Source organism: Streptomyces sp. NPDC017202, assembly GCF_044331705.1.
Lineage (GTDB): Bacteria > Actinomycetota > Actinomycetes > Streptomycetales > Streptomycetaceae > Streptomyces.
The window spans coordinates 144,543-198,906 of record NZ_JBIRNP010000009.1; the positions used below are offsets into that span (position 1 = coordinate 144,543).

General features: G+C 73.6%; 57 protein-coding genes and 2 pseudogenes (2 of these 59 only partly in view). 29 read left to right on the plus strand and 30 right to left on the minus strand.

Going from position 1 to position 54,364, the window contains the following annotated elements; genetic code table 11:
• Positions 1-140: the 3' portion of an ArsR/SmtB family transcription factor gene (locus tag ACH4N1_RS19480; protein ID WP_398098564.1), read on the plus strand. Its footprint begins 211 nt before the window's first position; the window shows 140 of its 351 coding nt (coding positions 212-351); the start codon falls outside the window, past its left edge; its stop codon occupies positions 138-140.
• Between the two features lie 71 nt (positions 141-211).
• Here ACH4N1_RS19480 and ACH4N1_RS19485 read toward each other — a convergent pair whose 3' ends face one another.
• The 4 genes from ACH4N1_RS19485 to ACH4N1_RS19500 form a co-directional block, all read right to left on the minus strand.
• A complete protein-coding gene (locus tag ACH4N1_RS19485; protein ID WP_398098565.1) occupies positions 212-712 on the minus strand; it encodes a hypothetical protein in 501 nt (166 codons plus the stop codon).
• 379 nt (positions 713-1,091) lie between these two features.
• The gene (locus ACH4N1_RS19490; RefSeq protein WP_398098567.1) at positions 1,092-2,057 is read right to left on the minus strand and encodes a pirin family protein; all 966 of its coding nucleotides are present in this window, start codon (positions 2,055-2,057) and stop codon (positions 1,092-1,094) included.
• A gap of 18 nt (positions 2,058-2,075) precedes the next feature.
• Positions 2,076-2,567, minus strand: a complete 492-nt coding sequence (locus tag ACH4N1_RS19495; RefSeq protein WP_398098568.1) for a hypothetical protein — start codon at positions 2,565-2,567, stop codon at positions 2,076-2,078.
• 1 nt (position 2,568) lies between these two features.
• Positions 2,569-3,027, minus strand: a complete 459-nt coding sequence (locus ACH4N1_RS19500) for an ATP-binding protein (RefSeq protein ID WP_398098570.1) — start codon at positions 3,025-3,027, stop codon at positions 2,569-2,571.
• 127 nt (positions 3,028-3,154) lie between these two features.
• On the opposite strand from ACH4N1_RS19500, the gene ACH4N1_RS19505 reads away from it, so the two are divergent.
• Together ACH4N1_RS19505 and ACH4N1_RS19510 are read left to right on the plus strand one after the other, a co-directional pair.
• Positions 3,155-3,385: a DUF397 domain-containing protein gene (locus tag ACH4N1_RS19505; protein WP_382781285.1), complete on the plus strand. Its 231-nt coding sequence runs from the start codon at positions 3,155-3,157 to the stop codon at positions 3,383-3,385.
• Between the two features lie 132 nt (positions 3,386-3,517).
• On the plus strand, positions 3,518-4,438 hold the full coding sequence (locus tag ACH4N1_RS19510; protein WP_398098572.1) for a helix-turn-helix domain-containing protein: 921 nt from the start codon (positions 3,518-3,520) through the stop codon (positions 4,436-4,438).
• A 35-nt stretch (positions 4,439-4,473) separates the two neighbouring features.
• Here ACH4N1_RS19510 and ACH4N1_RS19515 read toward each other — a convergent pair whose 3' ends face one another.
• On the minus strand, positions 4,474-5,292 hold the full coding sequence (locus ACH4N1_RS19515; protein WP_398098574.1) for an SAM-dependent methyltransferase: 819 nt from the start codon (positions 5,290-5,292) through the stop codon (positions 4,474-4,476).
• A gap of 227 nt (positions 5,293-5,519) precedes the next feature.
• Here ACH4N1_RS19515 and ACH4N1_RS19520 point away from each other — a divergent pair, with 227 nt between their 5' ends.
• The 3 genes from ACH4N1_RS19520 (at position 5,520) to ACH4N1_RS19530 (ending at position 7,773) form a co-directional block, all read left to right on the plus strand.
• Positions 5,520-6,230, plus strand: a complete 711-nt coding sequence (locus tag ACH4N1_RS19520) for a transcriptional regulator (protein ID WP_398098576.1) — start codon at positions 5,520-5,522, stop codon at positions 6,228-6,230.
• On the plus strand, positions 6,227-7,216 hold the full coding sequence (locus ACH4N1_RS19525; RefSeq protein WP_398098578.1) for a pyridoxal-phosphate dependent enzyme: 990 nt from the start codon (positions 6,227-6,229) through the stop codon (positions 7,214-7,216). Before ACH4N1_RS19520 ends, ACH4N1_RS19525 begins: the two co-directional genes overlap by 4 nt.
• Positions 7,217-7,413: 197 nt before the next feature.
• A complete protein-coding gene (locus ACH4N1_RS19530; RefSeq protein ID WP_398098580.1) occupies positions 7,414-7,773 on the plus strand; it encodes a cupin domain-containing protein in 360 nt (119 codons plus the stop codon).
• A 38-nt stretch (positions 7,774-7,811) separates the two neighbouring features.
• On the opposite strand, the gene ACH4N1_RS19535 is transcribed toward ACH4N1_RS19530, so the two are convergent.
• Positions 7,812-9,179, minus strand: a complete 1,368-nt coding sequence (locus ACH4N1_RS19535) for a VWA domain-containing protein (RefSeq protein WP_398098582.1) — start codon at positions 9,177-9,179, stop codon at positions 7,812-7,814.
• Positions 9,176-10,033 carry an AAA family ATPase gene (locus ACH4N1_RS19540; protein WP_398098584.1) on the minus strand — a complete coding sequence of 286 codons (858 nt, stop codon included), beginning with the start codon at positions 10,031-10,033 and terminating at the stop codon, positions 9,176-9,178. Before ACH4N1_RS19540 ends, ACH4N1_RS19535 begins: the two co-directional genes overlap by 4 nt.
• A gap of 220 nt (positions 10,034-10,253) precedes the next feature.
• On the opposite strand from ACH4N1_RS19540, the gene ACH4N1_RS19545 reads away from it, so the two are divergent.
• Together ACH4N1_RS19545 and ACH4N1_RS19550 are read left to right on the plus strand one after the other, a co-directional pair.
• On the plus strand, positions 10,254-10,901 hold the full coding sequence (locus ACH4N1_RS19545; protein WP_398098586.1) for a hypothetical protein: 648 nt from the start codon (positions 10,254-10,256) through the stop codon (positions 10,899-10,901).
• A gap of 86 nt (positions 10,902-10,987) precedes the next feature.
• Positions 10,988-12,526 carry an FAD-dependent oxidoreductase gene (locus ACH4N1_RS19550; RefSeq protein WP_398098588.1) on the plus strand — a complete coding sequence of 513 codons (1,539 nt, stop codon included), beginning with the start codon at positions 10,988-10,990 and terminating at the stop codon, positions 12,524-12,526.
• A gap of 9 nt (positions 12,527-12,535) precedes the next feature.
• On the opposite strand, the gene ACH4N1_RS19555 is transcribed toward ACH4N1_RS19550, so the two are convergent.
• The 6 genes from ACH4N1_RS19555 to rhaI all read right to left on the minus strand — a co-directional run bounded on the left by ACH4N1_RS19555 (position 12,536) and on the right by rhaI (position 20,557).
• Positions 12,536-13,186 (minus strand): lactate utilization protein C, encoded by a 651-nt coding sequence (locus ACH4N1_RS19555; protein ID WP_398098589.1) that lies wholly within the window; start codon positions 13,184-13,186, stop codon positions 12,536-12,538.
• Complete coding sequence (locus ACH4N1_RS19560; protein WP_398098591.1) at positions 13,183-14,682, minus strand: LutB/LldF family L-lactate oxidation iron-sulfur protein; 1,500 nt, start codon at positions 14,680-14,682, stop codon at positions 13,183-13,185. Before ACH4N1_RS19560 ends, ACH4N1_RS19555 begins: the two co-directional genes overlap by 4 nt.
• Positions 14,679-15,434: a (Fe-S)-binding protein gene (locus ACH4N1_RS19565; protein ID WP_398098593.1), complete on the minus strand. Its 756-nt coding sequence runs from the start codon at positions 15,432-15,434 to the stop codon at positions 14,679-14,681. Before ACH4N1_RS19565 ends, ACH4N1_RS19560 begins: the two co-directional genes overlap by 4 nt.
• A 140-nt stretch (positions 15,435-15,574) precedes the next feature.
• Complete coding sequence (locus tag ACH4N1_RS19570; protein WP_398098595.1) at positions 15,575-17,011, minus strand: rhamnulokinase family protein; 1,437 nt, start codon at positions 17,009-17,011, stop codon at positions 15,575-15,577.
• A gap of 5 nt (positions 17,012-17,016) precedes the next feature.
• Positions 17,017-19,056: a bifunctional aldolase/short-chain dehydrogenase gene (locus ACH4N1_RS19575; RefSeq protein ID WP_398098597.1), complete on the minus strand. Its 2,040-nt coding sequence runs from the start codon at positions 19,054-19,056 to the stop codon at positions 17,017-17,019.
• Positions 19,057-19,396: 340 nt separating this feature from the next.
• Complete coding sequence (rhaI, locus tag ACH4N1_RS19580) at positions 19,397-20,557, minus strand: L-rhamnose isomerase (protein WP_398098599.1); 1,161 nt, start codon at positions 20,555-20,557, stop codon at positions 19,397-19,399.
• Between the two features lie 296 nt (positions 20,558-20,853).
• Between rhaI and ACH4N1_RS19585 the strand changes: the two genes are divergently transcribed.
• From ACH4N1_RS19585 to ACH4N1_RS19625, 9 genes are all read left to right on the plus strand, one after another.
• Positions 20,854-22,371, plus strand: coding sequence for a sugar ABC transporter ATP-binding protein (locus ACH4N1_RS19585; RefSeq protein ID WP_398098601.1), 1,518 nt, complete (start codon positions 20,854-20,856; stop codon positions 22,369-22,371).
• Positions 22,368-23,405, plus strand: a complete 1,038-nt coding sequence (locus ACH4N1_RS19590) for an ABC transporter permease (protein ID WP_398098603.1) — start codon at positions 22,368-22,370, stop codon at positions 23,403-23,405. The genes ACH4N1_RS19585 and ACH4N1_RS19590 overlap by 4 nt, the downstream gene beginning before the upstream one ends.
• A complete protein-coding gene (locus ACH4N1_RS19595) occupies positions 23,398-24,411 on the plus strand; it encodes an ABC transporter permease (RefSeq protein WP_398098604.1) in 1,014 nt (337 codons plus the stop codon). The genes ACH4N1_RS19590 and ACH4N1_RS19595 overlap by 8 nt, the downstream gene beginning before the upstream one ends.
• An 80-nt stretch (positions 24,412-24,491) precedes the next feature.
• On the plus strand, positions 24,492-25,574 hold the full coding sequence (gene rhaS / locus ACH4N1_RS19600; protein WP_398098606.1) for a rhamnose ABC transporter substrate-binding protein: 1,083 nt from the start codon (positions 24,492-24,494) through the stop codon (positions 25,572-25,574).
• 17 nt (positions 25,575-25,591) lie between these two features.
• Complete coding sequence (locus tag ACH4N1_RS19605; protein WP_398098608.1) at positions 25,592-25,912, plus strand: L-rhamnose mutarotase; 321 nt, start codon at positions 25,592-25,594, stop codon at positions 25,910-25,912.
• A gap of 63 nt (positions 25,913-25,975) precedes the next feature.
• A complete protein-coding gene (locus tag ACH4N1_RS19610; protein WP_398098610.1) occupies positions 25,976-27,400 on the plus strand; it encodes a BNR repeat-containing protein in 1,425 nt (474 codons plus the stop codon).
• 105 nt (positions 27,401-27,505) lie between these two features.
• Positions 27,506-28,537 carry a LacI family DNA-binding transcriptional regulator gene (locus ACH4N1_RS19615; protein WP_398098612.1) on the plus strand — a complete coding sequence of 344 codons (1,032 nt, stop codon included), beginning with the start codon at positions 27,506-27,508 and terminating at the stop codon, positions 28,535-28,537.
• 148 nt (positions 28,538-28,685) lie between these two features.
• Positions 28,686-29,987, plus strand: a complete 1,302-nt coding sequence (locus tag ACH4N1_RS19620) for an alpha/beta fold hydrolase (RefSeq protein WP_398098614.1) — start codon at positions 28,686-28,688, stop codon at positions 29,985-29,987.
• A gap of 158 nt (positions 29,988-30,145) precedes the next feature.
• A complete protein-coding gene (locus ACH4N1_RS19625; RefSeq protein ID WP_398098616.1) occupies positions 30,146-30,976 on the plus strand; it encodes a pentapeptide repeat-containing protein in 831 nt (276 codons plus the stop codon).
• Here the strand turns inward: ACH4N1_RS19625 and ACH4N1_RS19630 are convergent.
• On the minus strand, positions 30,938-32,482 hold the full coding sequence (locus tag ACH4N1_RS19630) for a cytochrome P450 (RefSeq protein WP_398098618.1): 1,545 nt from the start codon (positions 32,480-32,482) through the stop codon (positions 30,938-30,940). The genes ACH4N1_RS19625 and ACH4N1_RS19630 overlap by 39 nt on opposite strands.
• 107 nt (positions 32,483-32,589) lie before the next feature.
• Between ACH4N1_RS19630 and ACH4N1_RS19635 the strand changes: the two genes are divergently transcribed.
• Positions 32,590-33,204, plus strand: coding sequence for a TetR/AcrR family transcriptional regulator (locus tag ACH4N1_RS19635; RefSeq protein ID WP_398098619.1), 615 nt, complete (start codon positions 32,590-32,592; stop codon positions 33,202-33,204).
• An 86-nt stretch (positions 33,205-33,290) separates the two neighbouring features.
• Positions 33,291-34,016 carry a DUF2470 domain-containing protein gene (locus ACH4N1_RS19640; protein WP_398098620.1) on the plus strand — a complete coding sequence of 242 codons (726 nt, stop codon included), beginning with the start codon at positions 33,291-33,293 and terminating at the stop codon, positions 34,014-34,016.
• Here ACH4N1_RS19640 and ACH4N1_RS19645 read toward each other — a convergent pair.
• From ACH4N1_RS19645 to ACH4N1_RS19655, 3 genes and pseudogenes are all read right to left on the minus strand, one after another.
• Positions 33,987-34,487, minus strand: a pseudogene (locus ACH4N1_RS19645) (lactonase family protein); the annotation flags it as partial. The gene ACH4N1_RS19640 and the pseudogene ACH4N1_RS19645 sit on opposite strands and share 30 nt — an antisense overlap.
• Before the next feature lie 81 nt (positions 34,488-34,568).
• A complete protein-coding gene (locus ACH4N1_RS19650) occupies positions 34,569-35,834 on the minus strand; it encodes an aromatic acid exporter family protein (protein ID WP_398098622.1) in 1,266 nt (421 codons plus the stop codon).
• Between the two features lie 119 nt (positions 35,835-35,953).
• Complete coding sequence (locus tag ACH4N1_RS19655) at positions 35,954-36,448, minus strand: FBP domain-containing protein (RefSeq protein ID WP_398098624.1); 495 nt, start codon at positions 36,446-36,448, stop codon at positions 35,954-35,956.
• 152 nt (positions 36,449-36,600) lie between these two features.
• Here ACH4N1_RS19655 and ACH4N1_RS19660 point away from each other — a divergent pair, with 152 nt between their 5' ends.
• From ACH4N1_RS19660 to ACH4N1_RS19670, 3 genes are all read left to right on the plus strand, one after another.
• Complete coding sequence (locus ACH4N1_RS19660) at positions 36,601-37,539, plus strand: phosphotransferase family protein (RefSeq protein WP_398098626.1); 939 nt, start codon at positions 36,601-36,603, stop codon at positions 37,537-37,539.
• A gap of 92 nt (positions 37,540-37,631) precedes the next feature.
• On the plus strand, positions 37,632-38,921 hold the full coding sequence (locus tag ACH4N1_RS19665) for an ROK family protein (RefSeq protein WP_398098628.1): 1,290 nt from the start codon (positions 37,632-37,634) through the stop codon (positions 38,919-38,921).
• A gap of 69 nt (positions 38,922-38,990) precedes the next feature.
• Positions 38,991-39,260, plus strand: coding sequence for a hypothetical protein (locus tag ACH4N1_RS19670; RefSeq protein WP_398098629.1), 270 nt, complete (start codon positions 38,991-38,993; stop codon positions 39,258-39,260).
• 492 nt (positions 39,261-39,752) lie between these two features.
• On the opposite strand, the gene ACH4N1_RS19675 is transcribed toward ACH4N1_RS19670, so the two are convergent.
• The 3 genes from ACH4N1_RS19675 to ACH4N1_RS19685 form a co-directional block, all read right to left on the minus strand.
• A complete protein-coding gene (locus ACH4N1_RS19675; RefSeq protein WP_398098631.1) occupies positions 39,753-40,781 on the minus strand; it encodes an SDR family oxidoreductase in 1,029 nt (342 codons plus the stop codon).
• Positions 40,782-41,166: 385 nt separating this feature from the next.
• Positions 41,167-42,396 carry an aromatic acid exporter family protein gene (locus ACH4N1_RS19680; RefSeq protein WP_398098632.1) on the minus strand — a complete coding sequence of 410 codons (1,230 nt, stop codon included), beginning with the start codon at positions 42,394-42,396 and terminating at the stop codon, positions 41,167-41,169.
• A complete protein-coding gene (locus ACH4N1_RS19685) occupies positions 42,393-43,049 on the minus strand; it encodes an HAD family hydrolase (RefSeq protein ID WP_398098633.1) in 657 nt (218 codons plus the stop codon). Before ACH4N1_RS19685 ends, ACH4N1_RS19680 begins: the two co-directional genes overlap by 4 nt.
• Before the next feature lie 274 nt (positions 43,050-43,323).
• Here ACH4N1_RS19685 and ACH4N1_RS19690 point away from each other — a divergent pair, with 274 nt between their 5' ends.
• A complete protein-coding gene (locus tag ACH4N1_RS19690) occupies positions 43,324-43,578 on the plus strand; it encodes a hypothetical protein (RefSeq protein WP_398098635.1) in 255 nt (84 codons plus the stop codon).
• Between the two features lie 36 nt (positions 43,579-43,614).
• On the opposite strand, the gene ACH4N1_RS19695 is transcribed toward ACH4N1_RS19690, so the two are convergent.
• Both ACH4N1_RS19695 and ACH4N1_RS19700 read right to left on the minus strand, forming a co-directional pair.
• A complete protein-coding gene (locus ACH4N1_RS19695) occupies positions 43,615-44,289 on the minus strand; it encodes a VanZ family protein (protein WP_398098636.1) in 675 nt (224 codons plus the stop codon).
• 249 nt (positions 44,290-44,538) lie between these two features.
• Positions 44,539-45,201 carry a DUF4230 domain-containing protein gene (locus ACH4N1_RS19700; RefSeq protein WP_398098638.1) on the minus strand — a complete coding sequence of 221 codons (663 nt, stop codon included), beginning with the start codon at positions 45,199-45,201 and terminating at the stop codon, positions 44,539-44,541.
• A gap of 203 nt (positions 45,202-45,404) precedes the next feature.
• On the opposite strand from ACH4N1_RS19700, the gene ACH4N1_RS19705 reads away from it, so the two are divergent.
• The gene (locus ACH4N1_RS19705) at positions 45,405-46,358 is read left to right on the plus strand and encodes a ribose-phosphate diphosphokinase (RefSeq protein WP_398098639.1); all 954 of its coding nucleotides are present in this window, start codon (positions 45,405-45,407) and stop codon (positions 46,356-46,358) included.
• 13 nt (positions 46,359-46,371) lie between these two features.
• Here ACH4N1_RS19705 and ACH4N1_RS19710 read toward each other — a convergent pair whose 3' ends face one another.
• Positions 46,372-46,752, minus strand: coding sequence for an anti-sigma factor antagonist (locus tag ACH4N1_RS19710; protein ID WP_398098640.1), 381 nt, complete (start codon positions 46,750-46,752; stop codon positions 46,372-46,374).
• Between the two features lie 239 nt (positions 46,753-46,991).
• Positions 46,992-47,942, minus strand: a complete 951-nt coding sequence (locus ACH4N1_RS19715; protein ID WP_398098641.1) for an NADP-dependent oxidoreductase — start codon at positions 47,940-47,942, stop codon at positions 46,992-46,994.
• A gap of 71 nt (positions 47,943-48,013) precedes the next feature.
• Between ACH4N1_RS19715 and ACH4N1_RS19720 the strand changes: the two genes are divergently transcribed.
• Both ACH4N1_RS19720 and ACH4N1_RS19725 read left to right on the plus strand, forming a co-directional pair.
• The gene (locus tag ACH4N1_RS19720) at positions 48,014-48,973 is read left to right on the plus strand and encodes a GlxA family transcriptional regulator (protein ID WP_398098642.1); all 960 of its coding nucleotides are present in this window, start codon (positions 48,014-48,016) and stop codon (positions 48,971-48,973) included.
• 61 nt (positions 48,974-49,034) lie between these two features.
• Positions 49,035-49,883 carry a hypothetical protein gene (locus ACH4N1_RS19725; protein WP_398098644.1) on the plus strand — a complete coding sequence of 283 codons (849 nt, stop codon included), beginning with the start codon at positions 49,035-49,037 and terminating at the stop codon, positions 49,881-49,883.
• Between the two features lie 4 nt (positions 49,884-49,887).
• On the opposite strand, the gene ACH4N1_RS19730 is transcribed toward ACH4N1_RS19725, so the two are convergent.
• Positions 49,888-50,451 carry a TetR/AcrR family transcriptional regulator gene (locus ACH4N1_RS19730; RefSeq protein ID WP_398098646.1) on the minus strand — a complete coding sequence of 188 codons (564 nt, stop codon included), beginning with the start codon at positions 50,449-50,451 and terminating at the stop codon, positions 49,888-49,890.
• Positions 50,448-50,810 (minus strand): DUF1304 domain-containing protein, encoded by a 363-nt coding sequence (locus ACH4N1_RS19735; RefSeq protein ID WP_398098648.1) that lies wholly within the window; start codon positions 50,808-50,810, stop codon positions 50,448-50,450. The genes ACH4N1_RS19730 and ACH4N1_RS19735 overlap by 4 nt, the downstream gene beginning before the upstream one ends.
• A 109-nt stretch (positions 50,811-50,919) precedes the next feature.
• On the opposite strand from ACH4N1_RS19735, the gene ACH4N1_RS19740 reads away from it, so the two are divergent.
• Both ACH4N1_RS19740 and ACH4N1_RS19745 read left to right on the plus strand, forming a co-directional pair.
• Complete coding sequence (locus ACH4N1_RS19740; protein WP_398098650.1) at positions 50,920-51,384, plus strand: pyridoxamine 5'-phosphate oxidase family protein; 465 nt, start codon at positions 50,920-50,922, stop codon at positions 51,382-51,384.
• Positions 51,385-51,453: 69 nt separating this feature from the next.
• Positions 51,454-51,846, plus strand: coding sequence for a VOC family protein (locus ACH4N1_RS19745; RefSeq protein ID WP_398098651.1), 393 nt, complete (start codon positions 51,454-51,456; stop codon positions 51,844-51,846).
• A 42-nt stretch (positions 51,847-51,888) separates the two neighbouring features.
• On the opposite strand, the gene ACH4N1_RS19750 is transcribed toward ACH4N1_RS19745, so the two are convergent.
• Together ACH4N1_RS19750 and ACH4N1_RS19755 are read right to left on the minus strand one after the other, a co-directional pair.
• On the minus strand, positions 51,889-52,185 hold the full coding sequence (locus ACH4N1_RS19750; protein ID WP_398098653.1) for a DUF4235 domain-containing protein: 297 nt from the start codon (positions 52,183-52,185) through the stop codon (positions 51,889-51,891).
• Positions 52,186-52,244: 59 nt separating this feature from the next.
• Positions 52,245-52,352 (minus strand): annotated as a pseudogene (locus ACH4N1_RS19755) (glutathione S-transferase family protein); the annotation flags it as partial.
• A gap of 245 nt (positions 52,353-52,597) precedes the next feature.
• Between ACH4N1_RS19755 and ACH4N1_RS19760 the strand changes: the two are divergent.
• Positions 52,598-53,683, plus strand: a complete 1,086-nt coding sequence (locus ACH4N1_RS19760) for a cation diffusion facilitator family transporter (RefSeq protein ID WP_398098655.1) — start codon at positions 52,598-52,600, stop codon at positions 53,681-53,683.
• 107 nt (positions 53,684-53,790) lie between these two features.
• On the opposite strand, the gene ACH4N1_RS19765 is transcribed toward ACH4N1_RS19760, so the two are convergent.
• Positions 53,791-54,243: a nitroreductase family deazaflavin-dependent oxidoreductase gene (locus ACH4N1_RS19765; RefSeq protein WP_398098656.1), complete on the minus strand. Its 453-nt coding sequence runs from the start codon at positions 54,241-54,243 to the stop codon at positions 53,791-53,793.
• A 114-nt stretch (positions 54,244-54,357) separates the two neighbouring features.
• Positions 54,358-54,364: the 3' portion of a LysE family transporter gene (locus ACH4N1_RS19770; protein ID WP_398098658.1), read on the minus strand. It continues 617 nt past the right edge of the window; only the last 7 of its 624 coding nucleotides appear in the window; the start codon falls outside the window, past its right edge; it ends in the stop codon at positions 54,358-54,360.

A 54,364-nucleotide genomic window follows, 5' to 3' on the forward strand; every position in this document is an offset into this window, starting at 1 on the left:
TGTACTACTCGCTGACCAGCCCGTACATCGCCGAGCTGCTCCGGGTCGCGCGGACCATCCTGTCCGGGGTGCTGGCCGGGCAGGCCGAACTGCTCGCCGATCTGCAGGCCGCCCGCACCCAGGGGGGACCGCCGTCCTGACGGCGGCCCTCAGAACCGCTGACAGAACCACCGACGGAATCGCCGGCAGAACCGGCGGCCGCCGACCGGCCTCACGACCACTGCGCCCCGTACCCGGGCACGCGCTCGGCGCCGTCCGGCCACAGCACCTCGACGTCGACGCCGTGGCTGCGCGCGTAGGCCACCAGGTGGGCGGTGGTGTCACGGCCGTTGGAGGCCGTACCGTCCCAGATCGCCACCATCTCGGCGCAGGCCCGCAGCACGCGCTCGTCCGCGCCGATGCAGGCGTCCCGGTCCGCCGGGTCGTACTCCAGCAGCCGTACCCGCTCGGACAGCAGCAGCAACTCCCCGGCGGCCAGCCGGTCCCGCTCCCGCCGCAGCGCGGGCATCCGGTTCGGCGTGGGCACCACGGTGACCAGCGCCGGCCCGGCCCTCTTCGCGGCCCGTCCGAAGACCACCGGCAGCCCCTGCCCGGCCCGGACCAGACCCGTGCGGCCGGCCTCTGCGCACCGGGCCAGCCGGGTGCGCAGCTCCTCCTCCAGCAGTGCCAGGGTCCAGGGCGCGAGATCCGGGTGCCCCACAACAGCGATCAACTCGGCAGTCCTCTCTCCGCGTCGGCATGCCGCCCCGGCAGCCGGCCGCTCCCCGATCCGGCCCGATCCCGACGAAGGACCCCACGTCACGAAAGACCCCACGTCCGTCGAGCCACGACCAGGGCGGTCCGCCCGCCGGGAGGGACGCGTGGCCACGCACCGGCTCCGCGTCGGACCCCAGCCTCTTCGGCGCGCGGGCGCTTCCCCCAGGGCCGTTCGGCCCCGGGTGGGGACCGGAGGGCCCGTGCCGCGCCCGACCGAGCCCGGCCCGTGCCGCGCCCGACCGAGCCCGGCCCGGGGCGGCCGCGCCCGGCACCGGGCGTCCGCACGGAGGCCGGCGGCACCGGTCAAGGGACGCCGGGGCGGGAGGCGCCCCGGCTCAGCGCACCCGTCCCCGCGGCTTGAGCGGGGTCGCCGGGAGGTCGGGGGCCCGCAGAGGGGGGCCGTCGTAGCCGTGGACCTCGCCGAAGCGGGTGCCGGTCGTCCAGTCCTGGCGGGCCTGTTCGATCTCCTCCTGGGTGCGGGCGACGAAGTTCCACCACATGATCAGTTCTTCGTCGAAGGGCTCGCCGCCGAGCAGCATCACCGCGGCGTCGGACTCGGCGCGCAGGGGCAGTTCGCGGCGGCCGCAGCCGAGGTAGAGCATGGAGCCCGGCAGCACGGGGACACCGTCCACTTGGACCTCGCCGGACATCGCCAGGACGCCGTACTCGAAGTCGGGGACGAGCGGGAGCCGGACGTCGGCGCCGCGGGTGAGCGCCAGGTCGGCGCCCACGATCGGGGTGTACGCGGTGCCGGGCGAGGTCACGCCGTCCAGGTCGCCCAGGATCACGGTCGCGGTGAGGCCGGGGGCGGTGACCGCGGGCAGCGTGGCGTGGTGCTCGAAGTGCGGGTCGGTGTGCCGGTGGGCGTCGGGCAGCGCGACCCAGAGCTGGGCGCCGTGCAGCGTGGGGGCGTGCGACCTGGGGCTCTCCTCGGAGTGGCTGATCGCCCGCCCCGAGGTCATCAGGCCCAGTTCGCGGGGCCGGATCGTCTGGAGGCTGCCGGTGGAGTCGCGGTGCAGCACCTCGCCCTCGTGCAGCCAGCTGACGGTCTGGAGACCGATGTGCGGGTGCGGCGGGACCTGCATGCCCGGCTCGTCGGCGATGTCGTCGGGGCCGTAGTGGTCGACGAACGCCCAGGCGCCGATCATGCGCCTGCCGAGGTTCGGCAGCAGCCGGCGCACCTCGGTCGACTCCCCGAGCCGGACGTGCCGGGGACTCAGCAGTTCCCGCACGGGCTCGGCGACGACGAATCCGCGTCCGCCGCACAGGCTGGGCACGGGCGCACGGTCAAGGTTGCTCATGACCCACAACCTAACGCGTCACCGGTCGGTGAGGGCGGCGGCGAGTTCCCTGCTGGCGCGGACGATCTCGTGGTCCGGTTCGTCGAGCAGGTGGCGCAGGACGCCGCGCTGGGCGCGGACGGCGTGTCGCGCGTCGCGTTCCCATTCCACGTACCTCTCGCGGTGGCGCAGCAGCTTGGGGTAGGCGGCGGCGGTGGTCTCCCACTGCCGGGCGTCCGCGATGCTCCTGAGCAGGTGCAGTATCTCGACGCGGCAGCTGACCTGCGGGAGCCGGACGAGTTCCCAGAGGAAGGGCACCGTGGCGGCCGTCGCCTGGCCCACCACGAAGCCGTACTGGCAGATGCGCCGGCGCAGTTGGCCGAGCGCGGGCCCGGCGGTGTCGGCGTCGCCGCGGGCGACGGTGGTCAGCAGGACCGGGATGGCTTCGGCGGACCCGGTCGAGTCGGCCATCTCGGGCCAGGGGACGTCTCCCAGGTCCTCGAGCGGCGTGGATCCCTTGATGGCGGTCATGTCAGCTGTGGGTGCGGGTCGGGAGCATGGCCCAGACGGTCTTGCCCACGGGGCAGCGGCGGGTCCAGCCCCAGTGCTCCGAGAGGGCCTCGATGATGTGCAGTCCCCGGCCGTGCTCCAGCAGGGCGTCCCCGGCGCGCGGGTAGACGGGCAGGTCGTCGCTCGGGTCGGTGACGGCGCACACCAGGTGGGAACGGCGCAGCGAGAGCCTGAGCCGCACGGCCGCGGTCTCCTCGGAAGGGTCCGGCAGGGCGTGCAGGACGGCGTTGGCAGCGAGTTCGGTGACGACGGTGAGGGCGTCGTCGGCACAGTGCTCCAGGGACCAGCCGTCCAGGGTGCGGTGGGTGAAGTCCCGTGCTGCGGCGAAACCCTCCCGGCAGCCCGAGAGGTGCAGCACGGCCGTTCTGGGCGAGTCGCGGACGACGGGCTCGTGACTCCGGAACTGCGCAGGTGATGGCACGGCATCTCCCTGAGGCAACGTCAGTACGGGGCGGGGGAAGTGCGGTTGACGACAGGGCTATTATCCACGCTGACGATGTCCTCGTGCAATTTCACGGGAAATTGCGCGTACTAGCGAGGAGAGTGCTGTGTCGTCAGTGCCTAACGGAGTCCGGGCGAGCGCGCTCGGTGCCCGCTGGATCAAGAGCAGTCACAGCAATGCCGAGGGCAACTGTGTCGAGGTGGCCGTCCTGGACGGGGGAGGGGTCGCGATGCGCAACTCCCGTGACCCGGAGGGACCGGCGCTGGTCTACACGCCGGCCGAGGTGGCGGCGTTCGTGGCCGGGGCGAAGGACGGGGAGTTCGACCACCTGCTGTGACGGTCTCCGGCCACCGGTGCCGGAGCGGCGCGGACGGACCCAATTCCCCTGCGGCGTGCGGTCGGTGGCCTTCTGGTGCGACAATGGGGTCCGTCGTCCGCACGTCAACGCAAGCCGGAACGGGGAGTCAGGATGTCTGCCGAGTCGCCTCGCGTCTCCCGCCTCGAACCGTATCTGAACCGGGCCGAGCCCGCCCCGACCTTGCTGAAAATGCTGGTCGGCGTACAGCTGGCGGGCATCCGCGAGAGTGCCGGGCTGTCCCAGGACCAGGCCGCGCGGTCGCTCGGGTTCAGCCCGGCGAAGCTGTCACGGATAGAGGCGGGCAAAGGGCGCCGTCCTCCCACGGAGACCGACGTCCGCGCCCTCCTGGACCTGTACGGGACGGACGCCTACGAGGCCTCCGTCCTGCTCCAGTTGCTGCGGCGGGCGGGGGAGCCGGGCTGGTGGCAGCGGTACGACAAGCGGCTGATGCCCGAGTGGTTCGACCGTCTGGTGGGGCTCCAGGAGGCGGCCACCGCCATCCGTACCTTCGAGATCCAGTACGTACCGGGGCTGCTGCAGACCCCGGCGTACACCCGGGCCGTCGTCGAGCGCGGCCTGCCGACGGCGCCCGTCCGTGAGGTGGAGCGCCGGGTGGAGCTGCGCATGCGCCGCACCCAGCTCCTGGAGCGGCCGGACGCCCCGCAACTGTGGGCCGTCGTCGACGAGTCGGTGCTCCTGCGGGTGCTCGGCGGCCGCGAGGTGATGCGGGAGCAGCTCGACCACCTGGTGCGGATGGCCTCGCTGCCCCATGTGACCGTGCAGGTCGTGCCGTTGGACGTCACCCACGCGTCCGCGCCGGCGATCCCGGTGACCTATCTGCGGTTCGGCGGCTCCGACCTGCCCGACGTCGTCTACCTCGAGCAGATCAGGAGCGCCACCTTCCTGGAGGACCAGGACGAGACGGAGGAGTACCGGGTCACGCTGGACCGGCTGGCCGACGAGGCGCTCAATCCGCGCGAGTCCCTCGCGCTCCTGCGCGAGACGGCGGAGACCCGTTACCGGACCCCCTGACCCCGGACGCCGCGGTCAGGGGGTGACGGCGTCGGTCAGGGGAGCCGGGCCACGCCGCCGAACTCGATCCACTCCTGGGTGAGCTGACGGGGCGCCACCTCGGTGTCCGGCCGCCAGGTGGAGACCTCCACCAGACCGGGGTCGAGGATCTCCAGGCCCTCGAACAGCGCTTCCATGTCCTTCTCCGTGCGCACCCGGCCCCAGTGGCCCTGCGTGGCCTGGTCCATGAAGTTCGTGACGAACTCGCGGACCTCCGGGTCCTCGCTGACCAGTTGGCACATCACCAGGAAGCTGCCCGGCGCGAGGCGCTCGGCCACCCGCCGGACCACGGCCGGCGGCCCGTCGGTCTCACTGTCCGGGATGCAGTGGAAGACCGAGTTGAACAGCACGGCCACCGGCTCCGAGAAGTCGATCAGGCGCTCGGTGTCGGGGTGGGTGAAGATCGCCTCGGTCTCGCGCATGTCGGCGTGTATCACCGTGGTGCGATGGTCCTGCTCCAGCAGGGCCCGGCCGTGGACGAGCACCATCGGATCGTTGTCGACGTAGACGACGTGTGAGGTCGGGTCGATGCCCTGCGCGACCTGGTGCACGTTGTTCTGCGTGGGCAGACCTGACCCGTGGTCGAGGTACTGCCGTATCCCGTACTCCTGCGTCAGGGTCCGTACGACCCGCTGCAGGAAACGCCGGTTGTTCAGGGCGAGGGCGCGCGTGCTGGGGACGACCTTGTCGAGTTCCTCGCACGCCGCGCGGTCCGCCGCGTAGTTGTCCTTGCCGCCCAGATAGTGGTCGTACATGCGCGCGGCTGTCGGAACCGTGGCATCGATCGACGTGGACAGCTGCTTGCCAGACTGCATCTCATCCCCCAGTGCGGGCCCGCGCCGAGGGCTGGCGCGGTCGGCAACCCATCCTAGGGACAGGGCAATTGGCGATGCCACCCCTTGATCCCCCCGCTTCCCGTGAAGAACGGCGGGTCCGGGCAGCTTCTGGATTTCCAGTCCAATGCTTGGATCTGTGGTCTAATGGAGGGGTGTGACACAGGGGATGGAACACAAGGAACGGAACACGGAGGGGAAACCGCACGGTGGACGAGGACTCCCGGACCGAAGACGCCCGCGATGCCGAACGGGACGCCGTCCTGCGCGCCCTGGTGCCCGTCGTGGACGGCGTCGCCGCCACCTTCGGGCCGGTGTGCGAGGTGGTGCTGCACGACTACCGGCGTCCGGAGAACTCCGTGGTCGCCGTCGCCGGGGAGGTGACCGGACGGGCCGTCGGCGGTGCGATGAGCGAGATCGGCCTGCGCGTCCTCGCCCGCGGTGACGACGCCGACGACGAACTGAACTACGTCACCCGTACCGCCGGCGGCCGGACGGTGAAGTCCTCGACGATGGTGCTGCGCGACTCCGCCGGCACGGTGTTCGGCGCCCTGTGCGTCAACGTGGACGTCACGGAGGTCGGCCGCGTGCAGACCCTCCTCGCCGCACTGGCCGGGGCCGCCGGCCCGTCCGCGGACGCACCCGTGACCACCTTCGGCGACGACATCGACTCCGTCGTCGACACCCTCCTCGACGCCCACCTGCCGCGTGACCGGACCTGGGCCGGCCTGGAGCGGCCCCGGCGCCTGGCCCTCTTCCGCGCCCTGGACGAACGCGGCGTGTTCGCGGTGCGCAGGGCGATCGAGCAGGTCGCCGCCCGCCTCGGCATCTCCCGCGCCTCCGCCTACAGCTACCTCTCCCAGGCCCGGACGGCCGCCGGGCCCGGACACCGTCCCACCTCCGAGGGAGCCCGCCCGTGACCACCGCACCCCCGCCGATCACCCTGGACGACGTCCGCGACGCGGCCGCCCGGCTGAAGGGCGTCGCCCACCGCACCCCCGTCCTTCGCTCCCGCACCCTCGACGCGCTCGTCGGCTCCGAAGTCCTCCTGAAGTGCGAGAACTTCCAGCGGGTCGGCGCCTTCAAGTTCCGCGGCGCCTACAACGCCGCCTCCCGGCTCACCCCCGCGCAGCTCGCGCGCGGCATCGCCGCCTACTCCTCCGGCAACCACGCCCAGGCCGTCGCCCTCGCCGCCCGGGAACTGGGCACCACCGCGGTGATCGTCATGCCCGACGACGCCCCGCGCTCCAAGCGGGAGGCGACCGAGGGGTACGGCGCCGAGATCGTGACCTACGACCGCTACGGCGGCGACCGGGTGGCCATCGCCGAGGCCCTGGCCGCCGAGCGGGGCCTGACCGTCATCCCGCCCTACGAGCACCTGCACGTCATGGCGGGACAGGGCACCGCGGCTCTCGAACTCTTCGAGGAGGTAGGCGAGTTGGGGGCGCTGCTGGCGCCGGTCGGCGGCGGCGGGCTCGTCGCGGGCAGCGCCACGGCGGCCAAGGCGCTGTACGAGGGGATCCGGATCGTCGGCGTCGAGCCGGAGGCCGGCGACGACACCAGGCGGTCGCTGGCGGCGGGGCGGCGCGTCGAGATCCCGGTGCCGCGCACCATCGCCGACGGCCAGGCCCTGCACACGCCCGGTGAACTCACCTTCTCGGTGAACCGGCGGCTCGTCGACGAGATCGCGCTGGTCTCCGACGACGAGATCCGCGCGGCCATGCGGTTCGCCTTCGAACGCCTGAAGATCGTGGTCGAGCCGAGCGGCGCCACCCCGCTGGCCGCCCTGCTCTCCGGCCGGACCGGGCCCCTGCCGGACCGGGTCGGCGTGATCGTCTCGGGCGGCAACATCGACGCCGGACGCTTCGCACGGCTCTGCGGTGAAGGCGCGCGGGACGGCGCCTGAGGAAGATCCACGAGGACGCCCGGAGACACTCGGAGACGCCCGGAGACGCCCGGGGGCGCCGGATTCACCCGAATGGCGGCCCCCGGGTCGCGGGCGGAGGATGAACGTGTGGGGACCGGTCCCCACCGGTGACGTCCGGTGCCGCCGGGGAGACCGTCCCCGGCCGCGGTCGAGCGCGGCCGGAAGGGAGGAGCGCGATGCTGGAAGTGAAGACGCTCGACAAGCCGGACGAGCGACGCGATTTCCCGCAGGGGCACCTCGAAGCCGTCCACATGTCGGGCCTGGACTTCGCCGTGGCGACCTTCGAGCCCGGCTGGCGCTGGTCCGAGTCGGTGGCACCGATCGCCGGAACCGAGAGCTGCCAGGTGCACCACAACGGCTACGTCGTCCAGGGCCGCATGCGCATCCGTATGGACGACGGAGCCGAGAGCGAGGTGGGCCCCGGTGACGTGTTCGTCTGCTCGCCCGGCCACGACGCCTGGGTGGTCGGCGACGAGCAGGTGGTGGCGTACGACTTCGCCGGGCAGATGGCCCAGGAGTACGCGAAGGCCGACTGAGACCGGCCCGGCAGCCGGACCGGTAGCCGGACCGGGAGTCAGACCGGGAGGATACGGCTGACCAGGGCGCCGAGCTGGCGAGCGGTGCGGCACTCGTGCATCGCGACCAGCTCGGCGTAGTCCGGGGCGGCCGAGTCCCCCGTGCCCCACTGCGCGCGCGGCTCCGGATTCAGCCAGTGCACCCGGCGCGCCCGCGCCGCGATCCGCCGTACGGCGGGCAGGTTCGGGTCGCTCATGTTCGTGCGGGCGTCGCCGAGCACGAAGACCGTCGTGCGGGGTCCGACCGCCGCTCCGTACCGTTCGGCGAACTCGCCCAGGGCGACGCCGTAGTCGCTGCCGCCGTGCCAGCCGGTCAGTGTCGCCTCCGCGCGGATGCGGGCACCGAGGCCCTCCGGGTCGGCCGCGCCGTGCCGGAGCAGGCCGGTGACCTCGTCGACGCGGTTGACGAAGGCGAACACCCGTACCTTGGCGAACTGGTCGTGCAGCGCCTGCACCAGCAGCATCGTGAAGTCGGAGAACCCCGACACCGAGCCCGACACGTCGCACAGCAGCACCAGTTCGGGCCGGGCCGGACGCCGGCGCCGCAGCACCGGACGCATCGGCACCCCGCCCGTCGACAGCGAACCGCGCAGCGTGCGCCGCAGATCGATCGAACCGCGCGCGGCCCGGCGCCGGCGCGCCGCCAGCCGGGTGGCCAGCTTGCGCGCCAACGGGTGCACGGTGCGCCGCAGTTCCGCCAGCCGGTCACGGCTCGCGTACAGGAAGTCGACCCGGTCCGCGGTCGGGGCCACCGCCCGCCGGGCGATCTCGTCCCGGCCCCGCCGCTCGGCCACCCGCCGCCGCGCCTCCGCGGCGACCAGCGCCCGGAAGGCCTCGATCCGCCGCCGGACCTCGTCCTCCAGCAGCCGGTCGGTGAACCCGGCGTCCCCGCCCCGCCGCCGCACCTCGTCCCTGACCCGGGCCAACAGGGTCTGCGGGCGCAGCCGGTCCAGGGTCTGGTGCGCCGACCAGCCGTCCGACCCCGGTGAACTCCCGTACCCGCCGAGGCCGTCGACGGCCTCGATCGCCAACCGGGCGGTCAGGGACGCGTCGTCGTCGGCGAGGGCGGCCGCGAGCCGGTCCCGCAGGTCGTCCCGGTCGGCGGGCGGCACGGGCCCGGACCCGCCGACCCCGACGCCGTACGGGAAGTACAGGTCGAAGACCGCGTCGAACACCCGCCGTTGGTCCGCGGAGTGCAGCAGCGTCGCGGCCAGCCCCTCGCGCAGCAGCGCGCGGTCGGTGAAGCCCAGGACGGCCGCCGCCCGTGCCGCGTCCACCGTCTCGCCGGTGCCGACCCGCACCCCGTGCGCGCGCAGAGCGGCGACCAGGCCCGTCAGCCTCTCCGCCACCTCCGTGCCGCCGGTCACACGGCGTCCAGGTCGAGCTTCGCGGCCGCCTTGAGGACGTCGTCCTGGTGCTTGAGGATCACGCCGAGCGTGTCGCGCACCAGATCCGCGTCGAGTGCGCCGGCGCCCAGCGCGAGCAGGGTGCGCGCCCAGTCGATCGTCTCCGCGACGGAGGGCACCTTCCGCAGGTCCATCGCGCGCAGCGCACCCACCACCCGGACGACCGACTCCGCCAGCGCCGCGTCGATGTCCGGCACCTTCAGCCGGACGATCCGCCGCTCCAGCTCCTCCTCGGGGAAACCGATGTGCAGGAACAGGCAGCGGCGGCGCAGCGCCTCCGACAGCTCACGGCTCGCGTTCGAGGTGAGCACCACGAAGGGGCGGCGGGTCGCCGTGATCGTGCCCAGCTCGGGGACGGTGACCTGGAAGTCGCTGAGCACCTCCAGAAGCAGGCCCTCCACCTCGACGTCGGCCTTGTCGGTCTCGTCGATCAGCAGCACCGTCGGCTCGTCGCCGCGGATCGCGGTGAGCAGCGGGCGGGGGAGCAGGAACTCCTCGCTGAAGATGTCCGTACGGGCCTCGTCCCACGTCTCGCCGCGCCCCGCGCTGATGCGCAGCAACTGCTTGGCGTGGTTCCACTCGTACAGCGCCCGCGACTCGTCGACCCCCTCGTAGCACTGCAGGCGCACCAGCCGGGCCCCGGCCACCTGGGCGACGGCCTTGGCGAGTTCCGTCTTGCCGACCCCGGCCGGCCCCTCCACGAGAAGCGGCTTGCCGAGCCGGTCGGCGAGGAAGACGGTGGTGGCGACGGACGGCGAGGCCAGATAGCCGGTCCCGGCGAGGCGGGCGGAGACATCGTCGACGGACGTGAACAACGGGGCCTCCGGCGGTCGGGTGCGGGCGGAGCGGGGTCCGGGCACTATCTAAGCGCTTGTTCAGCACGCTTGTCACCCGGTCGGCGCCGCTTGTCACCGGCTCCGCGCCGCTCGCCGCGCGGTCGGCACCGGACCCCGCGCGGTCGGCACCGGACCCCGCGCGGTCCGCGCCGCCCGGTGCCCGGGCCGCGTTGTCGGTGCCTCCCGGTAGCTTGCGCTCATGGGCGTCTACCTGGTGAGCATCGACGAGCGGGAATGGTTCAGCGGGCCCGCCGAGCACGACGAGGACGACGAGTCGGGCGGACGCGGTGCCCTCGCCGCGGCGCTCGACGACGAGCTGCGGCGCCGCGGACTGCCGCCCTACCGGCCGGGGTCCGGACCGGCGGCTGGGCGCGGCAGGGGCGGGGGCGGCCGGGGCGGGCGCGGCAGGGGCGCGGCCGGCTGGTTCGAGGAGAAGGCCGCCCCGCCCATGACGGGGTTCGACGCGTTCTGCCGGGACCGGCTGACGGAGGCCGAGCGCGACGCCCTCTACGGCTGGACCGTCCTGGTGCCCCTGTCCCTGGAGGAGCCGATCACGCTGCCGTTCGGCTCCGCCCACACCGACGAGACGGTGATCGCCGGCGCCCCGCAGGCCCTCGCCGTCGGCGAGCGGCTGGCCCGGATCCTCGGCCTGCCCCTCGACGCGATACCGGCGACGGGCGCCAACCTCGAACTGAGCCTGTGGTTCACGCAGGACGGGGCGCGCGTGACCGCCGCCGCGAGACCGGGCCCGTGGGCCGGCGACCTCGACACCGCCTTCTACGCCGCGGTGTACCTGCGCGCCGCCCAGTACGCCCTGCGGCACGGCTGCCCGATCACCTACAGCTGACCCGCGCCGGTCACCGACGGGACACGGCCGCGTGCCGCCGTGCCCGCCCACCGTGTGACCGGCCCCGCCGCGGGCACTCGGGGCCCATGGAACAGCAGGCGGAGATTCACGGGTCGTACTGGCTGCACACCGTCCCGCCCGGTGATCCGGCGCCCCCGCCCCAGGGGCCGCTCACCGTCGACGTGGCCGTGGTCGGCGCGGGCATCGCGGGGCTCAGCACGGCCCTGGAACTGGCCCGGCGCGGCCGCTCGGTCGCCGTCCTGGAGGCCGACCGGATCGCGGCCGGCGTCACCGGCCACACCACGGCCAAGCTGAGCGCCCAGCACACCCTCGTCTACGACCACCTGCGGCGCACCCGCGGCCCCGAGGGAGCCCGGCTGTACGCCCGCTCCCAGTCGGACGCCGTCCGGCACGCCGCGGCCGTCGCCGAGGAACTGGGCGTCGACTGCGAGTGGGAGGACGCGGCCTCCTACACCTACGCGCAGGACCCCGCCCGCACGGACCTGCTGAAGGCCGAGGCGGAGGCCGCGAGCCAGGCGGGGCTGCCCGCCGAGTACGTGACCGAGACCGAACTGCCGTTCCCGGTCGCGGGCGCCGTCCGGGTCGCGGACCAGGCGCAGTTCCACCCCCGCAAGTACCTCCTGGCCGTCGCCGACGCCGTCCGGCGCCTCGGCGGCACCCTCCACGAGCACAGCCGCGTCACCGGCCTGAACGAGGGCGACCCCTGCGAGCTGACCGTGGAGTCCCCGCAGTCCGTGACGAAGGTGACCGCCCACGCCGTCGTCGTCGCCACCCACTACCCGGTCTTCGACCGCGCGCTCCTGTTCACCCGGCTCTCCCCGCGCCGCGAACTCGTGCTGGCCGCGCCGGTCGACGCCGGCCGCGCGCCGCACGGCATGTACATCACCCCCGAGCTGGGCACCCGCTCCGTGCGCACCGCCCCCCTGCCCGACGGCCGGCGGCTCCTCGTCGTGACCGGCGAGCACTTCACGCCCGGCGCGGGCGGCGACGTCGAGGAACGGTTCGGCAAACTCGCCGGCTGGGCCACCGAGCACTTCGGCGACCTCACCTTCACCCATCGCTGGGCCACCCAGGACAACGACTCCACCGACTCCGTCCCACTGGTCGGCCCCCTGCACCCCGGCAGCCGCAACGTCTACGTGGCCACCGGCTTCGGCGGCTGGGGCATGAGCGGCGGCATCATGGCGGGCCGGCTGATCGGCGACCTGATCACCGGGCAGGACTGCCCCTGGAGCGACCTCTACGACCCGCGCCGCATCGCCTCCGTCGTCCGTGAGGGCGCCACCTTCCTCAAGCACCAGGCCGAGGTGGCCCGCCACTTCGTGGGGGACCGGCTGCCGACGGGGACCGGTTCGACGGTGGACGGGATCGCCCCCGGCGACGGCGCGGTCGTGCGCGTCGCCGGGGAACGCCGCGCCGTCCACCGCGACGAGGCCGGACAGCTGCACGCCGTCTCCGCGCGCTGCACCCACCTGGGCTGCCTGGTGGCGTTCAACCGGGCGGAGCGGGCCTGGGAGTGCCCCTGCCACGGCTCCCGCTTCGACGTGGACGGCAAGGTCATCCAGGGACCTGCCCAACAGCCGCTGGAGCGGAAGGAGTTGTAAGGCGGCTACTCAGCCGACCAGGATCACCTCCAGGGTGCGCGGGCCGTGCACGCCCTCCACCCGGTCGAGTTCGATGTCGCTGGTCGCCGAGGGGCCGGAGATCCACGTCAACGGGCGTGCCGGGTCGAGCCGTTCGAGCGCCTGTGGGACGGAGGCGACCACCTGGTCCGGGACGCGCACGACGCAGATGTGGTGGTCGGGGACGAGGGTGATGCGGCGGCGTCCCTGGTCGGGGGAGCCGTCCAGGACGATGGTGCCGGTCTCGGCCACCGCCACCGCGCACGCCGTGACCACGCTGTCGATCCGGTCGAGTTCGTGCGGTGTGCTCGCGGCGGTGTCCGGGAGCCGCTCGGCACCGGTGGCCTCGAGCCAACGGGTGTCCAGACCCGGCGGCACGAGCACCGTCCTCGCGCCCCGCGCCGCCAGTGTTCCCGCGATCGTCGCCGGCAGGTCCTCCTCGGTGCAGCGGTGCACGACCGCCCGGTAGTCCGCCAGGTTCTCGGCGAGCAGCTCCACTGTCTGCGCGACGCTCCGGTCGCCGTGCTCGCGCAGGTAGTCCCGCCCCACGGCGTCCTCGTGGTCCTCGTATGGGGAGTCGTCCCGCGGCACGTCGGCCAGCGCGCGCCGGACCCGGCCCAGAATCCGTTCCCTGCTGCTCACTTCGCGGCCCCCTTGCCGTCGTTCTTGCCGCCGTTCCCGCCGTGCGTGCGCTGCCACCAGTCGCGGAAGGGCTCCGCCGGTACGGCCGGGAGGTCCCGGGTGCCGCTCCACGCCCTGCCGGGGCCCGGCAGCGAGCGCGGATGCAGCCGGCGGGTGCGGGAGGCGAGCCGCTGTCCGGCGCGCAGGGCGCCGGGGCGGCCGAACGCCCAGCGGGCCGCCCGCATCGCCGCCCGCTCGGCGGCGTGCCCCTTGGCCGGCTTCAGCACCGCCTTGTTGCCCTCCCGCGTCACCGGCCCGCCCTGGACGACCCGTTCCCGCAGGTGCACCAGCACCTCGGGGATGTCGATGGCGACCGGGCAGACCTCGTAGCAGGCGCCGCACAGCGAGGAGGCGTACGGCAGCGAGGCGTCGATCTCGCTCTGCGTGCCCCGCAGCTGGGGGCTGAGGATGGCGCCGATCGGCCCCGGGTAGACCGAGCCGTAGGCGTGCCCGCCCGCCCGCTCGTAGACGGGGCAGACGTTGAGGCAGGCCGAGCAGCGGATGCAGCGCAGGGCCTGGCGGCCGACCTCGTCGGCGAGGGTGTCGGTGCGGCCGTTGTCGAGGAGGACCAGGTGGAAGGTCCGCGGGCCGTCGCCGTCGGTGGTGCCCGTCCACGTGGAGGTGTAGGGGTTCATGCGCTCGGCGGTGGAGGAGCGGGGGAGGGTCTGGAGGAAGACCTCCAGGTCGCGCCACGACGGCACGATCTTCTCGATGCCGACCACCGAGATCAGCGTCTCGGGGAGGGTGAGGCACATCCGCCCGTTGCCCTCGGACTCGACGACCACCAGGGTGCCGGTCTCGGCGACCATGAAGTTGGCGCCGGAGACGCCCACCTTGGCCCGCAGGAACTTCTCGCGCAGGTGCAGCCGGGCCGCCTCGGCGAGTTCGGCCGGCGTGTCCGTCAGCCCCTCGGGTGCCGGGCGCCCCCACTCGCCCATCTCGCGGGCGAAGATGTCGCGGATCTCCCCGCGGTTGCGGTGGATCGCGGGGACGAGGATGTGCGAGGGCCGGTCCTTGCCCAACTGCACGATCAGCTCGGCGAGATCGGTCTCGTAGGCGCGGATGCCCGCGGCCTCCAGGGCTTCGTTGAGCCCGATCTCCTGCGTGGCCATGGACTTGACCTTCACGACCTCCGACTCACCGGTCTCCTCGACCAGCCGGGTGACGATCCGGTTGGCCTCGTCGGCGTCGGCCGCCCAGTGCACGGTGCCGCCCGCCGCCGTGACGGACTGCTCCAACTGCTCCAGGTAGTGGTCGAGATGACGGAGCGTGTGGTCCTTGATCCGCTTGCCGGCCTCCCGCAGCTCCGCCCAGTCGGACACCTCGGCGACCGCCGCCGCGCGCTTGGCGCGGATGGTGTGCGTGGCGTGCCGCAGATTGCCGCGCAGCGTCGTGTCGCCGACCGCCTCGTGGGCGGCCTTCGGGAACGCCGGCATCCCGAGATACGTCCCGCTCATACGGCCGGTTCCTCCTTCGTGCTCGCCAGGATCTCCGCGATGTGCACCGGCCGCAGACCGGAGCGGAGCCGGCTCATGGTGCCGCCGATGTGCATCAGACACGAGTTGTCGGCCGCGCACAGCACCTCGGCGCCCGTCGACTCGGCGTTGCGGACCTTGTCCGTGCCCATCGCCGCGGAGACGTCGGCGTTCTTCAGCGCGAAGGTCCCGCCGAAGCCGCAGCACTCCTCGGCGCCGGGCAGCTCGACCAGCTCCAGTCCCTCGACGGCCCGGAGCAGCCGCCGGGGCCGCTCCCCGAGACCGAGGCCGCGCAGCCCGTGACAGGTCGGGTGGTAGGTCACGGTGTGCGGGTAGTACGCCCCGACGTCCGTCACGCCGAGCACGTCGACCAGGAACTCGGTCAGCTCGTACGTCTTCGGCACCACCGGCGCCAGGGCCGCGGCGAGGGTGTCGCCGCGGCCCTCGGCCCGCGCCCGCTCACCCATCCGCGGATACAGCTCGCGCACCATCGCCCCGCACGACCCCGACGGCGTCACGATCGCCTCGTACTCCCCGAAGACGTCGGAGAAGTGGCGGGCGAGGGGTTCGGCCTCGTGGCGGTAGCCGGTGTTGTAGTGGGCCTGGCCGCAGCAGGTCTGGGCCATCGGGAAGTCGACCTCGACACCCAGTCTGGTCAGCAGTTTCACCACGGCGCGGCCGGTGTCGGGATACAGCGTGTCGTTGACACAGGTCAGGAACAGTGCGACACGCATCGCGGCTCCTCGGGGTCGGTCATCGGATGGGTGCAGGGTAGTCCGGCGGCCGGACGGGGGGCCGGGCCGCGGCTCACGCGTGGCGGGCCCGGACCGGAGCCGGGGCCCGCCACGCGGTGAGCCCCGGCCCGGGCGCCGGCTCACCGCGGGGCGAGCCGGGCCTGCGCGTCCCGCCAGCGGCCGGTGCCGCCCCGCGGTTCGTAGCGCGTCAGGTGCTGGGTCCTGACGAGCAGCCCGCGCATGTCCTGCCGGTCGCCGACCAGGCCGTGCGCCCTGGCCTGGACGAGGACGTTGCCGAGCGCGGCGGCCTCCGTCGGACCGGCCACCACCGGCAGCCCGCAGGCGTCGGCGGTGAGCTGGCACAGCAGCGCGTTGCGGGTGCCGCCGCCGACGATGTGCACGACGTCGACGGGGTGGCCGGCCAGCCGCTGGGCGTCCTCGACCGCCCGCCGGTGGGCGAGCGCGAGGGAGTCCAGGATGCAGCGGGTGACCTCGGCGGGGGTGACCGGCACCGGCTGCCCGGAGGCGCGGCACGCCTCGGCGATCCGCTCCGGCATCCGGCCCGGCGCGAGGAACGCGGCGTCCCCCGCGTCCACCACCGACCGCAGCGCCGGCACCTCGGCGGCGTCGCGCAGCAGCCCGCTCAGGTTCGGGTCGCCCCAGGCCCGTACGCACTCCTGGAGCAGCCACAGCCCCATGATGTTGCGCAGGTAGCGGACCGTGCCGTCCAGTCCCAGCTCGTTGGTGAAGTTGGCGGCGCGGCTGTCCTCGGTGAGCACGGGTGCGTCGAGTTCCAGGCCGGCCAGGGACCAGGTGCCGGTGCAGATGTAGGCGAAGCGCTCGCCCGTGGCGGGCACGGCGGCCACCGCGGACGCCGTGTCGTGCGATCCGACGGCCGTCACCGGCACGGGCCCGGCCAGCCCGGTCTCCTCCAGCACCTCCGCCCGCAGCACGCCCGCCGCGTCCCCGGGCCGCCGCAGGGGAGCGAACAGACCGAGGTCGATGTCCAGCCGAGCGGCGAGGTCGTACGCCCAGTCGCGGGTCCGGGGATCGACGAGCTGGGTGGTGGAGGCGTTGGTCAGCTCGGTGCCCTGCTCGCCGGTCAGCCAGTACGACAGCAGATCGGGGATGAGCAGCAGCCTGCGCGCACAGGCCAGTTGACGGCTGTCACGGGCCGCCGTGAGCTGGTACAGCGTGTTGAACGGCGCGTACTGCAATCCGGTCGCCGCGTACAGCTCGCCGGCCGGGACGCTCGCCCACACCTTCTCCGGGACGCCCTCGGTGCGGGTGTCGCGGTAGTGCACCGGGTTGCCCAGCAGGGCCCCGTCGGCGTCGAGCAGGCCGTAGTCCACGGCCCAGCTGTCGATGCCGACGGAGTCCACCTGGCCGGCGGCCCGCAGCCCCTCCAGCACCCCGGCGTACAGCCCGAGCACGTCCCAGCGCAGGCCTTCCGGCACGCGCACGGGCCGGTTGGGGAAACGGTGCGCCTCGGTCAGCTCCAGCGTGTCCGGGCCGACGCGGCCGACCATCACGCGCCCGCTGGAGGCGCCGAGGTCGACCGCGGCGTACGACCGCACGGCCGTCACCGGAGGAAGGCGGCCGCCACACCCGCGTCGACGGGGATGTGCAGACCGGTGGTGTGGGTGAGTTCGCCGCCGGTGAGCGCGAAGACGGCGTTCGCCACGTGCTCGGGCAGCACCTCCCGCTTGAGGATGGTGCGCTGCGCGTAGAACTCGCCCAGCTTCTCCTCCTCGATCCCGTAGGTCGCCGCGCGCTGGGCGCCCCAGCCGCCCGCGAAGATGCCCGAGCCGCGCACCACGCCGTCGGGGTTGATGCCGTTGACGCGGATCCCGTGCTCGCCCAGCTCGGCGGCCAGCAGCCGCACCTGGTGGGCCTGGTCGGCCTTGGTCGCGGAGTAGGCGATGTTGTTCGGGCCGGCGAAGACGGCGTTCTTCGACGCGATGTAGACGATGTCGCCGCCCAGTTCCTGCGCGATCATCACGCGGGCCGCCTCGCGCGAGACGAGGAAGGAGCCGCGGGCCATGATGTCGTGCTGGAGGTCCCAGTCCTTCGCGGAGGTCTCCAGCAGCGGCTTGGAGATGGAGATGCCGGCGTTGTTGACCACCAGGTCGACCCCGCCGAAGGCGAGCGCCGCGGCTCGGAAGGCGTCGGCGATCTGCTCCTCGGAGGTGACGTCGACGGTCACCGCGACGGCCTTGTCCGGCCCGCCCAGCTCCTCGGCGACGGCGGCCGCGTTGTCCCCGTTCAGGTCGGCGACGACGACGCACGCGCCCTCGGCGACCAGCCGGTGCGCGATCGCCCTGCCGATCCCGCTGCCCGCGCCCGTCACCAGCGCCACCCGCGTGGCCAGTGCCTTCGGCTTCGGCATCCGCTGGAGCTTGGCCTCCTCCAGCGCCCAGTACTCGATGCGGAACTTCTCCGACTCCTCGATCGGCGCGTACGTCGACACCGACTCGGCGCCGCGCATCACGTTGATCGCGTTGACGTAGAACTCGCCGGCCACCCGGGCGGTCTGTTTGTCCTTGCCGAAGGAGAACATGCCCACCCCGGGCACGAGCACGATCGCCGGGTCGGCGCCGCGCATCGCGGGGGAGTCGGGCGCGGCGTGCCGCCGGTAGTAGGCGGCGTACTCCTCGCGGTAGGCGGTGTGCAGCTCCTTCAGCCGCGCGATCGCCTCGTCGAGCGGCGCGGCGGGCGGCAGGTCGAGGACCAGCGGGCGGACCTTGGTGCGCAGGAAGTGGTCCGGGCAGGAGGTGCCGAGGGCGGCGAGGCGCGGGTGTTCGGCGCGGGCGGTGAAGTCGAGGACGACCTCGGAGTCGGTGAAGTGACCGACCTGCGGGCGGTCCTGGGAGGCGATCGCCCGGACGTACGGCGCGAGGGCGGCGGCCCGCTCGCGGCGCTCCGCCTCGGGCAGCGGCTCGTAGCCGTCGAGCACCGGGCCGAAGGGCTCCGCCTTGCCGCGCTCCTCGAGGAAGGTCTCGGCGGTGCGGATGATGTGGAGGGAGTTGCGCTCGCACTCCTCGGCGGTGTCGCCCCACGCGGTGATGCCGTGGCCGCCGAGCACACAGCCGACGGCCTGCGGGTTGGCCTTCTTCACCGCCGCGATGTCCAGGCCGAGCTGGAAACCGGGTCGGCGCCAGGGCACCCAGACGACCGTGTCGCCGAAGCACTCGGCGGTCAGCTTCTCCCCGTCGGCGGCGCAGGCGAGCGCGATGCCCGAGTCGGGGTGCAGGTGGTCGACGTGGGCGGCGTCCACGAGACCGTGCATGGCGGTGTCGATGGACGGGGCCGCGCCGCCCCTGCCGTGCAGGCAGTAGTCGAACGCGGCGACCATCTCGTCCTCGCGCTCGACGCCCGGGTAGACGTCGACGAGCCCCCGCAGCCGGTCCAGCCGCAGCACGGCCAGTCCCGCCTCGGTGAGGGTCCCGAGGTCCCCACCGGACCCCTTCACCCACATCAGCTCGACGTCGCCACCGGTGACGGGGTCGGTGTCGGTGCCCTTGGCGGAGGTGTTCCCGCCGGCGTAGTTGGTGTTGCGGGGGTCGGCGCCGAGCCGGTGCGACCGGGCGAGGAGTGCGGCGGCTTCGGGATGCGGTGCCATGAACTTCCAGTCCTTACGTGAGAGAGGTGAGTGCGGTTCTTCCAGGGGCCCGGGACCGTGCCGAGGTACGGCCCGCCCACGGGGGCGCGACCGGTCACGGCGCCCCGCGGCCCGCGCGCGGCGGAGGCGGCGGCGACGGCGATCCACGGCCCGTGCGGCGGGAACGACGGTCGGCGCCCCGCGAGCGGCGGCGGCGAACCCCGGCCCACGGGCGGCAGCGATGACCCCCCGCCCCGCGGGCGGCAGTGACGACGCCCCCCGGCCCGCGCGCGGCGGATGCGCGGCCGGCCGCGGCGCCCGCGGCCCGCGAACACGCGAACAGCGGGAACCCGGCCGGCGCTCACGCGCCCCAGCCGGCCTGCTCCCCACCGACCCGCTCGGCGACGATCTTCTCGGCCCACCCGCTCGCGCGGTACGCGGCGACGGGGTCGGGGTGCAGCCCCATCTCCTCCCGCACCTCGCGCAGCAGCGGCCGTACGTCGGTGTTGTACGCGTCCATCAGCACCGCGTTCGCCTCCAGGACGTCCCCGGAGGCCTGCGCGGCGGCCAGCGCCGACCGGTCGACCAGCAGGGCCTTCGCCGTGGCCTCCTGGACGTTCATCACGGACCGGATGATCGCCGGGATCTTCGCCTCGATGTTGTGGCACTGGTCGAGCATGAACGCCACCTCGGAGCCGAGGCCCCCGCCGCGGACGACCTCGTACATGATCCGGAACAGCTGGAACGGGTCGGCCGCCCCCACCATCAGGTCGTCGTCGGCGTAGAACCGCGAGTTGAAGTCGAACCCGCCGAGCTTGCCCTCGCGCAGCAGCGTGGCCACGATGAACTCGATGTTGGTGCCCGGCGCGTGGTGACCGGTGTCGACCACGACCTGGGCCTTCGGGCCGAGCTTGAGGCAGTGGGCGTACGCGGTGCCCCAGTCCGGCACGTCGGTCGAGTAGAACGCCGGCTCGAAGAACTTGTACTCCAGCAGCATCCGCTGCCCGTCCCCGAGCCGTTCGTAGACCTCGGCCAGCGCCTGGGCCAGCCGGTCCTGCCGGGCCCGGAGGTCGTCCTGGCCGGGGTAGTTCGTGCCGTCGGCGAACCACAGCTTGAGATCGGCGGAGCCGGTCGCGTCCATGATGTCGACGCACTCGAGGAGGTGGTCGACGGCCTTGCGCCGGACCGAGGCCTCCGGATGGCAGACGCTGCCCAGCCTGTAGGCGTCGTCCTGGAAGGTGTTGGAGTTGATCGTCCCCAGCTTCACCCCCTGGTCCTCGGCATGTTTCGCAAGTGCGGAGTAGTCCTCCACCTTGTCCCAGGGGATGTGCAGGGCCACGGTCGGGGCGACGCCGGTGAACTCGTGCACCTTCGCCGCGTCGTCGAGCTTCTCCCGCGGGTCGCGGGGCACGCCCTCCTGGGCGAACACCTTGAAGCGGGTCCCCGAGTTCCCGTACGCCCACGACGGCGTCTCTACGGCCTGGGTCTTCAGCGCGGCCTTCACCGCGGAGAGGTCGGTCACTCAGTGCTCCTGTGACATCGGTCCGGAAAGACATCCTGAACGGCTTCCCGAAGGGCTTCCGGATGAAACGATTCAGAACGGGAAGCTATGAGGCCGCCGGGGGCGTGTCAACCCCTCTGTCCGGGTCGGGCCTCCGTGACCGTTGCGTGACCTTCGGCTATCGAAAACTTTTCGAGGCGGACCCATTGACGTGACATGTCCGTCGTGCCTAACGTCCCGGCAATCCAGTTGAAACCTTTCACGACGTCGTGGCGGCCCCTCGGGGACTGTCGGCGTACGTCGTCGAGGAGCCATCCATGACCCACCCGTCCGACACGGGACCGGCCCCGGTGCTGGCGCTCAGGGACGTTTCCAAGTCCTTCGGCGCCGTCCGCGCCCTGCGGGGCGTCTCCCTGGAGCTGTTCCCCGGCGAGGTGCACGCCCTCGCCGGCGAGAACGGCGCGGGCAAGTCGACCCTCATCAAGACGCTCGCCGGAGTGCACCGGCCGGACGCCGGCCAGGTGCGGCTCGACGGCGAGCCCGTCGTCTTCCACGGCCCCGGCGACGCCCGCGACGCCGGCATCGCCGTGATCTACCAGGAGCCCACGCTCTTCCCCGACCTCTCGATCGCCGAGAACATCTTCATGGGCCGCCAGCCCCGGCGGGCCCTCGGCCGCATCGACCACAAGGCCACCCACGAGGCCACCGCGGCCCTGATGCGGCGCCTCGGCGTCGACCTGGACCCGGACCGCCCGGCGCGCGGCCTGTCCATCGCGGACCAGCAGATCGTCGAGATCGCCAAGGCGCTCTCCTTCGACGCCCGCGTCCTGATCATGGACGAGCCGACCGCCGCCCTCACCGGCAGCGAGGTCGCCCGCCTCTTCAACGTCGTGCGCACCCTGCGCGACGAGGGCGCCGCCGTGCTGTTCATCTCGCACCGGCTGGAGGAGATCTTCGCGATCTGCCGGCGGGTGACGACCCTGCGGGACGGCGCCTGGATCGCCAGCGAGCCCCTCGACGGCATGACCGAGGACGACCTGGTGCGCCGGATGGTCGGCCGCGACCTCGACGAGCTGTACCCCAAGCAGCACGTCGATCCGGGCGAGGTGGCCCTCAGCGTGCGCCGGCTGACGCGCGAGGGCGTCTTCACCGACGTCTCCTTCGAGGTCCGGCGCGGCGAGATCGTCGGCCTCGCCGGCCTGGTCGGCGCCGGGCGCACCGAGGTCGCCCGCGCGGTCTTCGGCATCGACCGCTGGGACGCCGGGGAGGTGGAGGTCGCCGGCCGCGCCCTCACCAACGGCGCCCCGTCCACCGCCATGGCCGCGGGCCTCGCCCTGGTCCCCGAGGACCGGCGCGCCCAGGGCCTGGTGATGGACATGTCCATCGAGCGCAACATCGGCCTGACCGGACTCCGTACCACCGTGAGGGCCGGTCTGATGGACCGCGGCGCCGAGCGCAGCCGCTCGCTCGACTGGGCGGTCCGGCTCCAGGTGAAGTACGCCCGGATCGCCGACACCGTCAACACGCTCTCCGGCGGCAACCAGCAGAAGGTGGTCCTGGCGAAGTGGCTGGCCACCGGGCCGAGGGTGCTCATCGTCGACGAGCCCACCCGCGGCATCGACGTCGGCACCAAGGCCGAGGTGCACCGGCTGCTGTCCGAGCTGGCCGCCGACGGGGTCGCCGTCCTGATGATCTCCTCCGACCTGCCCGAGATCCTCGGCATGGCCGACCGCGTGCTGGTGATGCACGAGGGCCGGCTCACCGCCGAGATCCCCCGCTCCGACGCCACCGAGGAAACCGTGATGGCCGCAGCCACGGGGAGGGCAGCCGCATGACGGCGACCGCTCCCGAAGCCCCCGCCGCCGAGGTGGCCAGGTCCAGCAGCACCCGCCTGGTGGACCGCGTCTTCAAGATGCGCGAACTGGCCATCCTGCTGGTCTTCCTGGTGATGATCGCCGTCACGCAGGCCGGCAACAGCGAGTTCCTGTCGGAACAGGGCATCAAGGACCTCCTGCTCAACGCGACCATCCTGATCCTGGTCGCCACCGGCCAGTCCCTGGTCGTCATCACCCGCAACGTCGACCTGTCCGTCGGCTCCACGCTCGGCATCAGCGCCTTCGCCGCCGGCGTCTACCTCCAGGACGGCGGAAACCCGCTCGTCGCGGTCGCGCTGGCGGTCCTGCTCGGCATCGGCTTCGGCCTGCTCAACGGCCTCCTGGTCAGCCTCGGCCAGGTGCCGGCCCTGGTCGTCACCCTCGGCACCCTGTACATCATCCGCGGCATCGACTCCATCTGGGTCGGCTCCCGGCAGATCACCGCGGCCGACCTGCCCGGCGGTTTCGTCGACTTCGGCGCCGGCGGCATCTCCGCCGTGCCCTGGCTCGCACTGATCGCGCTCGTCGTCCTGGTCGCCACCGCCTACTACCTCAAGCACTTCGGCAGCGGCCGCGAGCTGTACGCGCTCGGCTCCAACCCGGAGGCCGCCCGCCTCGCCGGCATCCCCGTCCGCAAGCGGATCCTCGTCGCCTACACCTTCTGCGGCGCCCTCGCCGGCCTCGCCGGAGCCCTGTACCTCGCCCGGTTCGGCAACGTCGACTCCGGCACCGGCAACGGCTACGAACTCACCGTCGTCAGCGCGGTCGTCGTCGGCGGCGTGGTCTTCACCGGCGGCTCCGGCAGCGTCTACGGCGCCGCCCTCGGCGCCCTGCTGCTGACCTCCGTCAACAGCGTGCTGCCCGCCCTCGGCGTCAGCTCCGTCTGGGTGCTCGCCATCAACGGCATCCTGCTCCTCCTCGCCATCGCCGTCGACCGCGTGGTCGCACTGCGGGTGGCGTCGGCCCTGAAGAAGAGGAACGCCCGCCATGCCTGAGTCGCTGGCCCGCGCCATCCGGTGGGACACGGTCGTCGGCGCCCTCCTGGTCGTCCTGCTCCTGCTGTCCTTCTCGTTCGTGGACGGCTTCGGCAACGCCCTCAACCTGTCCTTCCTGATCGGCAACACGCTCCCCATCGCGCTGATCGCCCTGCCGATGACCCTGCTGGTCGTCTCCGGCGAGATCGACCTGTCCGTCGCCTCCACGGCCGGCCTGTCCGGCGCGGTGATGGGCGCCCTGTGGAACCAGGGCATGACCATCGAGGCGATCATCCCGGTCTGCCTGCTGCTCGGTGTGGTCTGCGGCCTGGTCAACGGGCTGCTGGTGACCCGCCTCGGACTGCCCTCGCTCGCCGTCACCATCGGCACCATGGCCGCCTACCGGGGCATCGCGCAGATCGTGCTCGGCTCCGACGCGGTCACCGACTTCCCCACCCAGTACCTGGACTTCGCGGCCGGACGCATCGGGGACACCTTCGTCCCGCAGGCCCTCCTGCCCTTCGTGGTCCTCCTCGCGATCGCCGTGGTAGCCCTGCACGCCACCCCGTTCGGCCGGTCGCTGTTCGCGATCGGCGCCAGCGAGGAGGCCGCCCGGTTCGCCGGCATCCGGGTCAGGCGCCAGAAGCTCGTCCTGTTCACCCTCACCGGCCTGATGGCCTCCCTCACCGGCGTCTTCTGGGCCCTGCACTACGCCAGCGCCCGCTACGACAACGCCACCGGCCTCGAACTGTCCGTCGTCGCCGCGGTGCTGCTCGGCGGCATCGACTTCGACGGCGGCAAGGGAACCCTGGGCGGCGCCGTCGCCGGTGTCTTCCTGCTCGGCGCCCTGCAGAACGTGATGAGCCTCCAGGACGTCTCCGCCCAGTCGCAGATCGTCGTCACCGGCGTCCTGCTCGTCCTCTCGGTGCTCGGCCCCCGCGTCGCCCGCCAGATCGCCGTCGCGCGGGCCGGCCGGCGAGCCGCGGCGGCACCACCACCGGCCGGCACCCCCGCCCCGGCCCCCTGACCGGCCGGCACCCCCGCCCCCACGTCGTGACCCCCCAGCCGCCCCCCGCGTCCTCCCGTACTCACAAAGGACCCTCTCCCATGCGCAAGTCATCCCTCCGCCGTACCTGCGCGGCCCTCGCCGCCGTCACCTCCCTCGCGCTCGCCGCCACCGCCTGCGGCGGCACCACCAAGGAGGACGTGAAGAACGAGAGCACCGGCGCCGCGGCCTCCGGCGGCAAGGCCGACCCGAACGCGGCCACCAAGAAGGGCCTCACCGTCGGCTTCCTGCCCAAGCAGGTCAACAACCCGTACTTCACCACCTCCGACAAGGGCGGCGAGGCGGCCCTGAAGGAACTGGGCTCCAGCTACAAGGAGGTCGGCACCAGCAGCGGCACCGACACCTCCGGCCAGGTGTCCTACGTCAACACGCTCACCCAGCAGCAGGTCGACGCGATCGCCGTGTCCGCGCAGGACCCGGGCGCGCTGTGCACCGCGCTCAAGCAGGCCATGAGCAACGACATCAAGGTCGTCACCTACGACTCCGACACCAACCCCGAGTGCCGCAACGCCTTCGTCTCGCAGGCCAGTGGCGAGGACCTGGGCCGCACCGAGGTCCAGCTGCTCGCCGAGCAGATCGGCTACAAGGGCGAGATCGCGATCCTGTCCGCCGCGCAGACCGCGACCAACCAGAACGCCTGGATCGAGTTCATGAAGGACGAACTCAAGGACCCCAAGTACAAGGACATCAAGCTGGTCAAGGTCGCCTACGGCGACGACGACGCCCAGAAGTCCTTCCAGCAGACCCAGGGCCTGCTCCAGGAGTACCCGAACCTGAAGGGGATCATCTCCCCGACCACCGTCGGCATCAAGGCCGCCGCCCAGTACCTGTCCGGCTCCAAGTACAAGGGCAAGGTCAAGCTGACCGGCCTCGGCACCCCCAACGACATGCGCAAGTACGTCAAGAACGGCACCGTCGAGGCCTTCGAGCTGTGGGACCCGGCGAAGCTCGGCGCGCTCGCCGCGCAGACGGCGGTGGCCCTGGTGTCCGGTCAGATCACCGGCAAGGAGGGCGAGACCTTCACCGCCGGCGGCACCAGCTACACCATCGGCAAGGACGGCGTGATCAGCCTCGGCAAGCCGACCGTCTTCGACGCCAAGAACATCGACCAGTTCAACTTCTGATCCCTGGAGGGGTGTTGATGCACCGCGTGTGCTTCCTGCTGAAGGTCCGGGCGGACCGCCTCGACGAGTACCGCGAGCGGCACGCCGCCGTCTGGCCGGAGATGCTCGACGCGCTCTCGGCCACCGGCTGGCACAACTACTCGCTCTTCCTGCGCGAGGACGGACTGCTCGTCGGCTACCTGGAGACCGAGGACTTCGCCGCGGCCCAGGCCGGCATGGAGGCCACCGACGTCAACGCCCGCTGGCAGGCGGAGATGGCGCCGTTCTTCGAGTCGTTGGACGGCGCCCGGCCCGACGAGGCCATGAAACCGCTCACCGAGGTCTTCCACCTCGCCTGACCTCCTCCCCGCGTTCCCCTCGTACGAGACGACGGAAGTCCCCGAGATGAACGGAGTCCTGAGATGAGACGACGCACGCTGCTCGGCGCGGCCCTGGCCGGTGCCGTGACGACGCCCGCCCTCGCCGCCGGCACCGCACGGGCCGCCGACCCCGGCCCCTCGGTGACGAGGACCGGCACCACCACGCTCGACAGCCGGGCGCTCTTCTTCGTCTCCTACGACGGCCTGGTCAACAACAACTCGTTCCAGAAGAACGGCCTGCTGACCTACAAGGGCCACCAGTACGCCGTCTGGTACACCGCCGACCGGAACGCCGTCGTCGGCCGCCGCGCCCTGGGCGGCAGCACCTGGTCCACCGTGAAGGTCGGCCACACGCTCCGCTACGACGACTCCCACAACGTCATCTCCATGGGCGTCTCCAGGGCCGACGGCCGGCTCCACCTGAACATGGACTCGCACAGCGACGGCTTCACCTACGTCAAGTCGGTGGCCGGCCTCATGGACGACCCGTCGGGACTGAGCTGGACCGCGAGCCGCTTCGGCGCACCTCAGTCGTCCCTCGACGGGCTCGCCCTCACCTCCCAGTTCACCTACCCGCAGTTCGTCGCCACGCCCGAGGGCAGGCTCCAGCTCAGCTACCGGGTCGCCGTCTCCGGCAACGGCCGCAACGCCCTCGCCGAGTACGACGGCACCAGGTGGACCGCCCTCGGCGAGTGGTCCGCCGCCACCGGTACCTACACCGGCGAGCACGGCTCCAGCACGGCCCGCAACATGTACCTGCACGGCATCGACTACGACCGCAACGGCAGACTGCACGCCTTCTTCACCTGGCGCGAGCAGAACGGCGCCGTGATGTGCAGCGGCGGCGGCATCACCAACCACGACACCGGCTACGTGTACTCCGACGACCGCGGCCGCACCTGGCGCAACGACGCCGGCACCGTGGTCGGCACCACCGGCGGCCCCGACAAGGTCGCCGTCACCGACGCCGGACTCGTCGTCGACCCGCTGAACCCCGACCACTCCCTGATGAACCAGGAGAGCCAGACCACCGACTCGGCCGGCCGGCCGCACGCGGTCATCAGCTACGTCCCCGGCCGCTTCGGCCAGTGCACCACCGACTACGTCGCCGACCGCACCGCCGACGGCCGCGCCTTCCACCTCCGCAAGAACGCCTCCGGCACCTGGCAGAAGACCGAGATCCCGATCCCGCTCGACTCCAGCCAGCGCACCAGACTGATCCTCGACAGATACGACAACGCCTACGCGATCCTCCCCTTCGGCCGGATCGCCGGCGCCTCGAAGGCCTCCGGACACACCGACTGGAAGCTGCTGTTCGACGGCGCCGGCCTCAACGCCTTCGGCGAGGTAGTCGTCGACGAGACCCGGATCGCGCAGGACGGCGTCCTGTCCGTCATGTACCAGGAGAAGTCGAGCGGGACGACCCCCTCGGCGCTCCGCGTCGTCGACTTCCGGCTCCCCGCCTGACCGGTCCGGTGCGCGGCGGGATGGCGGTAATGTGAAGGCCCCCGCCGCCGCCCCGCCGCCGCCCCCACCGCCCCTCGTCCCTGACTCTCTGGAGGTCCCTGCCTGATGGCCCAGTCGGTGGGAATCAAGGATGTCGCCCGCGCCGCCGGCGTCTCGGTCGGCACGGTGTCCAACGTCATCAACCGCCCGGACACCGTGGCCACGGAGACCCGCGCCCGCGTGCTCTCCACGATCGACCGGCTCGGCTACGTCCGCAGCGAGTCCGCCCGCCAACTGCGCGCGGGCCGCAGCCGGATCATGGGGCTGCTCGTCCTCGACATGGGCAACCCCTTCTTCGTGGACGTCGCCCGCGGCGCCGAACGCGCCGCCCGGCAGGCGGGCCTCGGCGTGATGGTCTGCAACAGCGCCGAGAGCGCCGGCGAGGAGGCCGAGTACCTGTCCCTCTTCGCCGAGCAGCGCGTGCGGGGCGTCCTGCTCACCCCGGCCGACGCCACCGGCCGCAACATCGCCGCGTTCCGCCGGCACGGCATCCCGTTCGTGCTGGTCGACCGGGTCTCCGAGGGCACCACCGAGTGCTCGGTCTCCGTCGACGACGTGGCCGGCGGCGCGCTCGCCGTACGCCACCTGGTCGACGCCGGACACCGCTCCGTCGCCTACGTCAGCGGCCCGCCCGGCCTCACCCAGATCCGCGACCGCCGCACCGGCGCCCTGAGCGCCCTCGCCGAGGCGGGCCTGGGCCCCGAGTGCCTGCGCGAGCTGCCCACCGAGCGGCTCGACGTGGCCGCGGGCCGGGACGCGGGCGCCCGCCTCCTCGGTCTGACCGACCGTCCGACCGCCGTGTTCTGCGCCAACGACCTGCTCGCCCTCGGCGTCCTCCAGGCCATGTACGCGGCCGGCGTCAACGTCCCCGACGACCTCGCGATCGTCGGCTACGACGACATCGAGTTCGCCGCCGCCGCGGCCGTACCCCTGACGTCCGTCCGCCAGCCGGCCGTCACCATGGGCGCCCTGGCCGCCGACATGCTCCTGGAGGAGACCGAGGAGGGGCCCGGCGGCGGGGCACGGCCGCACGAGCACCGGCGGGTCGTGCTCCAGCCGGAGCTGGTGGTGCGCCGGTCCAGTCTGTCGTCGCGCTGACCGGCCGTTCAGCAGTGACGATTCGCCTGCCGACGGCGGCTTGACCCGCCGTTCAGTAGCGGCTCGTGGTCCCCCGGCCTCCGCCGGCGCCGGGACATGTGCTGAACTGGGACGCGGCCCGCACCCCGATCGTCACGGGAGCCTCACGTTGTCCGACAGTTACCGTCAGCCCGGCGTCGTCCTCACCGACCGCCGCTTCACCGTGCCCCTCGACCACGCCGACCCCGCCGGGGAGACGATCGAGCTGTACGCCCGCGAGGTCGTCGCGAGCGACAAGGCGCGGCAGGACCTCCCCTGGCTGGTCTACCTCCAGGGCGGACCCGGCTTCGGCGCCCACCGGTTCGTCGGCCGGCAGGCCTGGCTCGACCGCGCCCTCGAGGAGTTCCGCGTCCTCCTCCTCGACCAGCGCGGCACCGGCCGCTCCACGCCCGCCAACCGGCAGACGCTCCCGCTGCGCGGCGGCCCCGCCGAGCAGGCCGCGTACCTGACCCGCTTCCGCGCCGACTCCATCGTCCGCGACTGCGAACTGGTGCGCCGCGAGGTCACCGGCGGCGCCCCCTGGACCGTCCTCGGCCAGAGCTTCGGCGGCTTCTGCACGGTCACCTACCTCTCCCTCGCCCCCGAAGGGCTCGCCGCGGCCCTGATCACCGGCGGGCTGCCCGCCCTGGACGCCCACGCCGACGACGTCTACCGGGCCGCCTACCCGCGCATGGAACGCAAGACGGCCGCGCACTACGCCCGCTACCCGCAGGACGTCGCCCGCGCCCGCCGGATCGCCGAGCACCTGCTCGCGCACGAGGTGACCCTCCCGAACGGCTACCGCCTGGGCGTCGAGGCCTTCCAGAGCCTCGGCATCCTCCTCGGCGGCAGCGAGGGCAGCCACCGGCTGCACTTCCTCCTCGAGGACGCCTTCGTGCCCACACCGGACGGCCCCGCCCTGTCCGACGCCTTCCAGGAGGAGGTCCAAGGGCTCCTGTCGTACGCCTCCCACCCCCTCTACGCTCTCGTCCACGAGTCGGTCTACGGCCAGGACGAGCGGCCCACCGCCTGGTCGGCCGAGCGGGTGCGCGCCGAGTTCCCGCAGTTCGACGCGGCGAAGGCGCTGGCGGGCGACGGACCCCTGCCGCTGACCGGCGAGACCGTCCACCCCTGGACGTTCGACCGTGACCCGGCGCTGCGCCCGCTGCGCGAGACCGCCGAGCTCCTCGCCGCCCGCACCGACTGGACCCCCCTGTACGACCCGGCCCGCCTCGCCGTCAACGAGGTCCCGGTCGCCGCGGCGGTCTACCACGACGACCTCTACGTCGACACCGCGCACTCGCTGCGGACCGCCCGCGCCGTCCGCGGTCTGCGCACCTGGGTCACCGACGAGTTCGAGCACGACGGCGTCCGCGCCGGCGGCCCCCGCGTCCTGGACCGGCTGCTGGCCCTGACCCGCGACGAGGTCTGACCCTGGGACGGGATCCGACCCGGCCCGCGGAGCCGCGTGCGCCGTCCACCGCCTCGGCCCCGAACCGCCGGCCACCCCCGACACCGCGGCACCCGGGCCGGGGTGGTCCGGAACACCCCCGGCCGCGTCGCCTCCCCGCGGTCAGTAGGGTGGACGGAATGCGAGACCAGACGGTGGACCGGAAAGACCTGCGCGGCGACTGCGCGAACTGCTTCGGGCTGTGCTGCGTGGCCCTGCCCTTCGCCCGCTCCACGGACTTCGCGATCGACAAGGCCGCCGGCACCCCCTGCCCCAACCTGGGCGAGGACCACCGCTGCGGCATCCACGCCCGGCTGCGGCAGCAGGGCTTCAACGGCTGCACGGTCTACGACTGCTTCGGCGCCGGCCAGAAGGTCTCGCAGGTCACCTTCGGCGGCCGGGACTGGCGTACGGGGCCCCGCGGACACGCCCGCCGCATGGCCGAGGTCTTCCCCGTGGTCCGGCACCTGCACGAGCTGCTCCGGTACCTCACCGAGGCCCTCGCCCTCCCCGCGGCCGCCCCGCTCCACCCCGAGCTGCGCCGGGCCCTGGAACGCACGGAGGAACTGACCCTGGGCACCCCGGAGGAACTCGCCGCGCTGGACGTGCCCGCCCACCGCGAGAGCGTCAACGTCCTGCTCCTGCGCACCAGCGAACTGGCCCGCGCGGGCCTGCCCGGCCGCCGGAGGGAACACCGGGGAGCCGACCTGATGGGGGCCCGCCTCAGGGGCGCCGACCTGCGCGGCGCCAACCTGCGCGGTGCCCTGCTCGTCGCCGCCGACCTGCGTGGCGCCGACCTGCGCGGTGCCGACGTCATCGGGGCCGACCTGCGTGACGCCGACCTCACCGACGCCGACCTGACCGGCGCGCTCTTCCTGACCCAGCCGCAGCTCACGGCGGCCCGGGGGAGCGCCGGGACCAGGCTGCCGGGGTCAGTCGACCGGCCCGCGCACTGGACAGCGGGGCGCTGAGACGGGCTCCCGCGCGTTCGCTCCCCGCCCGCCCGTCGCCGTGGCCGCCGGCGCGCGCCGCTCCAGCCGGAGCCGCAGCCCCTGCGGCATCAGGGTCAGCCGCTCGGCCACCCGCAGCCGGTAGCCGGGGTCGGGCACCAGCTCGTAGCGGCGCAGCAGCAGACCGAGCACCAGCGTGGCCTCGTGCAGCGCGAACTGCCGGCCGATGCAGGCCCGCGCCCCGGTGCCGAACGGCTTGAAGGTGTGCGGGGCACGCGCGCGCACCGCCGCCGCCTCGAAGCGGTCCGGGTCGAACTCCTCGGCGTCGGCGCCCCACACCTCGGGGTCGCGGTGCAGCATCGCCGTCAGCACCAGCGCCCACGCGCCCCGCCGCATCGGATGCTCCCCGGCCAGCACGGTGTCCTCGCGGGCCTCCCGGGCGAACGCGGGCGCCGTGGGCCACAGCCGCAGCGACTCGTCGAGGACCCGGCGCACGTGGCGCAGCCTGGCCACCTGGTCGTACCCCGGCACCGGCGCGTCGCCCCACACCCGGTCCACCTCGGCGCGGGCGCGGGCGGCGACCTCCGGGTGCCGGGAGAGGTGGTGCAGGGCGAAGGAGAGCGCGCCCGAGGTGGTCTCGTGACCGGCGACCAGGAAGGTGACGACCTGCCGCCGCACGTTCTGCGCCGACAGCCGCTCCCCGGTCTGCGGATGGGCCGTCTCCAGCATCCGGTCGAGGAGGTCGCCGTCGCCGGCGGGCCCCGCCCGGCGGGCCCGCACCAACGCGTCGACCGTGCGGTCGAGGAAGGCGATGTCGGCCTCGTTGCGGCGGCCGGCCCGCCACAGCAGCCGGGGAGTGGGCACGGTGTTGAGCCGCTGCGCGTGGCTCAGCGTGCCGACCATCGCCGTCACGAAGGGGTGCGGCCGGGACCGTTCGAACGAGCCGAAGTCGTGCCCGAACCCGGTGCGCGCGATCGTCTCCAGCGTCAGCTTCGTCATGTCCGCCGGCACGTCCACGGCGTCCCCCGAGGCCGCCGCGCGGTCCCACTGAGCGGTCAGACGGTCCGCCACGTCCAGCATCATCGGGTGGTAGGCCGCCATGGCCTCCCGGCTGAACCCCGGCGCCAGCACGTCGTGCGCCAGCTGCCAGTTGGGCTCGTGGTTGTACGCCGTGAACAGGGCGTCGCCGACCACCGGACGCAGGTTGGCGACGCCGAGCCCCACGTGCTTGGCGAACCGGGCCTCGTCGGCCAGGTCGGCCGCGAGCCGGGCGCCCCAGACGAAGACGAACTCCCGGCCGAAGGCCCGCCGCCGGAAGATCGGCCCGAGCCGGCGCGCGTACTTCAGGGAGTCCTGCATCGGTGTCCGCCGGCTCGCGCCGAGCACGTCCCCGAGGAGCGGCAGCCGGTGGGGCGGGCGCGGGATGCGCCACAGTTCCGGCCACCCCAGCTCCGCACTGCGGAACCCCCTCGGCGGCGCGGCCCCGGCCCGCGGGCCCGGTCCCGTCCCGGACGTCGTCTCCGCCATGACGCGATCTCCCTTGACGCAGCGGCAGGTCGAGCGTGTTGTACATGGGTTCAACAGCGCGCCCAGTGTCGTCCCGCCGCTGAACAGACGTCAAGTAAGGTGCCGGCATGGCCGTCGACCAGGGGGAGCGCGCACGGCGCCGCCTCAGCACCGCGGAGCGCCGCGAGCAGCTTCTGTCGGTGGGCGCGCGCCTGTTCTCGGAGAGCCCGTACGACGAGGTGTGGATCGAGCAGGTCGCCGAGATCGCGGGGGTCTCGCGGGGGCTGCTCTACCACTACTTCCCGACCAAGCGGGACTTCTTCGCGGCGGTCGTCGAGCGGGAGAGCGAACGGATGCTGCGCATGACGGCGGCGGTCCCCGGTGTCCCCGTCCGCGAACAGCTCACCGCCGGCCTGGACACCTACCTGGAGTACGTCCGCGCCCACGCCCACGGCTACCGCGCCTTCCACCGGGCGGACGCGGCCGGCGACCGGGCCGTGCGCCGCGTCTACCGGCGGGCGCTGGCCGCCCAGGAGCGGCAGATCCTCGCGGCCCTCGCCGCCGACCCCGAGTTCGGCCCGCCGGCCGGGGAGCGCGCCGACGTGCGCCTCGCGGTGCGCGGCTGGCTGGCGTTCACCACGGCGGTGTGCCTGGAGTGGCTGCGCGGGGCCGACGACGCGCTGTCCCGTGAGCAGGTCCGCGAGTTGTGCGCGCGGGCGCTGCTCGGCGTCATCGGCCGCTGACGGGTGCCGCACGGGCCACGGGCCCCGGTTGGCGCACATCCCGATCTCCGATAAGTTAGGCAAGGCTTACCTAAGGAGGTCCTGAGATGGGTGACAGCGGCAACTGGACGGCCGTGCCCGGCGTGGCGGAACGGGCCCGGTCCGTGCTCGCCGCGGCGTGGTCCTGCGCGGTGACCGCGCAGGGCGGCCGCGAGGAGTTCGTCGGCGCGCACACCGTCGCCGACGACGGACGGGTGCTCCTCCGCGTGCCGCAGGACAGCGCGCTGCCGACGGCGGCGATCTGCGCGCCGCGCGGGGAACCGTCCGCCGTGCTGGAGTTCGCGGACGTCGCACCCGTCCCCGTCCGCGACCGTGTCCGCGCCCGGCTCTGGCTGGCCGGCCGGTTCGTCCCCGAGGACGGCCGGCTCGCCTTCCACGCCACCCGCGTCGTGCTGAAGGAGCCCTCCGGGGCGGTCGCCGTCGCCCTCGACGAATTCGCCGCCGCCGCGCCCGACCCGCTGGCGGCGGCCGAGGCCCGGCTGCTCACCCACCTCGCCGACGCCCACCCCGACGCCGTGGAACGCCTCACCCGGCTCGTCCGCGAGGAGAGCCTGCACGGAGCCGTCCGGGTCCAGCCGCTCGCCGTCGACCGCCACGGACTCACGCTGCGCATCGAACGCGCCCGCGCCCACGGCGACGTACGCCTGCCCTTCCACGCGCCGGCCGACGACGTCGGGCAGCTCACCGAGCGCATCCACGTCCTCCTCGGGCAGGCCGCCGCCGCGTCCTGCCCCCGCGCCCTGCAGCGGCAGCGCACGGACCGCGACGGGTGACGCGAACGGCTCGCCCGCGCGCCGCAGGACGCCGTCGCGGCCGTCCACGGGGAACACGGCGACCGTGCCCGAGCGCTGGTTCGCGGCGAACAGCAGGCCGCCGTCGGGGGAGAGGGCGAGCTGCCGGGGGAACTCCCCGCCGGACGGCACCGTGCCGAGCGGCCGCAGCCGCGCCCCGTCCGCCTCGACGGCGTAGCGCGCGATCGTGTCGTCGCCGCGGTTGGCGAGGAAGGCGTACCGGCCGTCCGGTGCGACGGCGAACTGCGCCGGGTGGTCGGTGCCCGCCTCCGCGCCCGTGGACTGCGCCCCGCCGATCGTCGGACGGCCGGACGACGGGTCGTGGGCGCAGACCGCGACCGTGTCGTCGACCTCGTCGGCCAGGTACGCGTACCGGCCGCCGGGGTGGAAGGTGAGGTGGCGCGGCCCGGCGCCCGGCCGGGTGCGGGCCCTGGCGACCCTCGTGCCGCGGCCGTGCCACCGCCGTGCCGTCGTCGGGCCCGGCCACCTGGCGCGGGCCTTTCCGGGCGCGTCCCCGTCGACCGGACGGCGTCGTCACCTGGAACGACGCGAGTCACCCCGCCGGTTCCGCCGCAGCCGGCCGGGAACCCGCAGCCGCCGGTGGATGCGCTCGCGCAGCCGGGACAGCCAGGGCAGCCGCCGGCCCTGTTCCCGTGTGGCGCGGTCCAGCTCCTCCAGGAGACGGTGCGAGCGGTGTTCGGTGTCGAGTTCGTCGATCATCCGGTTGACCTCGGTCAGCACCGCGCCGTGCAACTGCCACTGCCGGGCGTCGTGCTGGAGCTGTTCCAGCAGCAGCTGGGCGAGCTTGTCGCGGGTGGCCGCGGCCTGCCGCAGCTGCGAGGTGAGGCGCTCCTCGGCGGACTCCGCGTTCTCGCTGACGTGCGTGGTGACCAGTACCGCGAAGCTGACCACCGCGTCCGCGATCTCCGACAGCAGCCGTTCCAGGGTGGCGCCGGTCTCCGTCGGGAACAGGGTCCGCGGCTCGCGCTCCTTCGTGAGGTCCGTGAGGGTGCGGGCGAGCACCCTCAGGACGACCGTGCAGATCTCCAGCGTGTCCAGGCCGGTGCGCAGCACCACCCGGTGCAGCACGCCCTCCCGGACCCGGGGATTGAGCCGCAGGCTGTCCTCCGCCTGCCGCAGGGCGGCGTCCACCTCGACGATGTCGTGGTCCAGGCGGCGCGCCTCGTGCAGCCGGGCGGCGGCCTGCTCGGACGGCATGCGGCCGGTGGCCTCGTCGCCGATCCGCAGCATCAGCTGCCGCACCCGGCGGGCCAGGTCCTCGATGGACTCGCCCGCCTCCTCCACCCACACGGGGGGCGGCAGCAGCAGGTTGATGCTCAGTCCGACCACGGCCCCGATCAGGGTCTCCAGCACCCGCGCCCAGGCCGTGTCCCCGACCGTGGTCACGCCCAGCACCAGCATGGCGCTGATCGCCACCTCGGGCACGTACTCGTCGACCCGCACCAGATGGCCGACGGCCAGCGCGGCCACGATCAGCAGCCCGAGGCTCCACCAGGTCAGCCCCACGAGCAGGCTGAACGCGATGGCGACGAGCACGCCCGCCACCACCGCGTTGACGCGCCGCACACCGTTGGTGAGCGTGGCGTACAGGGTGACCTGGACGACCAGCAGGGCGGTCAGCGGCGCGGTGAGGGGGGCGGCCTCGGGGCTGAGGTGCAGCGCGATGACGTAGGCGATCGTCGCGGCTGCGGAGGACCGCAGAGCCTGGACGACCGCGGGTTCCCGGCGGCGCCGCACGAACCGTACGAGCGGTGCGGCACGCTCACGTACATCAAGCATCCCTTGGCCAGTTCCCGTTCCTCACCTGCCTCGAACGTTTCTTCCGTCACCCACTTCGAACGGCGGCGCGGAACCGAGTGGGCGGTCCGAGGGGCCGGCCCCGGGGCCGGCCCGGGAGGTCAGTCGAACAACTTGTCGAGGAAGGCGGTCAGGTTGCCGGCCGTCCGCGCGATCTGCTCCTCCAGGGTGAGGCTCTCCTCGAACCGGCCCCCCGACTCCGGGACCTTCTTCCCGCGCACGTAGAGCGAACAGGCCAGGTCGGTGCACATGTAGAGGCCCACGGAGTTGCCCTCGCGCCCCGCGGCGCCCGCCTTGCGCGCGGTCATCAGCGACACCCCGCCGCCGGGGTGGGTGGTCAGGCACAGCGAGCACATGCTGCGGTGCAGGAAGCCGCGCTGCGAGGCCGGGAACCGCAGGGTCACACCCATCGGGCGCCCGTCCCGTTCGGTCACCAGGTAGCTGCGGTCGGGAGCGCCGGGATCGCGCCATCCCAGGAAGTCCAGATCGGCCCAGGGCCGCGAGTCGAGATCCCGCGGCACCGCCAGCCGCTTGGCCTCCCCCTTGGAGCAGTTCACGAAGGAGTTGCGGATGTCGTGCTCGGTGAGTGTCCTCATCGGGGAGTCTCCTGAGTCGTGCGGCCCGCGGCGACCGGCGGATCGGGCCGCCGTTCCTTGGGGCTCTAGGTTTTGGCCTAAGTGTAGAGAGAATTGTCGAAAGGGAGCCAGTGAATTTCCATCAGGATGTTTCGCCGCGGACGCGGGCGGTCATGCACGCCCTCGCGGCGGCCGGGCTGCCGCCGCGGCACCTCGTCCACGTCGCGCCCTTCACCGGGGGCACCTACAACACCGTCGAGGAGCTCCGCCTCGCCGACGGCAGCCGCTATGTGCTGAAGACGGCGCCCGCCGGGCCCGGCCTGCGGCACGAGAACGCGCTGCTCGTCTCCGAGGCGGAGTTCTGCCGCGGCGCGGCCCTGGCCGGCGTACCGGCGCCGCGGGTCGTGGCCGTCGACGGGGCGTGGCTGCTGATGACCCTGTCCCCGGGAACCCCCTGGGACGACACGGTCACGCCGGCCGAACGCGGCGACCTGCGCGCGGAACTGGGCCGTCACGTGGCCCGGCTCCACACGGTGACCGGACCCGGGCACGGCTACCCGTCCGGCGCCCTCGGCCCGCTCGCCCCCGACTGGCGCTCGGCGTTCGCCGCGATGCTGGACGCCGTCCTCGACGACGCGCGCCGTTACCGCGTCCGGCTGCCCCGCCCCGCCGACGAGGTGGCCGCCGTGACCCGGAGCGCCTTCGACGCCCTCGACGAGGTGACCGTCCCGCGCCTGGTCCACTTCGACCTGTGGCAGGGCAACGTCCTGGTCGACCGCTCGACCGGCCGGGCGCGGATCGGCGGGCTCATCGACGGGGAGCGGATGTTCTGGGGCGACCCCCTCGCCGACTTCGTCTCCCTGGCGCTGCTCGGCGACATCCGCGAGGACGAGGCCTTCCTCGCCGGCTACCGCGAGGCGGGCGGGCGCGCCGAGTTCGACACCCCGGCCCGCCTGCGCCTGGCCCTCTACCGCTCCTACCTCTACCTGATCATGCTCACCGAAACCGTGCCGCGGGCGGTCGGCGAAGACCGTGTCCGATGGGTCCAGGAGGTGGTGGCCCCCGAACTGCTCGCGGCCCTGGAGGAGATCGAGAAGACGGCCGTCTCTTAGCTCACATCGTGAACTAAGGGGTGGACGAATGTCGCGCAGACCTCACCCGCACAGGTATGTTGCAGGTCGGGCAGGGTTCGAAGGGGGCCGACATGACGGGGCGCAGCGGGCGTACGGTACGCGATCTCAGGCGGGCCAACCGCACGGCCGTCCTGCAACGGCTCTACTTCGAGGGCCCCCTCAGCCGCTTCGAGCTGGGCCCGGCCACCGGCCTCAGCTCCGGTTCCGTCAGCAACGTCGTCGCCGACCTGGTCGCCGACGGGCTCGTGGAGGAGGCCGGCAGTGTCGACTCCGACGGCGGCCGGCCCCGCACCCTGCTGCGCGTGGCACCCGCCAGCGGCCACATGATCGGCGTGGACATCGGCGAGACCCGCGTGCGCGTCGAGCTCTTCGACCTCACCCTCACCGAACTCGCGCGCGCGGAAAGGCCGCTGGAACAACGGCGGTACGAGGTCGCGGGCATCGTCGGCCACGTCCGCGACGGCGTCGCCGAGGTGCTCGCCGCCGCGGACCTCGCCCCCGAACGGCTGCTCGGCGTCGGCATCGGTGTTCCCGGCATCGTCGAGCGCGGCCCCGAGCACGGCGCCGTCGTGCACGGTCAGACGATCGGCTGGGACGCCGTCCCGCTGGAGGAACTGCTGCGGGCCGGCTCCTCGCTCCCCGAGAGCGTCCCGTACTTCATCGACAACGGCGCCAAGACCCTCGGCCAGGCCGAGATGTGGTTCGGCGGCGGCCGCGGGGCCCGCAACGCCTGCGTCGTCCTGTTCGGCTCCGGCGTCGGCGCCTGCCTGGTCACCCCCGACGTGGAGAACGGCCGGGCCGTCGAGTGGGGGCACCTGACCGTGCGGGTGCGCGGCCGCCGCTGCCGTTGCGGGGCGCTCGGCTGCCTGGAGGCGTACGCGGGTGCCGAGGCACTCCTCGACCGCTGGCGCGAGGAGGGCGGCCGGCTCCCTCGGGGCGCCGACGAGGAGACCGCGCTCACCGCGATGCTCGCCGCCGCCTACCCGGCCGACGGCGCCGCACCCGACCCGGTCGCGCTCGCCGTGCTGGAGGAGACCGCCGAGTACCTGGGCGCCGGACTCTCCGACCTGATCAACCTCTTCCAGCCCGAGCGCATCCTCATCGGCGGCTGGGCCGGCCTCCAGCTCGGCACCCGCTTCCTGCCCGCCGTACGCCGCCACGCCACGGCGTACGCGCTGCGCCACCCGGCGGAGAAGGTCACCGTCGAACTGGGCCGGCTCGGGCCCGACGCGGTGACCGTGGGCGCCGCGATCCTGCCGCTCGCCGACTTCTTCTCCCGCGGCGGCCGGCGCCCCGAGCCCCTGCCGAGCGGTCCGGCGCCCGCCTGGCGCACCGCGCTGGAGGAACGCGCCCCGCACTGAGGTTTCGCCGGTCGTCCGGGAGGTACTCGCGTTCCGCTCCGTACGACACGATTCCGAAGGGAGGACGTCGTGGCCGATCATCGCCTCGAAGGACCCGGAGAGAACGGCACCCCCGTCCCGCGCGACCTGCCCGACCAGCAGGCCGACGGGGGCGAGGACCGCTGGGACATCACCCCCGTCCGGTCGGACGAGAACCCCGGGAAGAGCGACGACCCCCACGACGCCGCCCCCGACGCCGACGTCCCCGACACGGACGAGGCGGGCACCGGCCCGCAGGGCGCCCCCCGTCCGGCCACGGTCAACCCCGACCACCCCACCCCCGACGAGTCGCCCGGCTGAGGCGGGCGCCCCCGGCGGGAAACCCGCGACCTGCACCTGCCGTCCGGTCCCTTGCGGTGATCGTCCGCATGGCCGACCGGGCGGCTTTCGTCGTGGTGCCGGAGGACGGCACACCGGGGACGCGCGAGGCGCGGCTCGGCGAGGTGGGGCCAGACCCCGGCCTGCCGGCAGGTCCCGGCGTGGTCCCGCAGGCGGGGGAGACGGCAGCGCGGTGGCCCGGGCGGGCGGCCGGTCTCCGGGCGGACCGCCGGGACGGGCCGGCCTGCGCCGCCCCCCCGGCCCCTCCGGGCCGCTGGAGGCGCACGCGGGCCGGGGGCGTCGCCCGAGCCGCGGGAGCGGTCCGCCCGGCACGGGGCGCAGCGGCCGGGCGACGGCTCCTGGTCCGGCTGGACGCAGGCGGACCCGTACCCGAGGGGGAGAAGGGCGCGGTGGTGCGCCGTATCCGGTCCTGCCGCATCCGGTTCTGGCGACGACCGCCGTCCGGGCCGGCGGTCAGCCCACCTTGCGCCCCCGCAGCGGTTCCGTCGGCGCGCCCGCGCCGGCGCGGACCCCGTCCAGGAACTCCGCCAGGACCTCCGTCGCCGTACGCTGCGGGCGCCAGCCCAGTTCGACGCGTGCGCGGGTGCAGTCCATCAGCGGCAGCCGCAGGACCGCGTCGAACAGGTGCGGGGAGGCGGGCAGCAGCCGCAGCCCCCACGCGGCGGCGATCGCCGCGCGTGCCGCCGGCCGGGGCAGCCGTACGAGGCGGGCGTCGAACATCTCCGCGAGCAGCGCCGCGTCCAGGGGCGGATCGGCCGCGAGGTTGAACGGTCCGCCCACGTCCGTGCGCACGGCGAGCCGGTACGCCTCCGCGGCGTCCTCGGTGTGCAGGGCCTGCATCCGCAGCCCCGGCACGTCCGGCAGGAAGGGCAGCAGCTCGGGCCGCAGGAGCGGCCCCGGCAGGAACCGGCCGCCGAAGATCCGGCGCTGCTCGCTCGCGGCCTCCCGCTTGAACAGGAACGCCGGCCGCATCCGCGTCACCCGGATGCCCGGATGATCGCGTTCGAAGGTGTCCAGAGCCCGCTCCAGATACGCCTTCTCCCGGCAGTACGCGGCGTCCGGCCAGCCGTGCGTGGGCCACGACTCGCCCACCGCGCGTTCCTTCGGACCCGGTGAGTAGGCGCCCACCGACGAGGCGTGCACCAGCACCGGCACGTCCGCCGCAGCCACCGCCTCGAACACCCGCAGACCGCCCAGCACGTTGGTCCGCCACGTCACGGCGGGATCGTGCGTCGGCTGGAACGCCCACGCCAGGTGCACCACCGCGTCCGCACCCTCGAACACCTCGGTGAGACCGGTCTCCTCGGCCCCCAGATCGACCGTCGACCACTGCGTGCCGGGCGGCCTCCGGCCCGGCAGCCGCCGGGCCAGCCCCACCACCGACTCCACCTCGGGATCCTCCGCCAGCAGCCGCACCACACTCGTGCCGACATTGCCGGTCGCCCCGGTGACCACGACCCTCTTGCCCGATCCGCTGCCCACCTTCGACTCCTCTCGCCGCCGTCGGCCGAGCGCGACGAGTACCCCGGTTCCGCACGCGGCACGCGGCACGCGGACGACCGGACCGGATGGACACCGCCCTCTCCCCTCCGTCGCGGCAGGCCGGTACGGGGCCGGTGCCGGGGGACAGGGGCGGGCAGCGAAGAGCCCCGACCGTGACGGGGGAATCACGGCCGGGGCGGTCTGGGTGTGGGCGCGGACGGCGGTCGCCTCTCGGCGAAAGGCTCCACAGGGCTTCAGCCGAACGATCTTCCCTGTGGGCGAAAGGTGAGGCCCGGGGACACTGTTCCGTCCGCACCCACGGTCTGTTCAACGGCGAACCGGCGACAGGTGTTCCCGGCCCCGCCGCCCCCTCCGGTGACGTCGGTCACCGGCTCCGGTCCGCCTCCCGGGGGGCCGGGAGGATCTCGGCCCGGAGGTTCTCCGCCTGGAGCAGCAGCGCCCCCAGCACCGCCGTGTGCGCCGCGCCCCGCGTGGCGTGGTCGCGCAGACTGTCCTGCAGGCGGAGCCACAGTTCGTCCGGTTCGTCCAGCTCGTCCGGCGCCGCCGCTTCGGCCGGTTCCGCCGCCCTCACCGTGCTGTCCGCCCCGGCGGTCGCGGCCCGCTCCGCCGCGGCCCGGCAGGCGTCGCCGAGCAGCTCCAGCAGCCGGGCGTACGTCCGCAGGGCCGCCGTCTCCGGCGGGGCGGGGGCACGTTCGCCGTCGGCCGCCACCGCCAGCGTGCGGGTGAGGGCCACGACGTGGTCGGTGACCCGGCCCCAGCGGGCGTCCTCGGTCTCCGGCGGCACGCCCGGGGGGAGCCGGTGCAGCGCGCGCAGCGGCCCGGAGGTCAGCCGCAGGCTCTCCCGGCTCCAGCCGCGCGCCGACCGCAGCCCCTCGCGCCGCCGTTCCAGACGGGCGGACGCCCGTGACCACTCGGCGGCCGTCCCCGTGTCCCACTCGCCCTCCCGCAGCCCGGCCGCGACCGCGTCCAGCACTCCGCCGGCCTCCCGGGCCAGCGCGACCAGGTTCTCCCGCACGTCCCGCAGGTGCACCGGCGGCAGCACCAGCGCGTTGACGGCGATCCCGATCACCGCGCCGAGCGCCGCCTGCCCCACCCGGTGCCCGACCGCCGACGCCGACACCGCCCCGGAGGCGAGCGTGAACACCGCCGTGGTGGCCGCGTAGACGCCCTGGTCGCCGAACCTGGGCCAGTTGGCCAGCAGCATCAGCACCGGCAGCGACAGGGTGAGCGCGCCCAGGGTGTCCGCGGTGACGGCCTGTGCCGCCGAGGCGAACAGCGTGCCCGCGCAGATCGCCGTCCACTGCTGGGCGGCCTGTCGCAGCGAGCCGTACACCGTGGCCTGCACCAGGACCAGCGCCGCCCAAGGCGCCATCAGGGCCATCGGGTCGCCCAGCCAGCCGCTCGCCACCAGCCAGGCCAGCAGGGCCGCCCCCGCCGCCTTCAGCGACTGGACGACCAGGTCCCGTTCCCGGCCGGGCCCGCCGCAGGCCGCCCGCGCGGCCCGGCCGACGCCGGCCGCCTCCCGTCGTACCGCCTCCGTCAGGCGCCGCCCCCAGGGCACCTCCGCCCTCCCTGTTCCGCCGCGGATGCTCATGCCAGCGGGCTGTCCTCCAGGGCCGCCAGCAGGTGGGCCGGACCGTCGTAGACCGCCTGGGCGCCCGCCTCCTCCAGGTCGGAGCGCGGGATGCCGCCGCACAGCACGCCGACGCAGCGGACCCCGGCCCGGCGGCCCGCCCGCATGTCCCACACGGTGTCGCCGACGAACACGGCCCGCTCGGCCGGCACTCCGGCCAGCTCCAGGGCGTGCTCGACGGGTTCGGGCGCGGGTTTGCCCTCCTCGACGTCGTCGGCGCTCGCCGTGGCGGTGATCGCCTCGTCGGCGTCGAGGGCCCGCCGCAGCGCCGCCAGCTCCGTACCGCTCGCCGAGGTGGCGAGCACCACCTTCCAGCCGTCCCCGTGCAGCCGCCTCAGCAGCGCCCCGGCGTCCCGCAGCGCGGGCAGCCGGTCGACGTACTGGCCGTACAGGGCCGTGTGGGCGGCGCTCAGTCCGGCGTCCCGGTCCTCGTCGCGGTCCTCGCCCAGCACGTGGGCGATCAGGTCGGTGGACCCGAGCCCGATCGCCCGGTGCAGGGCGTGCATGGGCACCCGGTGGCCCGCCTGGCGGAAGGCCTCCCACCAGGTCACGACGTGCAGGTGGTTGGTGTCGACGAGGGTGCCGTCGACATCGAAGACGGCGGCGCGTTCCATCCGGGGTTCCTTTCGTCGTACGGGGCTTCACCCGCGCGGGGGGCGGTTCCGCCTCCTCGCGCGGCCCGTACCGGGTACCACGTCAGCTGCCCGCCACGCCCGCCGCCCCCCGGGGTGTCGCCGAGGCGGCGGTGCCGGACCGACGGCGCCCGACCCGCTCGACGAGAAGACCGAGGACGCGGGGACGGGGGACGGGGGGCGGGGAGACGGGGTGAGGGGACGCGGGTGAAATTGGATGATTCATGCCGTTCCATCACGATTTACGCTCTATGACATGACCGAAAGCGCGAGCCCTTACATCTCCCAACCGCGGATCACGGTGCTCGGGGTACAACCGTGCGAGTCGCCGTTCCGCATCGTGGAAATCGACGGAGAGATGGTCGGTGAGGCCAGGGCCGTCACCGACGTCCTCGAGACGGCCGCCTTGCACGGCATCGTCGTCCACGACCTCGACGACCCGGACGTGGTGCGCTGGGTGGGCGGGGACCGGTACACCTGGAAACCCCGGTACCGTTCCCGGCACCGCTGAGGACGTTCCGGCCGCCCGCCTCCTCACCCCGCGTCGTCACCCCTGCTCCGGCACCCCGCGTCGTCGCACCCGGCGCTCCCGCGCGTGCACGGCCCGGCTCATCCGCCGGCCCAGCAGCAGGTACCCGATGAGCGCGCCCGTCGTGTTGAGGATGACGTCGTCGACGTCGAAGGCGCGCCCGGTCACCAGCGCGCCCTGGGCGAACTCCACCAGCAGCATCACGCTCGCGGTCAGCAGCAGGACCCGTACCAGTCCGCGCGCCCGGGGCGCGACGACCGGCACCAGGACGCCGAATGGCACGCCGAGCAGCAGGTTCCCGCCGATCTGCTTCACCGCGTCGCGCAGCTCGGGCTGGTCCAGGTACGCCCTCAGCGACTGGCCGGGCCGCAGGTTCGAGTGCACGAGCGCCTCGGAGGCGGGCGACGGCTCCAGGGTGAGCCGGGCCAGCACGACGGCGAACCCCACCATGAACACGAAGGCGATCAGCATCGCCAGCAGCCGCAGGGGGAGCGGCAGCGGCCGGCGCCCGCCCTGCTCGGCGCTGCCGGACTTCGCCCGCTCGGCCGGCCTCGTCCTCCTGCCGCCCTCGGCAGGCGCGGTCCGTGCGGGCGGCTCGGGCTTCGTCGGCGGTTCGGGTTTCGCGGTGCGCAGGCGAAACGCGGTACGCGCGCGCAACGCGGCGGCACGCGGACGTAGGGCTGCACGGTCCATGCGGTCCTCCAGTCTTCAACTTCCCTGCGTGGTAGGGCTGTTACCCCCGAACGTCCGGAGGATGCGAGGGCTCCCGGCCGGGAGCCCCGCCCCCGCTGCCCCCGCCGCTTCCGCTCGCGCGCTCCGCGCCGCGCTCGCCCTGCCCGGTCCTCGCGGCGTCGGCTTCCACCCCCGCGCGACCGTCCGCCTCAGGCCGGCCGGGCCAGGTCGCCCCGGGGCCGGGCGGCGGATCGGGTCACGCGCCGTGGGTCACGTGCCGTAGGTCACGCGCACCTCCTCGAAGCCGAGGGAGCGCAGCAGGCCCTGGAGCATGGCGGTGGTGTTGGTCTCGGCGCGCGCGGTCAGCTCGCTGTCCTTCGCCGCGTCGCCGATGTGCCGGACCGCGAGCTTCTGCACGGCCTGCTCGCCGTTGGGGTTGTCCGAGAAGAGGTCGCCGAGCCGGTCCAGGAGGCCGCGCTGCTTGGAGACGGCGTAGGAGCGCTCGGGGTCGAGGGCCGGTGTGCCGAGCCGTGCGTGCGGCAGCCGGAGGGCGGCCGACGTACGGTCGCCGTCGACCGTCACGTCCTTGTCGGCCACCTTGCCGAGGTCGACGTAGGCGTCCACGGTGCCCGCCCCGACGTACAGGGTCCTGGTGCCGCGGAGCGCGTCGGGGAGGTACTTGGCGTCCTTCTCCAGGTCGACGACGACCTGGAAGTTTCCGGAGGCGGCCTCGTAGCGGCTCATGTCCTGGATGGACCTGAGCAGCGCGGGCCCCGAACGGTCGTGGGTCTCGGTCCCGAAGACGTCGCGCAGTCCCGGCAGCAGGCTGAACCGGATCCCCGCGAACATCACGACGAGCACGAGCACGACGGCGGTGAGCACCTTGGCCCAGCCGGGCATCCGCCTGGGGAGGCGCTTGATGGAAGTCGTCATGTCGGCGCTCCCTCCTTCCTGCATCACCTGATGCCCGTCAAACGACGTGACAGGCCGCCCTGTTGAGCAGCTGTGACACGGGCGTCCGGCACGGTTCCGGACGGGGGGAGCGGTCCGGACGGCCGACCGGTGAGGGTGACGGGGAGGGCGACATCGGCCAGCATGGGAGATCCCGCCGGACCCGGTTCATCCGAGGAGCCTCAGTGCGTGACATCTCCGTGTTCAGCGGCAGTGCCCACCCCGAGCTGGCCGCCGAGGTCTGCGCCCACCTCGGCGTGCCCCTCAGCCCGTCGCGGCTCAGCAGGTTCGCCAACGACTGCCTGGAGGTCCAGCTCCGGGCGAACTGCCGCGAACGCGACGTCTTCCTCGTGCAGCCCCTGGTCCGGCCCGTGCAGGAGCACCTGGTGGAACTGCTGCTGATGTGCGACGCGGCCCGCGGCGCGTCCGCGGGCCGGATCACCGTCGTCATGCCGCACTACTCCTACGCCCGCTCCGACAAGAAGGACGCGCCCCGCATCTCCCTGGGCGGACGGCTGGTCGCCGACCTGATGACGGCGGCGGGAGTGCACCGCGTCCTCACCATGACGCTGCACTCCCCCCAGGTGCACGGCTTCTTCTCGGTCCCCGTCGACCACCTGCACGCCCGCCGGGAACTCGCCGCCCACTTCCGCCGCCACGACCTCACCCGGACGACCGTCGTCTCGCCCGACCTCGGCAACGCCAAGGAGGCCGCCGCGTTCGCCCGGATGCTCGGCGCTCAGGTGGCGGCCGGCGCCAAACAGCGGTACGCCGACGACCGGGTCAGCATCAACACGGTGATCGGCGAGGTCGCCGGCCGGGACGTGATCGTGCTGGACGACGAGATCGCCAAGGGCAGCACCGTCCTCGAACTCCTGGACCGGCTCAGGGAGTCGGGGCCCCGGTCGATCCGGGTGGCCTGCACGCACGGACTCTTCGCGGGCGGTGCCCTCAAACGGCTCAGCGAGCAGCCGGACGTGCTGGAGATCGTGTGCACCAACACCGTGCCCGTGGCGGCGGAGGAACACACGGACAAGCTGCGCGTGCTGTCCATCGCCCCGGCCCTCGCCGAGGCCGTACGGCGCATTCACAACGGTGAGTCGGTCAGCGCCCTCTTCGACGCGGACCGTACCGAGTAGACCGCGGGCGGGGTCATAACGAGCCGGACGTGGCCCCCGGCCGTTCCAGGGCCGCCTCCAGGCTGGCCGCGGGCGGCAGCAGCCGGGACAGGCCGGTGGCCCGCAGGATGCGCAGCGTCAGCGCGTGGGTGCAGACGAGGTGCAGGTCGCCGCCGTGGTCACGGACCCGGGCGCGGGCGCGGTAGAGCAGGCGCAGCCCCGAGCAGTCGAAGAACTCGATCCCGCTCAGGTCGAGCACGACGCGCGGTGCGGGGCCGGCCGTCGCGCCGTCCAGGAGGGAGCCGATCTCCGCCGCGGCAACGATGTCGATCTCGCCGCGGAACTCCAGCACCGTGTACCCCCGGTCCTCGCGGACGCGCAGATGCGGGGTGTCCGCGGCGGGTTCCTGCTGCACGACGACATCGCCTCCCACACAGCTCCACCGGTCGGGAGCCTTCAACGGCGGGGGTGCGCACGGCAGTTCCCCACCCAGCAAGTTACCCCCGATCGAGTGAATTCCAGCATGTTCGATTGACATATGTCTTCGAAATAAGGGCGTGTCTCGACCGAGTTTTTTCGTGTCGTGAACGAAGTGGTGAAGAATACCCCTACGGCGGGCGTACGCACGCCCACCGCAGGGGGAGTGACGGGCCGTCAGTCGACGGTCAGGACCAGCTTGCCGGTGGTCCGGCCGGTGTCGCCGAGCCGGTGTGCCTCGGCGGCGTCGGCCAGCGGGAACGTCCCGGCGATCGTGGCGCGCAGGCTGCCCGCCTCGACCAGCTCGGCGATCCGGCGCATCCCGGCCCGGTCGGCGTCCACGAGCATCCGCACCGCGCGCACGCCGAGCGCCTCGGCCTCCTCGAAGAACTTCCGCGACCCGACCGGCAGGATCGACACCACGACGCCGCCCGGGCTCAGCACCCGCAGCGATCCCGTCGAGGTGCTCCCGCCGATGGTGTCCAGCACCACGTCGACGTCCTTCACGGCCTCGGTGAAGTCCGTCTCCCGGTAGTCGATCACCTCGTCGGCGCCCAGGTCCCGCAGGAAGTCGTGCTTGGCCGCGCTCGCCGTGCCGATCACGTAGGCGCCGCGTTCCTTGGCGATCTGCACGGCCACGTGCCCGACGCCGCCGGCCGCCGCGTGGATCAGCACCCGCTGGCCCGCCCGGAGGTCGGCGACCTCGCCGAGCGCCTGGAGGGCGGTCAGCGACACCAGTGGCAGCGCGGCCGCCTGCACGTGGTCGATCGAGGCGGGCTTGTGCCACAGGGCGCGCACCGGGGCGGCGACGTACTCGGCGTGCGAGCCGTGGCCGTGCGGATAGGGCAGCATGCCGAAGACGTCGTCGCCGGGCGCGAAGGCGGCGACGCCGATGCCGACCTTCTCCACCGTGCCGGAGAGGTCCCAGCCGAGCGTGAACGGCGGCTTGCCGAGGAAGCCGCCCGAGGCGCGGTGCTTCCAGTCGGTGGGGTTCACCCCGGCCGCGCGCACCCGCACCAGCACCTCGTTGGGGCGCGGCTCGGGCCGCTCCACCGTCTCCACCTTCAGAACCTCGGGTCCCCCGAGGACGTCCTGTCCGATGACGCGCATCGTGCGCTCAGTACTCATGGGGCCACAGCCTGCCAGGGACCGCACACCCAGTAAATGGCATGATTGCCACTCTTCGATAAGATCGTGCCATGCACGGCAGGAAGCGGAATCCGGAACGCGTGGTCGTCCTCGCCCTGGACGGCGTCTATCCCTTCGAACTCGGCATGCCGAGCCGCATCCTCGGCGCGGCGGACGGCCGCTACGAGGTGCTGACCTGTACGGTCGACGGCCGTCCCGTGCGCACCGACGCGGACTTCACGATCGGCGTCGAGCACGGCCCCGAGGTGCTCGAGACCGCCGACACCGTCGTCGTCCCCGCCGTGTCGCCCGCGCGGGTCGGCCCCGACCTCCCCGACGAGGTCGCCGCGGCCCTCGCCCGCATCCGTCCCGGCACGCGCACCGTGTCCATCTGCACCGGCGCCTTCGTGCTCGCCGCCGCCGGCCTCCTCGACGGCCGCCGGGCCACCACCCACTGGCAGCTCGCCGACGAGTTCCGCCGGCTGTTCCCGCGCGTCGACCTCGACCCGGACGTCCTGTTCGTCGACGACGACCCGGTGCTCACCTCCGCCGGCGCCGCCTCGGGCGTCGACATCTGCCTCCACCTCGTCCGCAAGGACCACGGCAGCGACCTCGCCAACACCGTGGCCCGCCGCTGTGTCGTCCCGCCCTTCCGGGAGGGCGGGCAGGCCCAGTACATCGAGCGTCCGGTGCCCGAGACCGGCGCCGCGAGCACGGCGGCCACCCGTGCCTGGGCCCTGCGGCGCCTCGGCGAACCCCTCACCCTCGCCGACCTCGCGGCGCACGCCCGGATGAGCCTGCGCACCTTCGCCCGCCGCTTCCACGACGAGGTGGGCCTCAGCCCCGGCCGCTGGCTGATCCAGCAGCGCGTGGCGCACGCCCGGCACCTGCTGGAGGCCAGCGACCTCACGGTGGACCAGATCGCCGGCCGGGTCGGCTTCGCCACCGGCGCCTCGTTGCGCCAGCACCTGCACGCGGCGATCGGCGTCTCGCCCCAGGCGTACCGGAAGACGTTCCAGGCGGCCCGCTGAACGTTCCGGGCCCCCGCCGCGTCGCAGGAGCGCGAGGACGGTCAAAGGGACGGGAGCGGGAATGCGCACAGGACTTGTGGCGGTGACGGTGACGGCGGCCGTGGCCGTGGGATGCGGAGCCGAGGGCGAGGACCTGGTCGTCGGGGGGACCGCGCCGGCCACCCCGTACAGCGGCCCGCTCGACGTCCCCACCAGGGACGAGGACGGGAGCACCGCGCAGGCCCTGCTCGCCGTCACCGGCGCCGCGGGCCGGGCCCTGGAGTGCGAGGGCGAGATCTTCGAGGGCAACGGACCCGACGGCTGGAGCCGCGGCGACGGGGGCGACACCCCGGAGGACGGACTGCGGCTCTTCTTCACACTCTTCGCCCCCGAAGTGCCCCGCTCCGGCTACCGCGTGGAACGCCGCGAGGGCGAACGGGTGCTGTACTCCCTCGACGTCGGCGGCCGCACCAAGGTGGCCGTCGTCGTCGCCCACGACCAGAAGGGCCGGCCCGGCTGGGGCCCCGAGACCAACGCCTCCTGCGACCCGGTCGAACTCCCCGCCGGCTTCGCCGGCTCGCAGCGGTACGAGTTCTGGACGGACGCCCGGGGCGAGCGGCAGCCCGTCGCCCGCATCCACAGTTCCACCGGCCCGGAGCACTGCGACTGGGAGTCCGCGCGCTTCCTGACCCTCGGCCGCGGCGAGACGGCCACGACCTACGTCCGCGACCCCGACGGCGCCTTCGGAACCGACCTGCTGACCGCCCCGTACGACCCGGACGTGCCGCTTCCCGCCGACGCGCGCGACACCGGTTACCGGTACGGGGAAGGGCAGTTGTGGCTGACGGACGACCACAGGACGGCGTACGTCCGCACCCCCGACGGCGTCGAGGCCTGGCCCGCGGCGACGGACGGGCCGGCCTGCATGTGAGGGCTCAGCGGCTCGCGTGCAGGGCGACCAGCAACTGCCACACCTGGTCGGCGATCTCGGCGGGCCCCGCGTCCAGCAGGCCGTGCAGCCAGTCCGCCAGCACCCCGGCGAAGGTCGCGGCGACGGCCGAGGCGACGAGCGGCGCGTCGGCCGCCCCCGCCCGCTCGCGCTCCCGCAGGCTGTACGCCCGCAGGTCCCGGTGCAGCACCCGCCCCAGCGGGCCCCCGCCGCCCGGTGTCAACAGGGCGCGGTACAGCGCCGCGTGCGGGGTCAGCGACGCGAAGAACTCCGCGAGCGCCGCGGGGGCGTGCACCGGATCGGGCCGCCCCCGCCAGGCGTGCAGCGCCTCCACCGCCTCACCCACGACGTCCGCGCAGGCGTCGACGGCGAGGGCCTCCAGGTCGTCGTAGTGGACGTAGAAGGTGGCCCGGCCGACGCCGGCGCGGCGGACCAGCGCGGCGACGCCGACCTCCGCCAGCGGCCGCTCCGCGCACTCGTCGAGGAGCGCGGAACGCAGCCTCGCCCGGGTGCGGGCCGTCCGCGGGTCCTCGGGCGCGCCGCGGGTCACCGCGCGATCAGCACGGCGGCCAGGGCGAGTGCGCCGGGCAGTGCCTGCGCGACCAGGATCCGGCGGTTCGCCGTGACCGCGCCGTAGACGCCCGCGACGACCACGCAGCACAGGAAGAACACCTGGGCCCGGAAACCGGTCGGGTCACCGGCGACCAGACCCCAGACCAGGCCTGCCGCCAGGAACCCGTTGTACAGGCCCTGGTTGGCGGCCAGCGGTGCGGTCGCCCGGGCCATCTCCGCGTCGAAGCCGTGGAAGGCGCGCCCCCGCTTCCCCTGCCACAGGAACATCTCCAGCACCAGGATGTAGACATGCAGTGCGGCGACCAGCCCCACGAGAACACCGGCGACGGCTTCCATCGTCTTCCCCATTTCTTGGACAGGTGTCCACTATAGCTGGACGGGTGTCCAGGAAATCCAGCGGCCGGGGCGCCCTGCGCGGACAGCCGTCCGCGGCCACACTGGGATCATGACCTCAGCACCCGCACGCTCCCCGCGGCAGCGCAAGCACGACACCCTGCACCGGCTGGAACACGACGTCGACGCCTGGGTCGCCACCGCCGCCGAGGACGGCGCGGCCCCCCACCTGATCCCGCTCTCCTACGTCTGGGACGGCGCGACCCTGCTGATCGCCACCCCGGCCGCGAGCCGCACCGGACGGAACCTGCGCGCCACCGGCGTCGCCCGCCTCGGCATCGGCCCCACCCGGGACGTCGTGCTCGTCGAGGGTTCCGTCCTGGCGGTGGAGCCCGCCGACCTGCCGGAGGAGGACGCCGAGATCTTCGCGGCCAAGACCGGCTTCGACCCGCGCGAACTGGCCACGCCCCACCTGTACTTCTACGTCCGGCCGCGCCGGATCCAGGCCTGGCGCGAGACGGACGACCCCGCGGGACGGGAGCTGATGCGGGACGGCGAGTGGCTGATGGCCGACTGAATCCGGGGTAACCGCAGGATTCGGGGGCGGCGCGGGTCCGCCCCGCCACCTGAACCTCGCGGAGGAGACATGTCACTGGTGAAAGCGGGCATCGTGGTGCTCGACTGCGCCGAGCCCGAGAAGCTCGCCGAGTTCTACGCGGGCCTGCTGGACGCCGAGGTGACCCACGCGTCCGCCAACCTCGTGGAGATCACGGGCGCCGCCGGCACCCGGCTGGGCTTCCGGCGCGACGTCAACGCCACCCCGCCCAGCTGGCCCCGCCCCGAGGCCTCGCTCCAGGCCCATCTCGAGTTCCTGGTGGAGGACCTGGACGAGGCGGAACGCCGGATCGTGGGCCTGGCCGGGCGCCCCGTGGAGACGAAGGGCGCCGCCGGCGCGCACGAGGAACGCCAGTACGCCGATCCGGCCGGGCACTCCTTCACCCTGCGCCTGCGGCCGTCCACGGCCCCCAAGCAGAACTGAGGGCGGCGCCGCCCCGCGAAGGGGCGGCGCCGGCCGTGTCCGTCAGTCGCGGCCGCCCTTGTCCTTCGCCGGCCACACGCCGGTGGACCGTTCGATGGCCTTCGCGCCGGTACGGTCCGCCGCGCTGCGGACCGCGGCGAAGATCGCGCCCTGGATCGCCGCGGCGAGGATGACCTCCCCCCAGCCGCGGTCCCGGTCCAGGGCGTCCGGCGCGTTGTCCTCGTGACGGACGACCTTCCAGATCTTGCGGAAGGCCATTCCCGCCAGCGCGCCGCCGGCCCAGCCGAAGGCGAATCCGACGGGCTGGTAGACGAGCGGGAGCTTCTGCTTCTTTCCCACGTGTGCCTCCTGATGTTCGGGAACGGAAAGTAGGGACGGAAAAGGGGGGTGTGCGGGGGTCAGGGCCGGCCCTGCGCCGGGACCTCCTCGCCCGGTCGCACCGGACCCGGCGGCGTCCCGTCGCCGAACGACCGCCCGCCGAGCCGCTCCCGGTGGTGCGGGCTCAGCCGGTACCGGCCGGCCGCCACCGGCCATCCGTCGCGGCCGTCCGCGGTGATCCGGTCGGCGAAGCGGCTCTCGGCCCGCTCGAACGCCTGGTGCCCGTGGGCGCTGTCGCCGTCGGCCCGGCCCGCCATGGTTCCTCCCGGTCGTGGTGCGTACGTGCGTCGTTCACCGCGTTCCCCGTTTTCCGCCGACGGCACGGTATGAGTCCGCACGGCATGAGTCCGATCGGCCGGGGCAACCGGCGGAGGTGACCGGTACTTCATCGAAAACCACGACCGCGCAAGGCGCCACCTCGCGGACGGCGGCCCCGGACGCCACGACCGCGCGGGGCACGGCCCCGGACGGCGCCACGGCCCGGGGGAGGAGCGCGGGAAGCACCGCCGAGCCCGCCGCCGACCGCAGTACCCGCGTCACCGTGCTGGTGGCGCTCGCGGCCAACCTGGTCATCGCGGTCGCCAAACTGCTCGGGGGCCTGCTCGCGGGCTCGCCCGCGCTGCTGTCCGAGGCGGCGCACTCCGTCGCCGACAGCCTCAACGAGGTCTTCCTGCTCGCCGCGCTGCGCCGCAGCCGCCGCCCCGCCGACCGCCGGCACCCCTTCGGCTACGGCAAGGAACGCTTCTTCTGGTCGCTCCTCGCGGCCGTGGGCATCTTCGTCATGGGCGGCTGCTTCTCCTTCTTCCAGGGCGTCGAGGCCCTGCACGCGGACACCGAGGAGAAGTTCAGCGGCTATGTGGCCGGCCTGGTGGTGCTCGGCGTGGCCTTCCTCGCGGAGGGGGCCTCACTGCTGCGGGCCCTGCACCAGGCGCGCCGCCAGGGCGGCACCGCGGGCCTGCGCGACCCGGCCCTGCGCACGGTCCTCGCCGAGGACGGCACCGCGGTGCTCGGCGTCGCCCTGGCCGCGGCCGGCATGGCCCTGCACATGGTGACCGGCCAGGTGGTGTGGGAGGCGTCCGCCTCGCTCGCCATCGGCGCGCTCCTCGTCTGCGTCGCCTACGGCCTCGGCCGCGAGGCCCGCGACCAGCTGATCGGTGAGGCCGCCGACCCCGAGACCGCCGGCCGGATCCGCGCCCTGCTGGACGCGCAGCCGGAGATCGACAGCGTGGAGGGACTGTTCACGATGCGCACGGGCGTGGACTCGGCGCTGGTGGCCGCCCGCGTCGACCTGGTGCCGGGGATGGACAGCGAGCACGTCGAGGAGGTCGCGGTGCGCATCAAGCGCTCCCTCGCCGGTGTCGTCCCCGAGGCCGACCAGATCTTCCTCGACGTGACCGACCGCGCCTGCCGGGAGCACGACGAAAGCCCCGCCGCGACGGGGGAGCGCGGCGGGGCCTGACAAGTCGATTGCCCGGCACGGGCACGTCCATGCCTGTGGCGGGCGGATTTCTCCACGGGATCCCTCCGTGGGGGCGCCGGCCGGGCGCCCCCACGGAGGTCCGCGGGTCAGTGCGGCCGGTCCGCCGGCTCCAGGACGAACACGGGGATCTCCCGGTCCGTCCTCTCCTGGTACTCGGCGTACTGCGGGAACGCGGCGACCGCGCGCTCCCACCACCGCGCCTTCTCCTCGCCGGTCACCTCACGGGCCCTCATGTCCTGCTTCACCGGACCGTCCTGGAGCTCCACGCGCGGATCGGCCTTCACGTTGAAGTACCAGACCGGATGCTTGGGGGCCCCGCCCAGCGAGGCGACCGCGGCGTAGTGTCCCTCGTGCTCCACCCGCATCAGGGGCGTCTTGCGGATCTTCCCGCTCCTCGAGCCCACGGTCGTCAGGACGATCACGGGCTTCCCGGTGTCCATGAGCGTGGTCCCCCGGGTGCCGCCGGAGCTCTCGTACAACTCCACCTGCTCGCGCACCCACTGGGTCGGACTCGGTTCGTACTCGCCCTCGAGAGGCATGGCATCCGTCCCTTCGTCATGTCGTCGATCGGCAACCACCCTCAACACTGGCACCGGCGCGTTTCATCCGCCGCGTGACGCACCGTCGCCCCGCCGCGCTCCGGGCCGCCACGATCAGGCC

Bases quoted from the DNA above. Each gene is read 5' to 3' on its own strand.
- ACH4N1_RS19725 (WP_398098644.1), top strand. From the start codon at position 49,035: ATGCGCACAGGACTTGTGGCGGTGACGGTGACGGCGGCCGTGGCCGTG.
- ACH4N1_RS19690 (WP_398098635.1), top strand. From the start codon at position 43,324: ATGACCGAAAGCGCGAGCCCTTACATCTCCCAACCGCGGATCACGGTG.
- ACH4N1_RS19715 (WP_398098641.1), bottom strand. From the start codon at position 47,942: ATGAGTACTGAGCGCACGATGCGCGTCATCGGACAGGACGTCCTCGGG.
- ACH4N1_RS19575 (WP_398098597.1), bottom strand. From the start codon at position 19,056: ATGGCACCGCATCCCGAAGCCGCCGCACTCCTCGCCCGGTCGCACCGG.
- ACH4N1_RS19720 (WP_398098642.1), top strand. From the start codon at position 48,014: ATGCACGGCAGGAAGCGGAATCCGGAACGCGTGGTCGTCCTCGCCCTG.
- ACH4N1_RS19650 (WP_398098622.1), bottom strand. From the start codon at position 35,834: ATGCTTGATGTACGTGAGCGTGCCGCACCGCTCGTACGGTTCGTGCGG.
- ACH4N1_RS19630 (WP_398098618.1), bottom strand. From the start codon at position 32,482: ATGGCGGAGACGACGTCCGGGACGGGACCGGGCCCGCGGGCCGGGGCC.
- ACH4N1_RS19740 (WP_398098650.1), top strand. From the start codon at position 50,920: ATGACCTCAGCACCCGCACGCTCCCCGCGGCAGCGCAAGCACGACACC.
- ACH4N1_RS19595 (WP_398098604.1), top strand. From the start codon at position 23,398: ATGCCTGAGTCGCTGGCCCGCGCCATCCGGTGGGACACGGTCGTCGGC.
- ACH4N1_RS19695 (WP_398098636.1), bottom strand. From the start codon at position 44,289: ATGGACCGTGCAGCCCTACGTCCGCGTGCCGCCGCGTTGCGCGCGCGT.
- ACH4N1_RS19745 (WP_398098651.1), top strand. From the start codon at position 51,454: ATGTCACTGGTGAAAGCGGGCATCGTGGTGCTCGACTGCGCCGAGCCC.
- ACH4N1_RS19545 (WP_398098586.1), top strand. From the start codon at position 10,254: ATGGGCGTCTACCTGGTGAGCATCGACGAGCGGGAATGGTTCAGCGGG.
- ACH4N1_RS19495 (WP_398098568.1), bottom strand. From the start codon at position 2,567: ATGACCGCCATCAAGGGATCCACGCCGCTCGAGGACCTGGGAGACGTC.
- ACH4N1_RS19615 (WP_398098612.1), top strand. From the start codon at position 27,506: ATGGCCCAGTCGGTGGGAATCAAGGATGTCGCCCGCGCCGCCGGCGTC.
- ACH4N1_RS19700 (WP_398098638.1), bottom strand. From the start codon at position 45,201: ATGACGACTTCCATCAAGCGCCTCCCCAGGCGGATGCCCGGCTGGGCC.
- ACH4N1_RS19735 (WP_398098648.1), bottom strand. From the start codon at position 50,810: ATGGAAGCCGTCGCCGGTGTTCTCGTGGGGCTGGTCGCCGCACTGCAT.
- ACH4N1_RS19610 (WP_398098610.1), top strand. From the start codon at position 25,976: ATGAGACGACGCACGCTGCTCGGCGCGGCCCTGGCCGGTGCCGTGACG.
- ACH4N1_RS19550 (WP_398098588.1), top strand. From the start codon at position 10,988: ATGGAACAGCAGGCGGAGATTCACGGGTCGTACTGGCTGCACACCGTC.
- ACH4N1_RS19585 (WP_398098601.1), top strand. From the start codon at position 20,854: ATGACCCACCCGTCCGACACGGGACCGGCCCCGGTGCTGGCGCTCAGG.
- ACH4N1_RS19625 (WP_398098616.1), top strand. From the start codon at position 30,146: ATGCGAGACCAGACGGTGGACCGGAAAGACCTGCGCGGCGACTGCGCG.
- ACH4N1_RS19605 (WP_398098608.1), top strand. From the start codon at position 25,592: ATGCACCGCGTGTGCTTCCTGCTGAAGGTCCGGGCGGACCGCCTCGAC.
- ACH4N1_RS19640 (WP_398098620.1), top strand. From the start codon at position 33,291: ATGGGTGACAGCGGCAACTGGACGGCCGTGCCCGGCGTGGCGGAACGG.
- ACH4N1_RS19510 (WP_398098572.1), top strand. From the start codon at position 3,518: ATGTCTGCCGAGTCGCCTCGCGTCTCCCGCCTCGAACCGTATCTGAAC.
- ACH4N1_RS19590 (WP_398098603.1), top strand. From the start codon at position 22,368: ATGACGGCGACCGCTCCCGAAGCCCCCGCCGCCGAGGTGGCCAGGTCC.
- ACH4N1_RS19490 (WP_398098567.1), bottom strand. From the start codon at position 2,057: ATGAGCAACCTTGACCGTGCGCCCGTGCCCAGCCTGTGCGGCGGACGC.
- ACH4N1_RS19765 (WP_398098656.1), bottom strand. From the start codon at position 54,243: ATGCCTCTCGAGGGCGAGTACGAACCGAGTCCGACCCAGTGGGTGCGC.
- ACH4N1_RS19685 (WP_398098633.1), bottom strand. From the start codon at position 43,049: ATGGAACGCGCCGCCGTCTTCGATGTCGACGGCACCCTCGTCGACACC.
- ACH4N1_RS19565 (WP_398098593.1), bottom strand. From the start codon at position 15,434: ATGCGTGTCGCACTGTTCCTGACCTGTGTCAACGACACGCTGTATCCC.
- ACH4N1_RS19660 (WP_398098626.1), top strand. From the start codon at position 36,601: ATGCACGCCCTCGCGGCGGCCGGGCTGCCGCCGCGGCACCTCGTCCAC.
- ACH4N1_RS19515 (WP_398098574.1), bottom strand. From the start codon at position 5,292: ATGCAGTCTGGCAAGCAGCTGTCCACGTCGATCGATGCCACGGTTCCG.
- ACH4N1_RS19635 (WP_398098619.1), top strand. From the start codon at position 32,590: ATGGCCGTCGACCAGGGGGAGCGCGCACGGCGCCGCCTCAGCACCGCG.
- rhaS (WP_398098606.1), top strand. From the start codon at position 24,492: ATGCGCAAGTCATCCCTCCGCCGTACCTGCGCGGCCCTCGCCGCCGTC.
- ACH4N1_RS19560 (WP_398098591.1), bottom strand. From the start codon at position 14,682: ATGAGCGGGACGTATCTCGGGATGCCGGCGTTCCCGAAGGCCGCCCAC.
- ACH4N1_RS19655 (WP_398098624.1), bottom strand. From the start codon at position 36,448: ATGAGGACACTCACCGAGCACGACATCCGCAACTCCTTCGTGAACTGC.
- ACH4N1_RS19680 (WP_398098632.1), bottom strand. From the start codon at position 42,396: ATGAGCATCCGCGGCGGAACAGGGAGGGCGGAGGTGCCCTGGGGGCGG.
- ACH4N1_RS19530 (WP_398098580.1), top strand. From the start codon at position 7,414: ATGCTGGAAGTGAAGACGCTCGACAAGCCGGACGAGCGACGCGATTTC.
- ACH4N1_RS19665 (WP_398098628.1), top strand. From the start codon at position 37,632: ATGACGGGGCGCAGCGGGCGTACGGTACGCGATCTCAGGCGGGCCAAC.